This is a genomic window from Pseudomonas sihuiensis (assembly GCF_900106015.1).
GTDB lineage: Bacteria > Pseudomonadota > Gammaproteobacteria > Pseudomonadales > Pseudomonadaceae > Aquipseudomonas > Aquipseudomonas sihuiensis.
In genome coordinates this window covers 616,501-672,862 of sequence record NZ_LT629797.1, presented here as the reverse complement: position 1 = coordinate 672,862, position 56,362 = coordinate 616,501, and the positions used below count along the sequence as shown (strand labels likewise).

Below are 56,362 nucleotides of genomic sequence, written 5' to 3'. Positions count from 1 at the left end.
AGCGATCCACCGTCTCGGTCAGCATCGAGTGGCCGAAGCGGTATACCACGTGGGCGAACTCGGCGAGGATCGCCGGGTTGAGGGTGCTGTCGTAGACCTGGGTGGCGTTGAAGAACACGTCCACCTGCGGCTGCACCTTGCGCGCGAACTCCTCGAACACCAGGTGCTGATACTGCATTTCGGTGGCGAAACGCGCGGCCTGGAACAGCCGCTCGCCGTTCCACACCAGGCCATCCGGGCTGCCCGGCAGACTGTTCACCGGCTCCAGCAACCACTGGTTGATGAAGTTGATGTCGTTGGAGGCCAGCACCACGTCCTTGGTATGCGCCACCACGCGGTTGTGCTCGGCATGGAACACATGGTGAATGGCGGTCAGACCGATATTCTCGTTGCCGCGACCGTCGCCGGTAATGAAGTGGGCATCGAGCAGCTCATCGTCGTAGGTGTTGCCGCTGCTCTGCCCGCCGCCGAGGGTCAGCCCCACGGCATCGTCGCCATCGGCCGTCTTCAGCGCGCCAGTCTGGCTGTTGAAGGGGTTGGCGTTATGCGCAATATCGTCGAGGAAGGCGTGATTGGTGCGAATCACATCGTTAGGCACCTCCACCCCACCCGGTCCGGCGGAAACCAGACCACCACCGGTGACGAACTGCGGATAGCCGTTGCCACCCGGGATGAACTTGCCGTACTGGTCGGTGGCCAGCAGCGGCACGTTCACCACATCGGCATCGCTCAGCACGATGCCCAGCATGTCGAGCGCCTGGGCCTTAATTTCGGCCCAGGTCGGCAGGCCGCCATCGGCACCGTTGAGCAGGCGCCCGGTAGCCACCGGGCCCTCGTCGGTCATGGCGTACTCGCGCAGGAACACCTGGTGCGAGGCATGCGAGGTGTAGGTCTGGTTCTGGTCGACGAACGGCGTGGTCTGGTTGACATGCACATGCACGTCATCGGAGGTGCCAAGCACACCGTCCGTACCGGCCAGCACCGCCTGGTTGGTGGCGCGCGTCAGTACCATGAAGTTGGCCGAGCCACCCTCGACATAGAGCGGATCATCAGGCTGCAGCGGGATGAACACCGTGCCGTTGCCGCCCTTGTTGACCAGGTCCAGGCCGTGATCGAAGAACTGGCCGAACAGGGTGAACCAGGAGTTGAAGCCCGCCGACAGCCCCTCGTCCGGAGCGCTGTTGGGAATAAACAGCGGCACCCCGCCCGGGATCGGCTGGCCGTTGAGATCCAGCAGCACGCCGTTGGCGTCCAGAGTACCCAGGCCGGCATCGACATAGGCCTGCACAGCCGCCAGGTTGGTGATGGTCTGGTCGACGATCAGGTTGGAGATGGTCCGCGGGTCGGCGTCCACCACGTCGCGCGGCGAGGCAGGGTTGGTCGGATCGTAGGCATAGTTGCCATTGACGAACACACCGCCCGGTAACGGCCCGTTAAGATCGATGCTGTCGCCATCCGGGTCGTTGATGAAGTTCTGCGTCGTCGCGGTCGGGAACGGCTGATCCGCCGCACCGAAGTACTGCTGCCCCGGCACCAGGTTGTTGAACGAGCCATCCACCGTACGCAGGCCCCAGGGCAGGCGCGAGTTGGGGATAATGTCCATCAGGTTCTCGCCGGCGGCGTGGCGCTCGGCAATGATGATCTGGTCGAGGATGAACTGCAGGTCGGAGCGAATCATCCGCAAGCCATTGCCGGGGCTGACCACATCGCTTTCCACCGGCAGCGGTGGCGGCGGCAAGGGTATCGAGCCTCCAGCCACCGGCTGGGTGGCAGCGGAAGACACTCGCTCCAGCACACCGTTATCGTCCTGGTAGGTGGCGATCACACGGATTGCCAGACCATCCAGATCGGGGGTGACGCGATAGGAAACGCCATCCTGGGTGGACGGCCGGGCGCCGCCCTCGACGATGATGTCCTGGAAGATGCCCGAGCCGGGCTCTGCCTCATACTGCCAGACATAGCTGACTGGCCGACCGGTGATCAGCCCTCCGGCATTGTCCGCATCCACGACCCCAGCAGCCGAAACCCGCAGCAACTGACCGACCGCCGGGGTGCTATCGGGATTACCACTGCCAGCATCGAGAATCTGCAGCGTGCCCGTGGGCGAGAAATTGCCGCCCTGCTGGGTACCGGCCACTTCGTCGACGAACTGGCCGCCGACCCACACCAGTGCGCTGTCGGCAAACTGGATGCGCTCGATATTGAGCAGGCGGTCGGTGCCTTCGTCGCCGACGTTGTCGGTGACGATGGTCACGCCGGCAAGCGTGGTCACCGTGTAGTTCTCGCGCGGGCCGGCATACAACGCAGTATCGAAGCTATCGGCGCTGTCGAGAATCTCGCGCACGATCATCAGTTGCCCGGGGTTGTAGGTGCCGTCGAGCATCAGGTGCATCATGTCCTTCATGCTGTTGAAGGACGCGATTTCCGGGCCGCTAGGATTACCGTCGGCATCCATCCCGGCGCGCACGCTGATGCGTACGTTGAGCCAGCGGTCGCCGTCGAGCAGGTCGTCGCCACCGCGTCCCTCCAGCACGTCACTACTGCCGCCGCCGAGGATGATGTTGCCGCTGCCGAAGGAGCTCTGCGGTGCCCCGAAGAACTCGGTGAGCATCTGCTGCATGCCGGCGATACGGGCGATACCCTCGGCCGTCAGTACGCTGCCGCGGGCACCGGCCTGGGCGATCAGCGCCGCGTCGGCGTTATCGCCGCGCAGGATATCGGCATGGGCCGAACCGGACAGACCTTCCACCTCGGCGAAACGGTCGAGGATACCGGCATTGGACGGAGCCACCGGCGGCTCGACGAAATCGTCGACGATCAGGTCGACCTTCACCCCGAAGGGGTCGTTCTTGTACACCGCCCAGTCGAAACCGGAGCCACCATCGAAGTGGTCGGCGCCTTCGGAGCCGACCATGATGTCGTCGCCGCCCTCGCCTATCAGCTCGTCGAAGCCGGGTCCCGTGATGAACACGTCATGGCCGTTCACGCTATCGCTGGCAAAGGGTTCCAGGTTGTCGCCAGGCGCGCCGTCCTGGGTGCCGATCTCGATCCAGTCGTCGCCCTCGTTACCCATGGTCTGCAGGTTGCCCTTGGCGCCGAGGATGAAGTCGTTACCAGTGCCGGCAAAGACCTCCGAAACGTCCTCACCGGTGATGATGAAGTCGTTGCCATGGCCGCCGAGGATCAGGTTGAAGCCGTTACCGCCGTGGATCACGTCATTGCCGTCGCCACCCTTGAGCACATCATCGCCACCCTTGTCGGTGATGATGTCATGGCCGGCGCCGCCCTCAATCATGTCGTTGCCGTCGCCGCCTTCCAGGCGGTCATTGCCGCCGTCGCCCCACAGGGTGTCGTCGCCGATGCTGCCGATCATCACGTCGTCGCCTGCGGTGCCGCCGAGCACCACATGCTCGTCGCCGGTGTAACGCAGGTAGTTGGTTTCGACACCCGGTGTCTCCGGGTTGTCGCGGATCACCAGTGGGATCAGCGGATTGTCGCCAACCGGGTCGGCGCTACCGAGCCCGTCGTTGAACTGCGCAGACTGATTCACCTCGAGGATCAGCCCCGGTCTGGAGAAGATGTCCGCCGGCAGGTGCACCGCGTCGGTATGGCGCATCACCAGTTTGGCGAAGGAGTTGTCCTCCATCTCGGTGAGGAAGTTGAGGCCATCCAGGCGCGCCAGGTAGTAGAAACGGTCGCCGTTCTGCAGCGCCTCCATCTGCGTCTCGAAAACGAAGTTGAAGCTGGAGCCGAGCATGCCGCCGAAGGGCATGATCTGCTCGGCCAGACCACCGATCCAGAAATCGATGTCGTTGACCCCGGTGCTGGCCGCCGGCCCGTTGAGGAAGGCCATGCGCGCGTCATCGGAAATCGCCCCACCGCCGAACACGATATCCATGGCTGCGGCGCGCTTGGCCGCCAGCGAAGTCACCCCGGTGATGCTGACATGAGTGCCGTAGGCGGCGATGAAGTTGATCAGCGATTCCGGGTGCTTGAGGTGCAGGGCGAAATCCAGCCAGCTGGTGTAGGGCTTGAGCTGGCTGTCGCCGGTCATGGCATAGAACTCGGCGCGCGCCTCGTTCAGCGATGGCACGCCGGTGTCGCGACCGCGGGCGAGATTGATCGCCGCCAGGTCCAGCGGCAGGCCAAGCAGGTTGCTGCGCAGAGCACCGGTGACGAACTCGTCGATCTCGTTGCCCAGTTGCCGGGTCAGGCCGCGGACGATGGCGCCAGCAGCTTCTTCGGGCGTCAGCGTGCCGTTGTCATTGAACGCCAGCGGATTGAGGAAGGCCTCGATCAGCCCCATGCTGCTGTCGTTCTGGAAGCTCGGGTCGAAGCGATCCACGGTCTCGGTCAACATCGAGTGACCGAAGCGATACACGGTGTGAGCGAACTCGGCCATGATCGCCGGGTTGATGGTGGCATCGTAACCGTTGGGGATGAGGAACTCGTCCACCAGCGGCTGTACCTTACGGGCGAACTCCTCGAACACCAGGTGCTGGTACTGCATCTCGGTACCGAACTTGGCGGCCTGGAACAGCCGTTCGCCGTTCCATACCAAGGTCGACAGATCGGCCGGAATCGCGCCGACCGGCTGCAGCAGCCACTGATTGAGGAAGGCGATATCACCGTCGGCGGCGGCCTGCAGGGCCACGTCCTTGGTGTGTTCGACCAGGCGGTTGTGCTCGGCGTGGAACACATGGTGCACGGCGGTCAGGCCGATGTTCTCGTTGACCCGGCCATCGCCGGCCATGAAGTGGGCGTCGAGCAGTTCATCGTCGTAGGTGCCCGCCAGGCCGTCATTGACCCCGGCCACACCATCGGCATCGGCTACCAGCGGCGCGCCGGTCTGGCTGTTGAACGGGTTGGCCGAATGGGCAATGTCATCTAGGAAGCCATGACCGGTGGTCAGCGCCAGGGAGGCGTCCACTGGTGCATCCAGGCTGGCCTCGACCAGGCCGCCGGCGGTAACCAGTTGCGGCATACCGTTAGCGCCCGGGATGAAGTTGCCGTACTGGTCGGTGGCCAGCAGCGGCACCCGGCCGACGTCTTGATCGTCCAGTTCGATGCCCAGCACATCGCGAGCCTGAGCCTTGAGCACGGCCCAGGTGGCCATGCCGCCCAGTTCCACGTCGTCCTCGGTACCGAAGATGCCATCGCCGCCCAGATCGCGGTTGGTCAGCAGCTTGCCGGTGGCCATGGGTTGGCCGTCCACCAGCACATAGGCGCGCAGGAACACCTGGTGCGAAGCGTGGGAACTATAGGTCTGATTCTGGTCGACGAACGGAGTGGTCTGGTTGACGTGCACGCGGTTGCCGTCCGCATCCACCTCGACGCTGGCGCGGGTAATCACCATGAAGTTGGTCTGCGGCGTGGCGGGGTTGTACAGCGGATCGTCCGGCTGCAGCGCAATGAAGACGAAACCGTTGTCGCCCTTGTTGACCAGGTCCAGGCCATGGTCGAAAAACTGCCCGAAGAAGGTGAACCAGGTATTGAAGCCGGCCGAAAGCCCTTCGTCCGGCGCAGTATTGGGAATAAATAACGACTGGCCGGCAGGAATCGCCACACCGTCGAGATCCAGCACGGTGCCGACGGGATAGGGGTTGCCATCGGGGTCCAGCTGGCTGCCGTCGGCAAGCACGCCCATCCCGGCATCAATGAAAACCTGTACCGCCGCCGGGTTGCTGATGGTCTGGTCGACGATCAGGTTGGAGATGATCCGTGGGTCGGCATCGGCCACGTTACCGGCGGCGCCGTAGTCGGTGTTGGTCACCAGCCCACCGGGCGCCGCACCGTTCATATCGAAGGTGTCGCCGTCCTGGTCGTTGCGGAACTGTTGGTCCAGCAACAGGAGGAACTCCTGGTCGGCGGCGCCCCAGAAGGTACGGCCCTCCACCAGATTGTTGTAGCTGCCATCCACTGTACGCAGCCCCCAGGGCACCTGGGAGTTGGGCAGCAATTCGCTCAGGCTCTGTCCGGCGGCATGCGCCTCAGCAATGAAAATCTGCTGCAGGATGAACTTGAGATCGGATTTGATGAAATCGGCCATTTCCTTCCACCTCTGAAACCCAGCGGCTGAATGCGCGAAATCGGAGGAATCCCTGGCACAGAAGCAGCCCACCCTGTCCGTTGCGCATCACGCAATCGTCAGAGCGTTCCCGGGATAGAGGCCAAACGCTGCCACACCGACCTGCTGGGCTAATCGGCGTGCAATCAGTATTTGGTATGTCCCTATGCTGAAGCTGGCACGAAGCCTAGCGTCAGAAATCAGGCAGTAGGAGACCCGTGCAGTTGCAGGTCGGCGAAATGCCCTAGCAAAGACGCCTCAGGCGTCCGGTAAAACGTGATTCCGGTGGTGATCACCCCATGCAGGAGCTTGCCAACGAAAGCCGTGTCGACTTATTGGCTTGGATCACACGCCTAGACTTAAGTCCTAGCCAATAGGATTGTCAAGATACCGTCAGTCGCCTCGTTAATTATCCTTATCTCCTATAAGCTTTTATTGAATAAAGATTTTTTTAATGAAACAAAACGAAACATCGAAAAAATAAGACGCTGAGTTCCCTTGCACATCGACGAAAAATCCATCTATACCTAGAAGGCGACACCCAAAGAGACAAAAAAATGTCTCCAATAGACGGTCCTGCACACCAATCGTCGAAATACCGTCACACCACGCAGGACGCCCAGCGAACAAGCAGTGCCGGAGGGTCCCATGGACGTACCGCAGTCCCCGCGTTCCGAGCTGGCCGAGGCGTTGTTTCGTCTGCGCCGAACCTTCTATGCCCTGGCCGCCTTCAGTGGGGTGATCAACCTGCTGATGCTGACCCCGGCGGTTTATATGCTGCAGGTCTACGACCGTGCCCTGGTCAGCAGCAACGTCACCACCCTGCTGATGCTCACGGTGCTGGTGATCGGTCTGTATGTACTGATGGCGCTGTTGGAGGTGGTGCGCTCAAGCGTGCTGATCCGCGTCGGCAACCGCCTCGACATGATGCTCAACAAGCGCATCTTCGGCGCCGCCTTCGAGCGCAACCTGCGCCGCGCCGGCGGCAACCCGGCACAGGCACTGCAGGATCTCTCGCAAGTTCGCCAGTTTCTCACCGGTAACGGCCTGTTCGCCTTCTTCGACGCCCCCTGGACCCCGATCTTCCTGCTGGTCATTTACCTGGTACACCCACTGCTCGGCCTGATTACCCTGATCGGCTCGTTACTGCTGGTGGGCCTGGCCTGGCTCACCGAAGTCAGCACGCGCAAGCCGCTGGCCGAGGCCAACCAGGCCTCGCTGGTATCCGGCAGCTTCGCCAACAACAACCTGCGCAATGCCGAAGTGATCGAGGCCATGGGCATGCTGCCGGCGATTCGCCAGCGCTGGTTCGGCAACCACCTGAAAATTCTCGAGCTGCAGACCCTGGCCTCCGATCGCGCGGCCTACATCGCCGGGGGCAGTCGTTTCGTGCGCGTCACCCTGCAGTCCCTGATTCTTGGCGCCGGCGCCTTGCTGGCGATCCAGGGCACCATCACCCCGGGCATGATGATCGCCTGCTCGATCCTCTCCGGCCGTGCCCTGGCGCCGGTGGAGCAGGTGATCTCGGCCTGGAAGCAGTTGCTCTCCAGCCGTGCAGCCTGGGCTCGGCTATCCGGGCTGCTGGCTGACTTTCCTGCGCACAAGCCGTCCATGCCGCTACCCAAGCCGCTGGGCATGCTCCACGTGGAGAACGCCTTCGCCAGCGCACCGGGCTCGCTCACGCCGATCCTGCGCGGCGTCAGCTTCAACCTGGCACCCGGCGAGGCCCTGGGCATCATCGGCCCCTCGGCCTCAGGCAAATCCACCCTGGCACGCCTGCTGGTTGGCGTCTGGCCGGCGCAAGGCGGCAAGGTGCGCCTGGACGGCGCCGATATCTATCAATGGAACAAGGCTGAGCTGGGTCCCTGGCTCGGCTACCTGCCACAGGACGTCGAGTTGTTCGAGGGTAGCGTCGCCGAGAACATCGCGCGCTTCGGCGCAATCGACGGCGAGGCGGTGATCCTCGCCGCCAGGCAGGCCGGTGTGCACGAGATGATCCTGCACCTGCCGCAAGGCTACGACACCCACCTGAGCGCCGACGGCGGCTCGTTGTCCGGTGGGCAGAAGCAACGCATCGGCCTGGCCCGTGCACTCTACGGCGAGCCATCACTGATCGTCCTCGACGAGCCCAACGCCAGCCTCGACGACATCGGCGAAGCGGCGTTGCTGCAAGCGCTGCTCGACCTCAAGCAACGTGGCAAGACCCTGGTGCTGATCTCCCACCGCCCCACCGTACTGAACATGGTGGACAAGGTGCTGGTACTGCGCGAAGGCGCTGTGCAGATGTTCGGCAGCCGCGATGAGGTATTCGCCGCGTTGCGCCAGGCCAACGTGATCCCCACCGGCAAGGGGTCGCCGACTCTGGCCTCGGTACGGGCCAAGGAGTGATATGTCATGTCCGATCTGCAGTTCGAAAGCAAGGGGCTGATACTGACGGATAGCCCCTGCACGGTTGACATGGACGACGGCAAACCGAGTCGCTGGGGCTTGTCGCTGGTGCTCGCAGGCTTCGGTGGATTCATTCTCTGGGCCATGCTCGCGCCGCTGGATGCCGGGGTGGTGGCCAATGCCACAGTCAACGTCACCGACAACCGCAAGACCATCCAGCACCTGACCGGCGGCTCGGTCGGCGCCATCCTGGTGCGCGAGGGGGATCTGGTGCGACGCAACCAGCCACTGATCGAACTGGACGCCACCCGCGCCATCGCCGAGCAGGGCATGGTCAGCGCGCAATACATAGTGGTCAGCACGGTGAAAAGTCGCTTGCAGGCTGAGCGCGACGGCGCCACACAGGTCGAGTTCGACCCCGAGTTGCTCAGCCGATTCGCCAACGACCCACGCCTGGATGCCTCCGTCGCCCTGCAGCAACGCCTGTTCACTACCCGCCGCACGGCGTTGACCGGCGAAGCCGAGATTCTCCGCGAGAACATCCACGGCGCCGAGGAACAGCTCAAGGGCCTGCGCCAGGTACAGCACTCGCGCAGCGCGCAGATCAGGCTGCTCAACCAGGAACTCGACGGGGTGCGCAGCCTGGCGGCGGAAGGTTATGTGACGCGCAATCGCATGCTCGAACTGGAACGCAACGCCGCCGAACTGAGCGCCTCACTGGCGCAGAACATCGCCGACACAGGGCGTACGCGTAACCAGATCGCCGAGCTCAAACTGCGCATCCTCCAGCTTGAACAGAATTACCAGCAGGAAGTGCAATCGCAGCTCAGCGATATGCAGAAAGAGGCCGCTGCCCTCGCCGACCGTCTGCGAGCACTGGACTACGAAGTCAGCAACACGGTGATCCGCTCGCCCATCGATGGCGTGGTACTGGGACTGTCTGCCTCCACCATAGGCGGGGTGATCCAGGCCGGCTCGCGGATCATGGACGTGGTGCCGGCCAATGAGCCGCTGCAGGTCGACGCCATGGTGCCGGTGCAGGCCATCGACAAGATGCAACCGGGATTGCCGGTGGACATCGCCTTCCCAGCGTTCAATCACGCGCAGACGCCGAACATCCCCGGCCGCGTACTGACGATTTCCGCTGATCGCCTTATCGACGAAACCAACAAGCAGCCCTACTACCTGGCCGAGATCGAGGTCACCGCCGACGGCATGGACAAGCTGGGCAGCAACCGCATTCGCCCCGGCATGCCGGCCACCGTGACGATCAAGACCGGTGAACGCAACCTGATGAGCTATCTGATGAAGCCCATGCTCGATCGCATCGACGGGGCCTTCAAGGAGCAATGACATGCTCGTACGCCAGATCCTGTCAGGCCTCTGCTGCCTGGCCTGCCTACCCGTCCACTCCATGGACCTGTTACAGGCCTGGGAATTGCTGCAACTGCAGGGCCCGACCTATCGTGCGGCCGTCCACGAGCGTGCCGCTGGCCTGGAAAACCCCGCTATCGGCAGAGCCGGGTTACTGCCGCAGATCACGGCCAGGGCCAGCAAAAGCCAGGTCGACGGCACCCAGGAGCAACAGAATGCATTTGGCCGGCGCATCGAGAACGATCTGGACTACGACTCGGAAAATCTCAGCCTGCAATTGCGTCAACCGCTGTACAACCGCCAGAAAATGGTCGAGTACCGCCAGGGCAAGCAGCGCGCCAGCTATAGCGAAGCGGTGTTCGATGCCAAGACGCAGAGCGTTGCCGTACGCCTGGCCAGCCGCTACTTCGATGTGTTGCTGACGCGCGAGACCATCGACCTGTCGCGCGCCAAGCTCAAGGCTTTCGAGCAGCAGGTTGCGGCTGCCAAACGCCGCTTCGATCTGGGCGACGGCACCATCACCGACGTCGACCAGGCCACCGCCCGCCGTGACCTGGCGCAGGCCGGCGTGATCGAAGCCGAAGACAATCTGGTGGTCGCCCTGCGCCTGCTGCAGGAGTTGCTCGGCAACAACCCGGATCAACTCGCCACCCTGCACGCGGAATTTCCTACCCCGCCCCTGCAACCGGACAATCTTCAGGACTGGCTACAGAAGGCGCAATTGAACAACCCTTCGCTGCGCGCACGCCAGCTCAATCACGGTCTCGCCGAAGAGGAGGTCAAACGCGCCAGCAGCGCCCACTGGCCGACTCTCGACCTGGTACTGGGCTATACCGACAGCGAGAGCGATTCGCTCTCCACCATCAACCAGACCAACCGCTACAGCTCCATCGGCCTGGAATTCACCATGCCGCTTTACTCCGGCGGCGGTGTCAGCGCGCGGGTGCGCCAGGCCACCGCGAGCCGTGAACAGGCCGGGGAAGAGGTCAATGCCAGCCGCGAGGAAGTGTTCTCCGCCACAACCCGTGAGTTCCGCGGCGTGCAGAGCGGCCAGGCACGCATTCGCGCCCTGCAGCAGGCCGTCATTTCCAGCGAGCGGGCACAGGATTCAGCGCGCAAGGGGTTTCTCGCGGGCTCCAGTACCAATGTCGATATCCTCAACGCCGAGGAACAGGTGTTCATCGCCCGCCGTGATCTGCTCGAAGCCAAACTTCGCTATCTGCTCGCACGCCTGCAACTGGCCGCTGCGGTCGGCCTGCTCGGCGAGGACGATATTCTCCAGGTCAATGACTACCTGGGGCCGGAGTTGGCACTCGGCTACTGAGCCGGCGTTTTGCCCGATGCCCTGGGGCAGGTATTCAGCGCCAGTGGCGCTGCTGAGCGCGCCTGGTCTGCCCTGCGCCGAACATCCAGCCGCACAGCACCACCAGCACCTCCGCCAGCCAGGCCAGCAGCAGTGCGCTGATCACACCCCAGAGAATCGCATCCGGGGTAAACAGCACCTGATAACGGTAAGCCAGCAGGGTTTCCTCGAACAGCTCGTGATCCGCGCCAGTCGCCAGGTGCCAGGCCTGGGCGTACCAGGGCCCCTGCATGGCCTGCCATTCGCGTTCGAGCAAGGCGGAGCGCTGCACCAGGTGCCCGACGCTCTTGGCATCGCTGCGCATCACCGGGTCATCGCTGACGCGGTAGTGCGCAACCAGCGCGTCCATATCGCCCTTGAAGAAATTGCGCGCCGTTTCCTGAAAGCCTTTGAGACTCTGCTGCGACTCCAGGCGATGAGCCTCGACCCGCTTGGCGTAGTCATCGACGAAGCCCGGCACCTGCACGCCGAGCAACAGGCCGAAAGCGAACAGCGTCAGGCGCAGGTAGCTTCTAAGCATGAGATCAGGCCTTGCCGTGAGTGATGCATTCGCCGCGGCGCCACAGGCGCCATTCGCCCGGCTGGTACAGCGACCATTGTTCGTTGTCGGTCAGAGGTTCAGTGGCGATGACGGTCACCACGTCGTTGGGTGTGGTCTCTGACTGGAAATCCACCTTCAGGTCAGCGTCCTTGAGCTGCGCAGGGCCAAACGGCGCGCGGCGGGTGATATGCGCGAGCTTGGTCGAGCAGAAGCTGAACAGCCAGTCGCCATCACTGAGCAGACAATTGAACACGCCGAGCTTGCGGTAACTGGCACAGGACGCCACCAGCACCGGCAGGAGCATTTCCACCGATACCGGCTCGGGAAAGGCGCGACGCACGCGGTTGAGCAGATCGCAGAACGCCGCCTCGCTGTCGGCCTCGCCGACCGGTCGGTAGAAGGTAGTGGAGCCATCCAGGCCCGCCAGCTGGCCGTTATGGGCGAAACACCAGTTACGCCCCCACAACTCACGGCTGAAGGGATGAGTGTTGACCAGGCAGACCTTGCCGACGTTGGCCTGGCGGATATGGCCGATCACCACTTCGCTCTTGATCGGGTAGCGCTGCACCAGCTGCGCCACCTCGGATTCGCTGCTCGCCCGCGGGTCCTGGAACAGACGCAAGCCGCGCCCTTCGTAGAAGCCGATACCCCAACCATCACGGTGCGGCCCGGTGCGGCCGCCACGCTGCATCAGCCCGGTAAAGCTGAACACGATATCGGTGGGTACATTGGCGCTCATGCCGAGCAATTCGCACATCGAATCAATTCTCCTTGCCGAGGATCAGGCGCAGGCGCTCGGCTTCATCTTGCAGACGCGCTTCGATTCGCTTGCGGCCCATTGGCAGAAAACGCACCAGCAATCGCCAGAGCAGCGCCGGCAGGTCACCCGGCCGACGCGGAATCAGGTGTAAATGGAGATGGGGCACGTGCTGATTGGAATCCGGGCCGTCATTGATCAGCAGGTTGATGCCGTTCTTACCAAAGCCCGTCTCGCGCAGCGCAGCGGCGATACGCTCGGCCAGCGTCAACAGACGTTCACGCACCGGTGGCGGCAAATCACGTAGAAATGGCGCATGCAGGCGGCTGACGATCAGCACATGGGCCGGACGCATCGGGAAGATGTCCAGCAGCACGATGAAATCTTCGTCTTCATACAGACGATGAGCGGGTAGCCGTCGCTCGGCAATGGCACAGAACACGCAATCCATCGGGCCTCCCTTGCACAAGGCCATCATGCTGAACGCCTGGGCCGGCAGGCGCAAGGGGTCAGATCAAATACGCGGTTCCATACGCCCCGAGCGATCACGCCCGTAGTCACGAATTGGCAGGTCGTCGTCCTCTTCCATGCGCTCGCGCAAGGTGCGCGGGTCTTCGTCGGGCTCGGTTACATGCTCGCTCTGACGCCCTTTCCACCAACGCTCGATGGGCCAGCGAACAGCGACGAACAATAGATACACGGCAAGCGCGATCAGGCTGTAGAGCGCCAGATCAGCGACCGCGCGCCAGGCGTTGTTGCCAACCTTGAGCAATATATCCATGGCGGTAACCGCGAGAGCCGGCGCGAACAGTTCGCGCGCCGGGTCGACGATGGTCGGGCTGAACAGCAGCACGGCCATCAGCACCCGCAGCGGCTCGCGCACGTAGCGCCACATCCAGCTGGTCAGGCGCATCCATACCAACAGGCAACCCAGGGCGGCAATCCCGTAGGCCGCCCAGGCCAGGAGGTAGTCGTTTTCATTCATCATAAGCAGGCGCCGGCGTGGCAGGTCTGGCAAAGGGGCGCTTATGATAGCGGCTTTTGCCCAGCGCGGCGCCCCTGCCGTCGCCCTCTCGTTCTCTGGAGCCACGCCATGTCCTCTGCCCCCATCGCCCGCCAGGAAGCCGGCAACGACCCTTATCACTGGCTGGAAAACCGCGACAGTGACGAGGTGCTGGCGCACCTGCAGGCAGAAAACGCCTATTTGGACGCCGTGCTGGAACCGCAGCAGGCCCTGCGCGAGCAGCTGTTCGAAGAGATCAAGGGGCGCATTCGCGAGACCGACCTGTCGCTGCCGACGCCCTGGGGCGACTACCTCTACTATCAGCGCACCACCGCCGGAGACGAATATCCGCGGCACTATCGTTGCCGTCGCCCTGCCGATGGTTCGCTGGATGTCGACACGGCCAGTGAAGCCTTGCTGCTCGACCCCAACGAACTGGCCGGCGGCGGCTTTCTTTCCGTCGGTGCGTTCAGCATCAGCCCTGACCAGCAGCGCCTGGCCTACAGCCTCGACAGCAGCGGCGAGGAAATCTACCGTCTGTTCGTCAAGGAGCTGGACAGCGGCCAGATCAGCGAACTGCCCTTCGACGACTGCGACGGCAGCATGACCTGGGCGGGCGACAGCCAGACGCTGTTCTTCACCGAACTGGACGACACCCACCGCCCCTACAAGCTCTACCGTCACCGCCTCGGCGACGCCGCTGCGCAAGCCGTATTCGAGGAAGCAGATGGCCGCTTCTTCCTGCACTGCTACCGCTCCAGCTCCGAGCGCCAGTTGATCCTGCAACTGGGCAGCAAGACCACCAGCGAGGTCTGGGTGCTCGACGCGCAACAGCCGCAAGGCGATTTCAGCTGCCTGGCACCGCGCGAGGAAGGCCACGAATACGATGTCGATCACGGTATGCTGGACGGCCAGTGGTGCTGGCTGATCCGCAGCAATCAGAGCGGCATCAACTTCGCGCTCTACCGCGCCAGTGAGTCGCAGCCGCAGCGCCCGCACTGGCAACAGATTCGCGCCCACGACCCGCAGGTGATGCTCGAAGGCGCCACGCTGAACCAGCGCGCGCTCACCCTTGCCCTGCGTGAGGGCGGCCTGCCGATTCTGGAGGTGCAGCCGCAGGGCCAGGCCCCCTATCGCGTGCAACTGCCGGATGCGGCCTACAGCCTCTACGTGCAGGACAGCCTGGAGTTTCACAGCCCGGTGATCCGCCTGCGCTACGAAGCGCTGAACCGCCCCGCGCAAGTGCGCCAACTGGAACTGGCCACGGGCGCTCAGCAGGTCCTCAAGCAGACACCGGTGGAAGGCCCGTTCGATGCCGACGCCTACGAAAGTCGGCGTCTCTGGGCCACCGCGGCCGACGGCACGCAGATACCGATCAGCCTGGTGGCGCGCCGCGAGGTATTCGCCGCAGGGAAGCCTGCACCGCTCTATCTCTATGGTTACGGCGCCTATGGCGCGAGCCTCGACCCCTGGTTCTCCCACGCCCGCCTGAGCCTGCTGGAGCGCGGTTTCGTCTTCGCCATCGCGCACATACGCGGTGGCGGCGAGATGGGTGAAGCCTGGTACCGTGCCGGCAAGCTCGAGCACAAACAGAACAGCTTCGACGACTTCATCGCCAGCGCCCAGCGCCTGATCGCCGAAGGTCTGACCACCAGCGCGCAACTGGCGATCAGTGGTGGCAGCGCCGGAGGCCTGCTGATCGGCGCCGTGCTCAACCAGCGCCCCGAGCTGTTCGCTGCTGCGATTGCCGAAGTGCCTTTCGTCGATGTGCTCAACACCATGCTCAACCCGGACCTGCCGCTGACCGTCACCGAATACGACGAATGGGGCGACCCGAATCAGCCCGAGGTATACGCACGTATCAAGGCCTACGCGCCCTACGAGAACGTACGCGCCCAGGCCTACCCGCCCATCCTCGCCGTCGCAGGCTACAACGACAGCCGCGTGCAGTACTGGGAAGCGGCCAAGTGGGTGGCCAAGCTGCGCCGCGAAAAGACCGACGCCAATCTGCTACTGCTCAAGACCGACCTCGGCGCCGGCCATGGCGGCATGAGTGGACGTTATCAGGGCATCAAGGATGTGGCGCTGGAGTACGCCTTCCTGTTCCGCGTGCTCGGGATAGCACAGCCGTAGGAGCGGTTGGGCTGCATTCCGCTTCAGCCGCAATTCCCCAAGCATCGCGGCTGAAGCCGCTCCTACGCCGATCACTCCGCCTTGCGCTGCCCGTCCAGCCCCTGGCTATTGCGGCGCAGTTGCTCATCGAGCTGCGGAATCGATTGATCGCCAGTGGATTTCGGCGCAGTCCCTGGGGGTGTTTGTCCCTGGGGCGGCGGTAAGAGGGGCGCCGATCCCTGGCGCTTGATCGTAGTGGGCGTGGAAGGCTGGCCGTAAGGCTGTGGCGTCGCAGTGCCCGGCGCACCTGCCCCAGGCGCGGACGGCATGCGCATCGGTTCCTGAGCCCAGGCCAAGCCGGCAAGGCTGGAGGCCAGAATCATCACGGCGAACATAGGCAAGCGCATGACATATCTCCTGTACAGCTGGCTTTCGTTCTATTCTGGCAACATATCCAGTCAAGCGTTCACCTCCCGATAACAGGTTCTGTCATGAGCACCAATAACAACCGCTACTACCTGTCCGCCCAGGCCGAAGAAGGCTACCGGCAGAAAGCGCTGAAAATGTACCCACATGTCTGCGGCCGCTGCGCCCGCGAGTTCTCTGGCAAGCGCCTGAGCGAACTGACCGTGCATCACCGCGATCACAACCACCACAACAACCCGGCCGATGGTTCCAACTGGGAGCTGCTGTGCCTGTTCTGTCATGACAACGAACACTCGCGCTACACCGACCAGCAGTATTTCGCCGAAGGCTCCACCGCCAGCCCTCAGGCTGCCAAATCGACCTACAAGGCCTTTGGCGATCTGGCCAGCCTGTTGAAAAAGGACTAGCAGGCCGTTGAAGAACGTAGGCGAGGCAGGCAAGACAAGGAAAACACGACCGAAAAACGCTCGGAGTCGCGATCGACTTTACGAGTTGTAAATGAGCATTTTGACTGGGCTCGCACGCGAGGCCCTTTTTGACGCAGTATTGCCAACGTAGGTAGTTTTTCAACAGCCTGCTAGGGGCCGGTGGTTAGCACCGTATAATAGGCGCTTTTGCGAGTGCCACCGTGGCCAACAAACGATACGCCTGCATCGGCCTGTTCAACCCGAAATCACCGGAAAACGTCGGCTCCATCATGCGTGCGGCGGGCTGCTATGACGTCAGCTCGGTGTTCTACACCGGCACCCGCTACGACCGTGCCAAGGATTTCATCACCGACACCAAGAAGGCTCATCAGGATATCCCGCTGATCAACATCGACGATTTGCGCAAGATCCTGCCGCTGGGTTGCACCCCGGTGGCGGTGGAACTGGTCGATGATGCACGCGCCCTGCCCGCCTATACCCATCCCGACCGGGCGCTGTACATCTTCGGCCCAGAGGACGGCTCACTGCAGCAGGAGATTCTCGACTGGTGTGGCGCTGAAGTCGTGTACATCCCGACCCAGGGCTGTATGAACCTGGCCGCGACGGTCAACGTGGTGCTCTACGACCGCCTGGCCAAAGGTAACAATACCCGCTCCGGCCCCTTGTTCTGACTCGAACCAGCAGACAGGGAGCGAAGCGGTAACACTCAACGCAGCAACCGCGTATCCAGCGTCTTCGACGGACCGCCGATGACGTTCTCGGTGATGTCGATGAAGTCCTTGGTGCTGACCTTGTCCAGACGCATCAGACCACGGGTCACGTCATCCAGCGACAGGTTGCCCTTGTCCTTGGTCTTCTGGCGGATTTCCCGGTCCAACTCCTGCAGCAGCAGCACCGCACGCGCGGTGACAGCGCCGCTGGCATTGTCGGTGCGCAGGCTGTTGACCGGCTTGCTCCAGCGAATCAGCTGCTCGCGGATCTTCTGATAACGGTCTTCGCTGATACCCCCGGCGCGGCGCATCAATTCGATGGCGTAGTACTCGGACAGGCCTTCGGCGATCCAGTCACTGCGCTCGCGGCCATAGATGCGGCCGAATACGTGCACCAGTTCGTGCACCAGAGAGCTGGTGCCGTTCTCGCTGACCAGGGGCCGGTCAGCGTGCATGAAGTAGGAGTTGGCCGCCGACAGGCCGCCGCGCCACATCGGATCGCCAGCGCCGACGATCAGCAGCTTGTCCGGGTCGCGCGGAAACACCTGCTGCATATGCGGCCAGACGAAGGTGAGGAAGGTCATGATATCCATGCGCCGCATGCCCTCGCCGACCGGCGCGGAGATGGCGATTTCGGTATCACCCAGGCGGGTGCGCCGGGTACCCAGCTTGCCGGCCAGCATCCAGCCGGTCGGGCGGTCGAACTTGCGCTGCGGGTTGTCGATACGAAAGCGGTTCTTGCCGATGCGCGGCCAGCCGGTTTCCACGCTCGTCCAGCCCTTGGGCAGCTCGAACTGCAGGCGCGCCACCAGCTCGGTCTTGTTCTGCTGGTCGAGCTTGGCCGCCGGAATCAGGTCGTCGCCCCTGAACAATGCCCAGTCGTCAGTCATCCTGGCGTCGTAGCGCCCCGGCTTGCGTTCGCTGTCGATCAGCACGCGGTAGCTCAGTACGCTCTTGCCCTCGCCTGGCTGCCACTTGCCGCGCCCGGCAACCTCCTGCGACCACTGGCCATCGGCCTGGAAATCGCTGAAACGCCCGTCTTCGCCAAGATTGAAGTCGAGGCTGCGCACGTACTCGCCCTTCTCCAGCGTGATGCTGACTTCAGCCTGATTGCTCTCGGGCAGAAAGCGCACCCGGTAATCCAGATCGACCTTCTGCGTGGCAGCGAAGGCCGGCAGACTCAGAAGCAGCAGAGACGCGTACAACGGCAAGCGAAGGGACATCGAGCAAAACTCCTGATGCGGGACGTGGCAGCTTATGACAGCTGCGCCACAGGGCAAATTCCATTAACGGGGGACAGATTTGCCACGAAGCCGCGCGGCAATCAACCCGCGCGGAAAATCAGATGATCTTCCCAGTCGTCTTCGGCCACGCTGTTCTCACTGAGCATGCGTCCTGATTGGGAAATGCGCTCGGCGTGCACGGCGTCCGGGTCGCCAGAGACCAGATGGTGCCAATGTGGCAGGTCCTTGCCTTCGCTGACCAGGCGATAAGCACAGGTCGGCGGCAGCCACTGGAACTGATCGGCCTGCGCCGGAGTGAGCTGAATGCAGTCAGGCACATGTTTGACCCGGTTGGGATAATCGCTGCAGCGGCACGTCTGCAAGTCCAGCAATTTGCAGGCGATGCGCGTGTAGTAGACGGCGCCATCGTCCTCGTCTTCGAGCTTCTGCAGGCAGCACAGGCCACAGCCGTCGCACAGCGACTCCCACTCCCCCTGATCGAGCTGGGCGAGGGTCTTGCGTTTCCAGAAGGGTTCGAGGTTGGCAGCCATGGCAGCGGTATGGACTCAGGCGAAAAAAGCGCGGCAGTCTAGCTTGAGCCCCAGCCCTGGCCAAGCGGCGCATGCCGAATGGCGCCATCAGGGATTGATTGTACGAGCCGGTCATCGCCGCTGGCGGGTTGCACCCGCCCTACAGATCTGCACCCGTAGGGCGGGGGCAACCCGCCAAGTGCCTCAATAACCGCGGGCGAAATCCACTTCACCCCGTAACGGCTCTCCCGCTTGCCAGCGCACCAGGTTGTCGATGAACAGCTCACTCATCAGCGCCGGGTCGGTAGGCGCCGAGCTGTGGCCGGTGAGCAGCAGGCGCGGGGCATTCCAGAACGCATGACCGGACGGCAGCGGCTCTTCGCGACAGACGTCGATCACCGCGCCGGCCAACTGGTTGCGCTCGAGCGCGGCGACCAGATCGGCATCGACCACGGCGACACCGCGACCGGCATTGATCAGCACCGCTTCTGGGCGGAAATGGGCAAGCAGCCGGGCATCGTACAGATCGCGCGTGGCCGGCGTGTCCGGCAGCAGGTTGACCACGTAATCGGCCCAGGTGACCAGATGAGGCAGTTCATCCATCGCCGCGACCTCGAGAAACGGCGCCTGCTCACGCGCCTGACTGGCGACACCACGCAGTTCCACGCCGAAAGGCTGGAGAAACTCGGCGACGGCCTGACCGATATCACCGCAACCGACCACCAACACGCGGCGTCCGCGCAGGCTGCGTGGCAGGCGGTGATCCCAACGCTGCTCGACCTGCGCCGCCAGGCGGGCGAACAAGCGCCGTTCATGGGCCAGCAGATGACCGAGCACGTATTCGGCCATCACCTGACCGAAGATGCCGACAGCGCGGGTCAGACGGTAATCGCGCGGTAATCCCTCCGCCAGCAGCGGCGTGATGCCGGCCCAGGTCGATTGCAGCCACTGCGGGCGCACACCGTCGCGCAACAAGAGCGCGAGCAGGTCGGGCTGTCCCAGCCAGAGGTCGCAGTCGCCGGCGACCACACGCAGTTGTTCGAGCTGTACGCCGGCGACCAATTGCAACTCAGGGCAGGCGCTACGAATACGCTCGGCGTAGAACGCATGATCCTCTTCGGCGATCAGCAGGCGCATGACTTACCAGGCCGTTGAAAAACTACCTGCGTTGGCAATACTGCGTTAAAAAAAGCCTCAAAATGCTCATTTACAGCATGTAAACTGCGCTTTTTCGGCTTTTTTTGCCTTGTCTTGCCTGCCTCGCCTACGTTTTTCAAGGGCCTGTTACACCGGATCGTTACGGCGCAGCAGTTCATCGGGCAGATGCTGAATGTATTCCTCCTCGGGGGGCGGCATCTGCAGGTGATAGCCCTGCTTGTCGAGATTCTCCAGCACGGTGGCGATGTCTTCCCGAGACAACTTCCGCTCCGGGCTGAGCACCAGGTCGAAGGCATGCGCAGGCGGGCCGAACACGGCGAGCAGCCCTTCGGGCACACGCTTCAGGGCATCGGCCTTGAGTACGTAGAGGTACATCTCGTTCTTGCGCGGACTCTTGTAGATGGAACAGATGCGTTTCACGCGGACTCTCCTTCAGCGGCCAGGCAGTCAAGCAGCGCCTGCCCCATCAACTCCCGGCGCCAGCCGCGCAGGGAGTCGGGCAATTGATAAGGACCATTGGGATAGCCGCTTTTCAGCAAGGCTTCCAGGGTTTTCTTACGCAGCATCAGCTCGGGCACGATATCCAGGCGCTCGCCCTCACGCTGGCCGACGGCGCGCAGCTTCTTCAACAGCGCAGAGGCTTCGATTGGCAGCGGTTCGGGCAAAGCTTCGGGCCATTGTTCGGGCGGCAGCGCCGCAGCCTCGCGAATCAGCTGCAGCAGCGTCTCCCCGTCCTGACGCACGGTTTTCGGGTGCATGTCCTCGATGCGCGCCAGCGCCACCAGGTTATCTGGCTGGGTACGGGCCAGCGGCCACAACGAATGCTCGCGCAGGATGCGATTGCGTGGCTGGTTGCGCGCGCGCGCCTCGCGCTCGCGCCAGGCGCACAGCGCGCGCAACACGGCCTGCTGCTGGCGCGAGAGTTTCCAGGCCAGCTTGGCATCGCGCCAGGCATCTTCCGGAACGACTTCACGACCAAGATTGGCGACCAGCTCGGCACCGTCCTCCAGAATCCACTCGACCTTCTGCGGCGCCAGGCGGGCCATCAGGGCGCGATACACCTCGACGAGATGCGAGACGTCCTCGGCGGCGTAACGCACCTGCAGTTCGGACAGTGGCCGCTGCAGCCAATCGGAGCGGGTTTCGCCCTTGGGCAGCTCGATATCGAGCAGCGCCTGCACCAGGCGCGAGTAGCCCATGGAGAAACCGAGATTGAGGTAACCAGCCGCTAATTGCGTGTCGAACAGCGGCGCCGGCAGGCTGCCGGTCAGGCGTAGAAAGACCTCCAGGTCCTCACTGCACGAATGCAGCACCTTGACCACACCCGGCGCTTCGAGCAGCGCGGCGAACGGCCGCCAGTCGCTGATGCGCAGCGGGTCGATCAGGTAGGCGCCGTCGCCACCGCTGACCTGCAGCAACCCGGCGATGGGATAGAAGGTGTCGACGCGCATGAACTCGGTGTCCAACGCGACGAAGGGCAGCGCCTGCCAGGCAGCGCAATGCTCGGCCAGGCTGGCGTCGTCGAGAATCCAGTGAATGTCGTTAGCCACGCGGCTCTCCCGTCTAGAATGCCGCGCAGTATATATGCCCAGGCCAGCGCACGGGGCGACAGCCTGCCGCCGATCACCGGAACTGTGTAATCTGTGGCGCGCACCACCTCCGACACGGAAGAACAACAATGCTGAAGAAACTGCTTGCCCTGATCGTCATGCTGCTGGCCGCAGCGGCCAGTTACCTGGCCCTGACCCCCAGCCCGATCGATCCACTGCCCTGGGACGCAGCGCCCGCCCCGGCGATGACGGGCGCACTGGAGCCCAACGACACCCTGATGAAAGCCGAGCTATTGGCGCGCGGCCAGGTGCATGGTCCGGAAGACACTGCCGTCGACAGCCAAGGCCGGGTATACGCCGGCCTGCATGACGGCCGCATCGTTCGCGTGCTGGCAGACGACAGCCTGGAAACCTTCGCTGACACCGGCGGCCGCCCACTGGGCATGAACTTCGACGCCAGTGGCAACCTGATCGTCGCCGATGCCTACAAGGGCCTGTTGAGCATCGACCCGCAGGGCGCGATCAAGGTGCTGACCACCGAGGCTGAAGGCCTGCGTTTCGCCTTCACCGACGACCTGGACATCGCCAGCGACGGCACCATCTACTTCAGCGACGCCTCATCGCGCTTCGAACAGCCGGACTACCTGCTCGACCTGCTCGAGGCCCGTCCTCACGGCCGCCTGCTCAGCTATGACCCGGCCAGTGGCGAAACCCGCGTATTGCTGAAAGACCTGTACTTCGCCAACGGCGTGGCGCTGTCGGCGAACGAGGACTTCGTGCTGGTCAACGAGACCTATCGCTACCGCATCACCCGTTACTGGCTCAAGGGCGACAAGGCCGGCCAGCACGACATCTTCATCGACAACCTGCCGGGCCTGCCGGATAACCTGCAGGGCGACCGCAACGGCACCTTCTGGGTAGCACTGCCGACCCCACGCAAGGCCGACGCCGACTTCCTCCATCGCCACCCCTGGCTCAAGGCGCAACTGGCCAAACTGCCGCGCGCGCTGTGGCCGAAAGCGATCCCGTACGGCTTCGCCATCGCCCTCAACGAGAACGGCGAGATCGTCCGTAGCCTGCATGACACCAGCGGTACGCACCTGCGCATGGTCACCTCGGTGAAGCCGGTGGGCGACTACCTGTACTTCGGCAGCCTGGATAACGATCGCATCGGCAAACTGCAGATTCACTGAGAGTCTGCCCACGATCTTTCGATGAGATTCCACCTGCGAATAACGGTAAAAAGGCGAGGCGGTCATTCGCGGTGGTGCGCCAAGTTGGTGGGCTGAAGCGGATCGCCGCCCGGCCCACCCTACGGTAGGGTGGGCTTCAGCCCACCAAATCGAAAGACTGCAGGCTCAGACCTTCTGGGCAATCCAGATGGTATGTCGCGTGCCCCTGTTGCCATGGGCATACACCTGCACCGCCTCGCCCTTGAAGCCCGCCTTGCGCACCTTCTCCGAAAATGCCCGGTCGGCGCTGGACGACCACACCGCCAGCATGCCCTTGGGCCTCAGCGCCTTGGCGCACTGACGCAGGCCATCCATGCTGTACAGCCAGTCATTACCCTTCTGGGTCAACCCTTCGGGGCCGTTGTCGACGTCCAGCATGATCGCGTCGTAGCACTGCTCGGCGGCCTGCAGCACCTTGGCGACGTCCTCCTGAATGATCACTGCACGCGGGTCATTCAACGGATAACCGGACTTCGCCCCGAGCGGGCCACGGTTCCACTCGACCACACCAGGCACCAGCTCGGCCACCGCCACCTCGGCATCCGCGCCCAGGTGTTGTAGCGCCGAGGCCAGGGTAAAGCCCATGCCCAGACCTCCGATCAGCACCCGCACCTGTGGACGACTGGCGATCTGCTTGCAGGGAATCGCGGCCAGGGCATCTTCCGAGCCGTGCATGCGTGTATTCATCAGCTGCCCGCCATCACCACCGGCGATCTTGATGACGAAGTCTTCCCCGTACTCAAACAGGTTCAGCGCACCATTCGTACCCGGGATCGGAGCGGTGTCGAGCAAGACAAAACGTTTCATGCAGAACCAAGACCTGTGTAGCGAGCGTGAGGGCAGGCAGCATGCCTGAATCGGCCGAGCAGCACAGCCCCGCCAGAAACGACGAGGCCCCGCGTTCTCACGCGGGGCCCCGAGTCTACTGCGATGAGCTCAGACCACGCCTTGCGCCAGCATCGCATCGGCCACTTTGACGAAGCCGGCGATATTGGCGCCCTTGACGTAGTTGATGCGACCGTTCTCTTCACCGTGATGGACGCAGGCATGGTGGATGTTCTGCATGATGCCGTGCAGACGCTCGTCCACCTCGCCAGCACTCCAGTGCAGGCGCATGGCGTTCTGGCTCATTTCCAGGCCACTGGTGGCCACACCACCGGCGTTGGACGCCTTGCCCGGCGCGTAGCAGATGCCGGCCTCGACGAACAGATCCACTGCCTCCAGGGTCGAGGGCATGTTGGCGCCTTCGGCCACGCAGATGCAGCCGTTGTTCAGCAGCGCGCAGGCATCCTCTCCGTCCAGCTCGTTCTGCGTCGCGCAGGGCAAGGCGATATCGCAGGCCAGGCCCCAGGGACGCTGACTGGTGAGAAACTGCAAACCGTAATGCTCAGCCATCTCGCGCAGGCGACCACGACGCACGTTCTTCAGCTCCATCAGGTACTGCCACTGTTCGTCGCTGAGGCCGCCCTCGGCGTACAGCGTGCCTTCGGAGTCGGACAGCGAGATCACCCGTCCGCCCAGCTCCATGACCTTCTGCGCCGCGTACTGGGCGACGTTGCCGGAGCCGGAAATGGCCACACGCTTGTCCTCGAAACCCTGGTCGATACGCTTGAGCATCTCCTGGGCGAAGTACACGCAGCCATAGCCGGTGGCTTCCGGACGGATCAGGCTGCCACCGTAGCTCAGGCCCTTGCCGGTCAGCACCGAGGTGAACTGGTTGGACAGACGTTTGTACTGGCCGAATAGATAACCGATCTCGCGGCCACCGACACCGATATCACCGGCCGGCACGTCCAGGTCGGCACCGATATGGCGGTACAACTCGGCCATGAACGACTGGCAGAAGCGCATCACCTCGCCTTCGCTCTTGCCCTTGGGGTCGAAGTCCGCACCGCCCTTGCCGCCGCCCATGGGCAGCGAGGTCAGCGAATTCTTGAACACCTGCTCGAAGGCGAGGAACTTGAGTACGCCCAGGTTCACCGAGGGGTGGAAGCGCAGACCGCCCTTGTACGGACCGATGGCGCTGCTCATCTGGATACGGTAGCCGCGGTTGACCTGCACCTGGCCACGGTCGTCGACCCAGGGCACGCGAAACAGGATGGCCCGTTCCGGCTCGACCATACGCTCGAGAATGCCGGCCTCGCGATAGCGCGGATTGGCTTCGAGGAAGGGCCACAGGCTGCGCACCACCTCTTCCACCGCCTGGTGGAATTCCGGTTGATCGGGATCGCGCTGTTTCAGGCGCGCCAGGAAAGAATCGACGGACAACGACATGCGGCACCTCGACACCACAAAGACAAAGTGGCCGGCACTCTAGCAGGCAGCAAGGCACCAAAACAGATCAAAATGTCGCCTTGATGAAACTTTTTAGTGCGCCATCCAGTGCGCCAAGATTGAAAAGCCTCTAAAGCAAAGTTTTCCCAATTTAATTACGCACCGAATAAGCGCAAAAAGCGCACAAATATCGACCACAGCTTGCACCACTGGCGTCACAGCTTTGCCGAATGAAGCTGAACAGGCTCGTTCTTCGTGGGGATCGGATAGCAGGCTAGGCGGTATGATGCCGCAAACCCTGCTATGACACAGGAGACACCATGCCACTCGCTCAACTGATCAGCACGGAACACCTTCAACAACGTCTGGGACAGCAAAACCTGCTGATCCTGGACTGCCGCTTCGCCCTCGAAGACCCGGCCTACGGCCGCCGCAGCTACCTTGATGGGCATATTCCGGGCGCCCACTTCCTCGACCTCGAACAGGATCTGTCCGCTCCGGTGGTCAAGGGCGTCACCGGCCGTCACCCACTCCCCGACCCGAGCGCACTGGTCGAGCGCCTGCGCAGCTGCGGCCTGCGGGCGGACAGCCAGGTAGTGCTGTATGACGATGGCCCCGGCGCCTTCGCCGCGCACGCCTGGTGGTTGCTGCTGTGGCTGGGCAAACGTGATGGCCTGTACCTGCTCGATGGCGGCCTGAAAGCCTGGCGTGAAGCCGGCCAGGAACTGACCACAGCGGCACCGAGCAACGTTCCCGGTGATTTTTCCGCGCAACCGGACAACAGCCTGCTGCTGACGGCCGATCAACTGGCCCAGCGTTTGGGCAACCCGGACCTGACCCTGCTCGATGCGCGGGCACTACCGCGCTTTCGAGGCGAGGTCGAGCCGCTCGACCCGGTCGCCGGACACATTCCCGGCGCGCAATGTGCCGTGTTCACCGACAACCTGGGTAACGATGGCCGCTTCCTTGCGCCGACCGCCTTGCGCGAGCGCTTCGACAAGCTGCGCGGAGAACGTACCTTGGAAAACCTGGTGGCCTATTGCGGCTCCGGCGTCACTGCCTGCCACAACCTGTTCGCCATGAGCCTCGCTGGTTACCCACTGGCACCACTCTATGCGGGGTCCTGGAGCGAATGGATCACCGATCCGACACGCCCGATAGTCACGGGCGATTGATCGAAGGTTTTAAGCACCAATCGAAATATGCCCAATAACTCAGATCCGAAATCAATTTAAAAACAGACCTTTACAGCTTAAATATCGCACTAGACTTGAGAATGAGCGGCTAACCCCGCTCCCGGTGGGGCCTTTATCGAAGAGCCACTAGAAAAGCTGCCACGCGCCCGGCCCCACCGGCACCCTCCGCGAGGATGCCATGGGAATTGCCGCCTGCGATCTCAGCCAGCATGTGATCCGCCCTACCCTTCTCTATCTCGAACGCCATAGCGCCACGGCCGAAGCGCTGCTGCTGGGAGCTGCGGCCTGTCAGTCAGCACTGGGCAGTGCGCTGGACACCCCGCAAGGTCACGGCCTGTATCGCATCAGTGAACAGCGCCACCAGATACTCTGGGACCAGCATCTGGCCTTCGACCCGGAGCTTGCCAGCCGTGTACGTGGCCTCGCCAGCCAGCACGCCTTTCTTGAAGCTCCACACGTGGAGCTGACGGTCAATCTGCGTTACGCCACGGCCATTGCCTGGCTGCTGGTCGAAAGCGAGAAACTCGAGATGCCAGCCGCCGATGATCTGCCGGCCTTGGGCCGAATCTGGTGCAAGGTTTTTCAGCCCCAGGCTCGTCAACATGACTTTCTCGATGCCTGGCAACGCTGCATCGAGCCCGTCAGCCAGGTGGCCTGACCGAATAGTCAGAAAGTCTAATTCAGAAAATCCGTACATTTTCAAACCAATTGTCCGACAATGCGCTCTATTTAGGGAACTTCAGCGTCTTGGCAGGGGTCAGGAAAAACTGTAGCGTGCGCCCCCCGCCTCACCACAGGAGCTTCCCCGTGAGCAAACGTCTTCTCAAGACCGGTCTTGCCGTCGCCATCACCGCCACCTCGAGCCATGGTTTCGCCAGCGGCTTCGCCCTCAACGAACAAAGCATTTCCGGCATGGGTACCTCCTTCGCCGGCCGCTCATCATCCGCCGATGACGCCAGCACCGTGTTCGGCAACCCGGCCGGCATGGCGCGCCTCAAGCGCGACGAAGTGTATGTAGGGGCGGCGGCGATTCACGCCAAGAGCGATATCAGCCACGCCAGCGCCAACGCAGGCCCCCTGGCGCTGTCGGGTAGCAACGACGGTGATATGGTGCCGACCACTGGCGTACCCATGGGTTATTACGTCAAACCGCTGGACGACAAGGTCGCCTTCGGTCTGGGCGTATACGTGCCCTTTGGCCTGATGACCGATTACGAGAGCAGCTTCCAGGGCCGCTACTACGCCGACAAGAGCTACGTGCGGGTGATCACCGTGCAGCCGACCTTGAGCTATCGCTTCAATGACAAGCTGTCGGTGGGTTTCGGCCCGACCTTCAACCACATCGAAGGCGAACTCACTTCCTCCGTGCTCAACCCGCTGAGCCCCGGTAGCAATGACGGCAAGGTGAAGGTCAAGGGTGACGACACCGCTGTCGGCTTCAACGTCGGTGTGCTCTACGAGTTCACCCCGAACACCCGCGCAGGCGTGACCTACCATTCGCGCGTGAAGTACGAACTGGAAGGCGATACTCGTGTTTCCGGTAGCGGCGCGCTGGCCGGCATCGCCGGCAAGTACGACGCCAATCTGGACCTGACCACGCCCGAGTCGGTGGACATGTCCATCACTCACGACCTGAGCGATGCGCTGACGCTGTATGTCGGCAGCACCTGGACGCGCTGGAGCCGCTTCAAGGAAATCCGCGTGGAGAACGATTCCGCGACGCTGCCGGCCAACCTTTCCACCATCGTCGAAGAGCAGAACTGGCACGACACCTGGGCCCATGCGGTCGGTCTGTCGTACAAGGTCAGCCCGCAGTGGACGCTGCGCACCGGTATCGCCATCGACCAATCGCCGACCAACAACGTCGACCGCTCGCCGCGCGTGCCCTCCGGTGACCGCACCATCTTCAGCGTCGGCGCCGGCTGGAGCCCCAATCAGGACATGACCATCGACGTGGCCTACTCCTACCTGCAGGAAGAGTCGGTGGACGTGAACCACGTCAGCGCTACCCGTGGCACCTACAGTGCGCGCTACAAGAACAGCGCTCATGGCCTGGGGGCTTCACTCAGCTATCGCTTCTAATCGAGGCGCGGCTTTGGCTAAACTTACGCGGCAGAACAACAATAAAAGCCGCGTGAGAACATCATGACTGCCCTCTGCACCACCCTGCCCGACAATCTTCGCCTGCTGCTGGTCGACGACCACCGCATCTTTCTCGACGGCCTCTCCCTGGCCTTGTCGCCACTGAGCCAGAACCTGCAGATCCACACCGCGCACAGCGCTGCAGAAGCGGAGCAGTGCTTGCGTCAGCATGACTACGACCTGATCCTGCTCGACCTGCGCCTGCCTGACGAGCCCGGCATCGAACTGTTGCAGCGCTGGCTGGCGCGCGGCGAGAGCACGCCGGTGGCGATTCTCAGCGCCAGTGATTCCGCGCTAGAGGCTCAGGCGGCGCTGGCCGCCGGCGCACTCGGTTTCATCCCCAAGAGCTCCGATGGTAACGCCCTGCGCCAGGCGGTGACCCGCGTCTTGCTGGGCGAAACCCTGCCGGCGCCAAGCAGCTCATCACCGCTGACACCCAGGCAGTTGGAAATTCTCCAATTATTGGCAGAAGGCCTGCCGAACAAAGCCATCAGCCGCGAGCTGGGTCTGGCCGAAGACACGGTGAAAACGCACCTCAAGGCGCTGTTCGAAACCTTCGCCGTGCATACCCGCACCGCCTGCGTCAGCGCCGCCCGTCAGCGCGGCTGGCTGTGATCAGGTGAGTGCCTGGCGTGCCTGCAACTGAGTGGCCAGCACCTGGCGCAAACGCGCCGGCAACAGGGGCTTGCCCAGGGGAATGACGTGCGCCGGCAGGCAGCGTTCATGCAGTTCCGGGCTCAGATCAGCAGTGATCAGCAACGCCGGCAACATCTGCCCTGCCGCCTCACGCAGTCGCTCGATGGCCTGCAGCCCGTCGCCCCGCTCGGCTAACCGATAGTCGCTGATCAGCAACTGCGGCGCCTCCTGGCGCAGAGCCTGCAGCGCACCGGCCAGATCGGCGCAGGCCTGCACCTCGCAACCCCAGCGACGCAACAAGCCGGCCAGGGCTTCGCGCCCAGTGGCGTCGTCTTCGAGCAACAGGATGCGCCCGCGCAATGCCAGCGCAGCATCAACGCGTGGCGCCGGCGCCGGTACCTCGGCCAACGGCAGGCGCAGGACGAAACGCGCACCGGCGTCAGGTCGGGAATGCAGCCGCAGGGGATGCTCCAGCACCTCAGCCAGCTGCCGCACGATGGCCAGGCCGAGACCGAGACCGCGCTCGGCATTGCGCCCAGGATTGTCCAACTGACGGAACTCCTCGAACACCAGCGCCTGTTCCGCCTCGCTGAGACCACGGCCATCGTCCGCCACCTCCAACACGATCTCGTCGCCGTCACGCCGCGCACTCAGCTTCAGGTGCTGCGCCTGTGCGTGCAGCAGCGCATTGTTGAGCAGATTGCGCAGCAGTCGCTCCAGCAACAGCGGATCGCTGTACACCCCGTAGTCGTCACAGTGCAGCTCAAGTTGCAGCCCTTGTTGCTGCGCCTCTGGAGCCACTTCGGCAATCAGCCGCTCAAGCAATGGGCGCAGGGCGAACACATGTGGCCTGGCCTGCACGCCACCGGGCAAGGTCAGGCGGGTGTAGTCGAGCAACGATTGCAGCAGACGCCCCAGCTGCTCTACCGAAGCGGCCAGACGCGCGCTGATGCGCCGGGTTTGCTGGTCACCGCCCTGTTCCACCAGGTGTTCGGCGTACAACCCCATGGCGTTGAGCGGCTGGCGCAGGTCGTGACTGGCAGCCGCCAGCAGACGCAACTTGCGCGCGTCATCGGCTTCGGCGCGCTGGCGCGCCAGGTCGAGCAGGCGCAGGTTCAGCCAGGCACCGCGCTGACCGTGCTCCTGCATATAAGCACCGACGCTGCCGATCAGGTTGGCACAGAACAGAAACAGGCCCTGGTAGGCCAGCTCACCGCCGGTTTCGCCGAACAGCACACCTACACCGATGAACAACAGGCAGAAGCTCCAGCTGCACAGACTGATCGCGCGGAACGATAGCCCAAGCAGGGCGTAGCCGAACAACAGGACGAGGAACAGGCCGTCGTAGGGCATCGCTACGCCCTGCTGCCAGCACAGGTGCACGATCAACGCGACGCTGACACCGTTGACCCAGTAGGCTCCGGCATAGACCAATGGCACCCTGGCAGACGGTGCCTCGATCCGACGACAGTAGAAAAAGGACAGCGCCAACACCGCCAGCGCGAGCAGGCGCAGCGGTAGCACCGAGAGACTGACCGTCAGCGGCATAAGCAGAAAATCCAGCAGCGCATAGATCAGCTGGAACAAGGCGGCCGTGGGGGCGATCAGGGGCAGACGCCGACGAATACGCTGCACCCGATGCTCGGCAAAACCCGCCTCCAGCTCGGCGACGAAACGCAGCAAGCGATAGCCTCGGCGCTGCTGGGCCAACAGCAGGCGCTCGCTCATGGGCGACATCCGTCAGGGGTCGAGCGGCTCCGGCTGCTTCGCGGCAATGGCGTCATAGGTTTCCACACGGTGTCGGTCTTCACTGCTGAACAGCCGCTCGCGCAGCTGGCGCTGCAGTTGCTCGCCATCCGCCTCGCTCAGCCCCCGACCTTGCAGGCTGGCCAACTCATTGCGATAGGCCTGGTAGTGCTGCTGCCAGTCGCGCTCGCGACGCTGCTCATCCAGCAGGCGCTGCACGGTGTCCGGATCATAGGTCATCGCCAGGAACTCGCGCACCTGTTGCTCGTCCGCACCATCACGCCAGAGTTGCTCGCTGCGCTGCAGTTGCTCCTGGGCCAGTTGCTGGCGCTGCTCACTTTCGCGCAGCGCATCGGGCAGACGCTCACGCAACTGTTCGAGCAGTTGCGTGCGCTGCGCCTCGCCGAGGTCATCACGCTGCTGCACTGCCAGGCTATCGAGGGTGTAACGGGCATAGGCCTGTTCGGCGCCGAACAGCGCTTCCTGCGCAGCTGCAGAGAAATGTGCGCGGCGCAGCTCGTCCAGGCGCGCGAAAGCCGACTGCAGAGCCTGTAGCTGCGCCTGCGGCTCGACCTGCTGCCTTGCATCCAGTGGTTGCTGCATCAGCGCCATGCTGGCGCGCTTGTAGTCAAGGTAATCACCGAGCAGGCTGATCATCTGCCCGAGTGCGGGCTCCGGCAGGCGCCGGCCGGCATCGGCCAGCAACGCCTCGATCACCGCATCGAGCCCGGAATGATCGACCGCGCTGAGGAAGTAATCGAAGTAATCGCGAACCGCCTGATCCAGCAGCAGATTGCCGGCCGCGTCGGTACGCAGCTGGCCATCCACCTCGGTACCAGCCAGGCTGGGCAAGGTCGCGGCTATTGGCGGTTGCGCCTCGGCGGGCGCCTTGGCGGGGGAAGTCGAAGCCTGCTCGATCGACGACTGCCGTGACGGCACGGCGACAGTGGCAGCAGGCTGAGCTTCAGGCACTGCTGCCGGCCAGCGCCAGTGCAGGGTAAGGCCACCAGCGACCACCACGGCAACCAGGGAAAGACTGAAGAATTTGGACATGCGACCTCACTGCGGCGAGTTGCCCCGCCGCGTTCACCGGGATCAGACGCCCTTGTTCTTCAGGCGGTTGGCGTGCTGGCGATACAGCGACACCGGCTCGGTCCAGCCACGAATGCCGAACAGGTGGTTGATCGCATCGACGTGGTTCATGTTGTAGCTGTCGTCGATCACCTGCCCCAGATAAGTGGAACATACGCCCACCAGACCGTCGTTCTTCTCGCTGCCAAACACCAGGCCGGTGAAGGCCAGGAATGGATCAGCCGCATCGAGCACGTTGGTATAGGCGGCATTACCGGTCCAGGAGTAGTAGCGGATGCTGTGACCGCGCACGTTGTGCACTTCGGTGGACTTGGCGCAGTAGCTGCTGGTGTTGACGCCCCACGGGTGGCGACTGTTCAGCGCACTGGTGCCCGCGGTGGTCAGGGTGCCTAGCGCGTTGATACCGTTTTGCGGGTTGCTTGAGCCAGACAGCAGATTGATCACCGCACCGAGGGCGTTGGCGATGGCATTGGCGCCGCCTTCGATACCGCTACCCGGTGGCAGCACGCCGCGCACCACATCGGCGACCTTGGAGCCCTTGTTGACGCCGTTGATCGAGGTCACCGAGGCCACCAGATCCGGCCGCAACGAAGCCGCAACGCGCGAGGTCGGCGAGCCCTGACTGTGGCCGATCAGGTTGACCTTGCCGCCTCCGCCTGCGGCCCAGGGCACGATCTGCCGGGCCAGCTCGGCGCCGCGCTGCTCGCTGTCATTGAAGGCAGCGACACTGGCGACGTGCACCAGGGCGCCATCGCGCTCTAGGTTCCAGGGAATGGTATGGAAGTAATTGACCAGCCCGCCGATGGTATTGAACCCGGTCACGCCGTGTACCAGCACGATCGGATACTTGGTCTTGGTGTAGTTGGCCTGGGCCTCGACGGCGCCAAGCAGAGCGAGTGTTGCCAGGGCAGCGGTATAGACGCGACGCATGGGTGCCTCCTTATTGTTCTTGTAGGGCACGCCGGGTGAACTGCGTCCGGCGCCTGGCCAGTCTAGGCAGGCAGACGGACAAGGCCCATCGCCCAGATGGGTGAAGGGCCGTGAAGCGGGACGGAATCAGGGTTGCGAGGCGATCGCCTTCTCTACGGCGGCAATCAGCTCGGGATCGTCAGGCTTGGTCAGGCTGGAGAAACTCGCCACCACCTTGCCCTGACGGTCGACCACGTACTTGAAGAAGTTCCAGCGCGGCTGCCGGCTCTGCTCGGCCAGGCCCTTGAACAACGGGATGGCATTGGCACCCGAAACCGGCTGCGGTTCGGTCATGGCGAAGGTCACGCCGTAGTTGACGTAGCAGACGGTGGCCGTTTCCTTGCTATCGGCGGATTCCTGGCGGAAGTCGTCGGACGGCACGCCCAATACCTCCAGTTCCTGATCCTTGTACCGCTGGTAAAGCGCTTCAAGCCCTTTGAATTGCGGGGTGAAGCCGCAAAAGCTGGCGGTATTGACCACCACCAGCGGCTTGCCCGCGTACTGACAGAGCTCGATGTTTTCACCTTTGGCGCGCAGCTTGGGCAGTTCGCCCTGGAGCATGGCCGGACACTCTGCGGCAAGCACCGGCAACGCCAGGCTGGAGAGCAAAAGTGAACAGGCAAGACGACGAATAGACATGGCAGTGACCTCGGGCAATGACGCGATTCCACCACGCTACTCGCAGGCCCAGACGCAAGCAACTCGGGTCTGTACGAAAAGTCGTCGAGCGAAGGTCAGGCGATACCGATGGCGGCCCCACAAAAACGGGTGAGGAACGGACTGGGCTCGCATTCGAGTTTACGAGTTGTAAATGAGCATTCGACCGGGCTGGCGTTCCAGCCCGTTTTTAACGCAGCATCAACGAGCGCAGGCACTTATCGTGCAGAACCTAGCAGATACCGATGCCCAACTGCAGCAAAGCCAACCCACCCTGGCGCCAGCCCCACCAGGCCAGCGCCAACAGTAGACCAAAGCCCAGCGTCAGGCCGGCGAACAGCAGTACCCTGTGGCTCACGCCGGCGCACCTTGCAGCCGCGCCACCGGCACCTCACGCACCGGCCAGTTCAGCGCGGCAGCCATCACACTCAGGCCGATGGAGATCTGCCAGACCAGGTCGTAGCTGCCAGTGGTGTCGTAGAGGTAGCCGCCCAGCCAGCCACCGAGGAAGGAACCGAGCTGGTGGAACAGGAAGACGATACCGCCGAGCATCGACAGGTTGCGCACGCCGAACAGGGTCGCCACGGTACCGTTGGTCAGCGGCACGGTCGACAGCCACAGCAGGCCCATGGCGATACCGAACAGGTAGGCACTCCACTGCGTCAGCGGTGCCACCAAAAACAGCGTGATCACCACACCGCGCAGCAGATACAGCGCACTGAGCAGGCGCGGCTTGGACATGCGTCCACCGAGCCAGCCGGCGATGTAGGTGCCAAATATATTGAACAGGCCGACCAGCGCCAGCACCGTGGTACCGGTCAACGCCGGCAGGTGGTGATCAACCAGATAGGCCGGCAGGTGCACGGCGACGAATACCACCTGAAAGCCACAGACGAAGAAACCCAGCGCCAGCAGCCAGAAACCGGAGTGGCTGGTGGCCTCGCGCAGCGCTTCGACCAGCGTCTGCTGCGGACCATTGGTCACTGGTGGCGGCGTCTCCTTGATCATCGCCGCCAGCGGAATCATCAACGCCACCAGCAGCCCCAGGGCCAGCAGTGCTGCCGACCAGCCGAGCCAGCTGATCAGGCCGAGCGTGCCCGGCAGCATGGCGAATTGACCGAAGGAGCCGGCCGCCGCAGCAATGCCCATGGCCATGCTGCGTTTTTCCACCGGCACGGCGCGACCGACCACGCCGAGAATCACCGAGAACGACGTGCCGGACAGACCGATGCCGATCAACAGGCCAGCGCTCAGCGACAACGACAGCGGCGAGTCGGCCATCCCCATGCACACCAGACCCAGCACGTAGAGCACGCCGCCGATGACGATGGCCTTGCGCGCGCCGAAACGGTCGGCCAGCGCACCGGTGATCGGCTGGGCCAGACCCCAGATCAGGTTCTGCAGGGCGATGGCGAAGGCGAATACCTCACGGCCCCAGCCAAATTCCGCACTCATCGGCGGCAGGAACAGGCCGAAGCCATGGCGCGTGCCAAGCGACAGCGCCAGGATCAGCGATGCGCCGAGCAGCAGCCAGGTGGTTGAACGCCATGCAGTTGTCATCAGTATCTCCAGCGGACGGTCGCCTGCGACCGTGTAGGCAGTGATGCGGCCATCAGGCCAGTTCTTCGAGCAGCCTCATCAGCTCGGCACGGCGATCTGCGCCTAACCGGGCATTGAGTTCACGCTGCACCTGTTCCCACAGCGGCAGCGCCTGTTCGATGCGTTGCAGGCCGGCTTCTGTGAGCCGTACCTCGCGAGCGCGCAAATCGCGCCCTTCTCCCAGTTGCACCAGCCCCTGATCCTCCAGCACCCGCAGGTTGCGCCCGAGCGTGCTGCGATCGAGCCCCATGGCGTCGGCGAGCAGGGAAATGCTCGGTTGACCGAGCCGCTGCACATGACGCAACAGGGAAAACTGCGCAGCACCGAGCCCGACGGCCGCGAGGGCATCGTCGTAACGGCGGGTGACACCGCGGCTGGCGCGGCGCAGTTGGGTACAGAGACAAGAGGTCGGCAACATGGATACAGGTATATACCCGCATCGGCGATTGGCACTCATACAGTTGCCCACCGCCTCGCCATAACAGTTGAGATCAGAGACTCAGGGCCAGCGTCAGGAGCACGGCGCACTCGGCCAGCTCGACCAGGGCACCGGCGGTATCTCCGGTGGTGCCGCCCAGGCGTAACAGCAACGCGCGACGCAGCCAGACGAACAGCAGCAATGCCGTGGCCAACGCCAGCAGCCCCGCCCAGCCGAACAGCAGCATGCCCAGTAGATGCACGCCCAGCACCCAATGCAGTTGCCCACGCGGCAGATGATCGACCAGGGCCTGACCCAGCCCACCGGCCCGCACGTAGGGCGTGGTTGCCAGCAGCAACGGCAACAGGCTGCGCCCCAGCCAGGGCAGCAGCAACAGGTAGATGCCCTGCCCGGCCTGCAGGAGCGTGAACAACCCAGCGAACTTGAGCAGTAACAGCAGCACCAGCACCACCACCGCAATGGGGCCGCTGCGCGGGTCCTTCATGATCGTCAGAGTGCGCTCGCGATCACCGAAACCGCCGACCCAGGCATCAGCGGTATCGGCCAGGCCGTCCAGATGCAGACCGCCGCTCAACCCCACCCACAACGCCAGAATGATCGCCGCCTGCAATAACGCCGGTGTCTGCCCCAACAGCAGATGAGCGCCCCACAGCAGCAGGCCGAGCAGCAGCCCCACTAGCGGGTACCAAAGCAGCGAGCGCCCCACCTGCTCGGGGGGGGGCATGCCCGGCAGACTGACCGGTAGACGAGTGAGGAACTGCAGGGCGATCAGCAACGCGATCATGGCAACTCCGCCAGTTGCTCATCGGCATCCAGGCGCAGACGAAAACGCTGGGCATAGCCGACGTTGACCTGCAGCAGATCCTGGCGTGGCAGGCCACGCGCGCGCGCCAGCAGCAGGCGCATCACGCCGCCGTGGGTGATCAGCAGCAGCCGCTCTCCCGCATGGCGCTGCTGCAAGCGCCGCAAGGCAGCCAGCACACGCGCTTCGAACTGCAGCAACGGCTCGCCATTAGGCGGTGTGAACGCATAGGGATCGGCCCAGAAGCGACCCAGCGCCTCAGCATCGCTGTCCATCAGCTGTGCAGCAGTGCGCCCTTCCCAATCACCGAAATGCAGCTCTTGCAGATCCGCCTCGTAGTGCAGCGGCAAGGCATTGGCCAGCGCGACTTCCTCGGCAAACCGCGCGCAACGCTGCAGTGGCGAGCTGATCAGGCGATCCCAGGGGCCGGCGTCCTGCACCGCTGCGCGCAGTTGCGCCCAACCCTGCTCGGTCAGCGCATCATCCAGGCTGCCACGCAGCCCACCGCCCAGCTCGGTTTCACCGTGACGCAGCAATTCCAGATGCAGCATCAGCTCGGCCTTTCGGCGACAGCCGCTTCGGCGAAGGTCGCCATCTGTCCGTGCAAGGCACAGGCCAGGCGCAGCAGCGGTACCGCCAACGCGGCGCCGCTGCCCTCACCCAGACGCAAACCCAGCTCCAATAGCGGCTCGGCCGCCAGCGCCTGCAGCACGCGCACATGACCGGGCTCGGCACCGTGATGGGCGAACAGCAGCCAGTCGCGGCAGCCAGGGTTCAGGCGCACGGCGAGCAATGCCGCAACGCTGCAGATAAAGCCATCGACCAATACCGCGATACCCTGCTGCGCGGCGGCCAGGTAGGCGCCGGTGAGCGCGGCGATCTCGAATCCACCCAGGTGAATCAGCGCCTGCAATGGCCCGTCGATCTGCGCCCGGTGCAGGGCCAACGCGGCATCGATCACCCGCGCCTTGTGCGCCACACCCGCGCCATCCAGCCCGGTGCCGGGACCTGCCAGCTCGCTCGCCGGGCAACTCAGCAGCCAGCAGGCCAGCGCTGCCGCCGCGGTGGTGTTGCCGATGCCCATCTCGCCACCGACGAACAGGTCGCAACCGCTAGCACGCGCGCGTTGGATGCTGTCGCGGCCGGCCTCCAGGCAAATCATCGCCTGGGCCAAGGTCATGGCCGGATCACGGGCGAAATTCTGCGTACCAGCACCGACCTGCAGATGGCGCACGCCAGGCAGCGGCGGCAAGGGTTCAGCAGTACCCAGGTCGATCACCTCGAGCGCCGCATCCAACTGACGCGCGAGCACACTGATCGCCGCACCGCCAGTGACGAAGTTGGCCAGCATCTGCCCCGTCACCGCCTGCGGGTAGGCGGAAATCCCTTCGGCCACCACGCCATGATCACCGGCAAAGATGGCGATCGACAGTTTGTCCAGGCTCGGCCGCTCGCGCCCCTGCAATGCGGCCAGATGGATCGCGAGACTCTCCAGCCGCCCCAGCGAACCCGCCGGCTTGGTCAATTGCTGCTGACGTGTCTCGGCCTTGAGCCGCGCAACATGATCGAGCGGCTGACAAGGCCCTTGCCACCATTGCAGACTCATAACGCCTCTCCCTTCAACACCATGGGCAAACCGGCGACGGTGAACAGCACGCGCTGACTGCGCTCGGCCAGCGCCTGGTGCAGCCAGCCGGCCTCATCGACATAACGGCGGGTGAGCTCGCCCAGCGGCACCACACCCAGCCCGGTTTCGTTGCTGACCAGCAGGATGCGCCCGGGCAGCTCATCCACACAGGCGAGTAGCGCATCGCGTTCGGCCGCCAGTCGAGCAGGATCGTCCTGCATCAGCAGGTTGGTCAGCCACAGGGTCAGGCAGTCCACCAGCAGGCAACGGCCGGGCGCGGCCTGTTCGCGCAGCACATGGGCCAGCGCCAGCGGCTCCTCGACCAGCGCCCAGTGCGCCGGGCGACGCGCGCGATGCTGAGCGACGCGCGCATTCATCTCGCCATCGAGCGGCTGGCTGGTAGCGATGTAAACGACTTCCAACCCGGACTCGTCGGCCAGCTTCTCCGCCAGCCGGCTCTTGCCGGAACGGGCACCGCCGAGGATCAATTCAAGCATGCTTCCATCCACATTAATTCAGCCCTGCAGAGTTCGCTCCTACAGGCCGCAAAGCGCTCTGAGTTTTTCGGTATCCAGATGCAGTTCCACCTGGTCCGCCAGGCGTTCGATATCGCGCTCGCGCAACGCCTGATAGTCCACCGTCTGCACCTCATGCAGCCCGGCCCAGCGCAACAGTGCAGCGAGCGCCGACGGCTGCTCGAACAGGCCGTGCAGGTAGGTGCCGAGCACCTGGCCATCGGCGCTGAGACCGCCATCGCTGCGCCCGTCATCCAGCTGCACGGCGCCGTTGAGGCCCGAACCACGACTGACGCCGGCATGAATCTCGTAGCCGCTGACATCAGCCTGCTCCAGGCACAGCCGACCGCGGACGTTACGCAGCTGCTTTTCCGGCTCAAGCAGCGTCTCGAAATCCAGCAGGCCGAGGCCCTCGCTGCTGCCGGCAGCGCCTTCCAGACCGTGCGGATCGTGAATCTGCCGGCCGAGCATCTGCAGGCCACCACAAATGCCCAGAACCTTGCCGCCGTAGCGCAGGTGGCGGGTGATCGCGGCGTCCCAGCCCTGCTCGCGCAGCCGTGCGAGATCGGCGCGCACGCTCTTGGAGCCAGGCAGGATGATCAGATCCGCTGGCGGAATCGCCTGGCCCGGCCCGACGAAGGTCAGTTGCACCTGCGGGTGTAGCCTTAGCGGGTCGAAATCGGTGTGATTGCTGATACGTGGCAACACCGGCACCACCACGCGCAGCGCCTGTGCGTCCTTGGCCTGCTGACGGGTATCGACGGCGTCTTCGGCTTCCAGGTGGAAATCCATCAGATACGGCAGTACGCCGAGCACGGGCTTGCCGGTGCGCTGCTGCAACCAGTCCAGCCCCGGCTTGAGCAACGCGATATCACCGCGAAAACGATTGATCACGAAACCGCGGATGCGCGCCTGTTCGCTCGGGCTGAGCAGCTCCAGGGTGCCGACCAGATGGGCGAACACGCCGCCTTTGTCGATGTCGGCAATCAGGATTACCGGGCAATCCACCGCCTCGGCAAAGCCCATGTTGGCGATGTCACCGGCGCGCAGGTTGATCTCGGCCGGCGAGCCTGCGCCCTCGACCAGCACCAGTTGATGACGCTCAAGCAAGCGCGCGTGTGACTCCAGCACAGCCGCCATGGCCACCGGCTTGTAGCCGTGATAGGTCAGCGCCTGCATGTTGCCGATGGCACGGCCGTGAATGATCACCTGGGCGCCCATGTCGCTGTTGGGCTTGAGCAGCACCGGGTTCATGTCGGTATGTGGCGCCAGCCCGGCCGCTTGCGCCTGTACCGCCTGTGCCCGGCCGATCTCGCCACCGTCAGAGGTCACGGCGGAATTGAGCGCCATGTTCTGCGGTTTGAACGGCACCACGGACACGCCCTGGCGCCGTACCCAGCGACACAGCGCCGTCACCAGTGTGCTCTTGCCAGCATCGGAGGTGGTGCCCTGCACCATCAGGGTGGTCATCAGGGCGTTTCCTCGAGACTGGCCAATATCGGCGCGCATTCCAGCAGCCCCTGCTCCAGCCGCAGCCAGCCAGCCTCGTCCGCCGGCAGGCCGAAGCGCAGGCTGTCCAGCTCGGCGAACAGGCGCACCAGGATGCCCCGCCGCGCCAGCAGCTCGACGCAGGGCACGGCGCGACGGGTGCAGCAGAACTGGAACAGCGACGAGCCACCGGTCGACGGCAAGCCACAGTCGCGCAGCAGCGCCTTCAGGCGCTCGCCGTCAACCAGCAGGCGCTCACGCTGGCGGCGCTGCCCCTCGCCATCGACCAGCAGGCTGCGCGCCACGCTGCGCGCCGGACCGCTAACGGCCCAGGGCCCGAGCAGCGCCGCCAGCTCATCCAGCAAGGCCTGTGCGGCCAGGACAAAGCCCAGACGCAGACCGGCCAGGCCGAAGAACTTGCCGAACGAACGCAACACGATCAGCCCCGGCATGTCGCTGTAGGCGGCCAGGCTGTGCTCCGGCGTGCAATCGATGAAAGCTTCGTCGACCACCAGCCAGCCGCCGCGCTCGGCCAGTTCGTCGTGCCAGTCGAGCAGGCGCGCCGGCTCGATCAGGCGGCCGGTCGGGTTGTTCGGGTTGACCACCAGCAGTACATCCACTTGCGGCAGCGCGCGATGCACCGAGCCCTCGCTCAGCTTGATCACCCGGTGCCCCTCGCGTCGCCAGGCGGCAGCGTGCTCGGCATAGGTCGGTGCGAGGATACCCACGCTGCTGTTCGCGCGCAGACGTGGCAGGGCCTGGATCGCCGCCTGCGAGCCGGCTACCGGCAGCAGGCTGACGGCGCCGTAATAATCGCGCGCCGCCTGCTCCAGGCCGTCGTCCGCTTCAGGCAGGCGCGCCCAGGCAGAGCCCGGTACCGCCGGCAGATCCCAACCATAGGGTGCGACCCCGGTGGACAGATCCAGCCAGTCCTCCAGCGGGATGCCATAGCGCTGCGCCGCTGCGCGCAGACGACCTCCATGTTCAAGCACCCAGCACCTCCCAGACGATCAGGCATAACAGCCACAAGCCAACCCCGGCGATAACCCTGTTCATCGCCCGTTCGATATCCCGTGCCCGCGGCGGTGGGCCTTCGCCCAGTTGTGGGCGTTCATGCACCTCGCCGTGATACTCCGCCGCACCGCCCAGACTAATGGCCAGGCTTCCGGCACCAGCGGCCATCACTGGGCCAGCATTGGGACTGTCCCACAACGGCGCCTGCCGGCGCCAGCAGCGCAGGGCCAGGGCAGTACGCCCAAGCAGCGCATAGGTCAGCGCCACCAGTCGCGCCGGGATGTAATTGAGCACGTCATCGATCTTCGCCGCGGCCCAGCCAAAACGCTCGAAGCGTTCGTTGCGATAGCCCCACATGGCATCGAGCGTATTGCTCAGGCGGTACAGGACGACGCCCGGCGCGCCAGCGACGATGAACCAGAACAAGGCGGCGAACACGGCGTCGGAGCCGTTCTCCAGCACCGATTCGGTGCCGGCACGGGCCACCCCGGTTGCGTCCAGCTCGGCGGTATTGCGGCTGACCATCCAGCCGACGCGCTCACGCGCCAGGGCCAGGTCACCCAGGCGCAGCGCGCGGGCCACCGGCTGCGCGTGCTCGTACAAGCTGCGCAGGCCAAGGGCGAAGTACAGGGCGAAGATCTCCACCGCCCAGCCAAGCGAGGTCAGGTGCACCAACAGCCAGGTAAGCAGGGTCAGCGGCAGCACCGCCAGGCACCAGGCCGATACGCCATGGCTGCGCCAGCCGCCACCGGCCGGGTTGAAGCGCTGCTCCAGGCGCCCCGCCAGGCGGCCGAAGGCCACCAGCGGATGCGCGCGCCTGGGCTCGCCCAGCACGGCGTCCAGCGCCACGCCGACGCAGGTGATCAGCGCCAGGCTCATCGTTCACTCACCAGATGATCCCCATCGATTCTCGAACAACAATTCCGATAGCGGTCGGGGCGTGGCCCAACCCTCCTCCACCAGCATCGGCTTTTCGTAAAAGGCCTGAACCGGCCCCAGGCACAGCAGCGCTACCGGCTTGCTACCGGCCGGCATGCCCAACAATGCGGCCAGCGCCTCGGGGTCGAACAACGATACCCAACCGAGCCCGAGCCCTTCGGCACGCGCAGCCAGCCACAGATTCTGAATGGCGCAGGCCACCGAGGCCATATCCATTTCCGGCAAGGTGCGTCGTCCAAAGACATGTGCGTCGCGTCCCTCCATCAGCGCCACCGCCAGTAGCTCGGCGCAGTCGCGAATACCCTCGACCTTCAGCCGCATGAACTCGTCACTGCGCTCGCCGAGGGCCTCGGCAGTGCGCACCCGCTCGGCCTCCACCAGCTCATGAATGGACTCACGCAGTTGCGGGTCACTGACGCGCACAAAGCGCCAAGGCTGCATCAGGCCAACGCTCGGCGCGTGGTGGGCGGCTTCGAGCAGCCGCGCCAGGACCTCGGCTGGCACCTCGCCGCCGCTGAAATGACGCATATCGCGGCGCTCGGCGATGGCGCGATACACCGCCGCGCGCTCTTCAGGGCTGAAGGCATGCTCGCTCATGGACGTAACAGCGCGGCGGCCGCCTCCGGGTTGGACGGCAGGTAAAAGTGGATATAGCTGGCGGTGAGTCGTCCCAAACGATACACCGCCTCGGCTACCGGCTTGCCGTTCGGGCAGCGACCGAGCGCCAGAGGCTGCAAGGGACTTTCCAGCCGCGAGTGATGGTAACTGTGGCCACGTAGCTCGCCTTCGGGCAGCGTCACCTGCTGCAACGCCAGGGCGGTCAGCCGTGGCTGCAAGGCGGCGCTGCCCGCCAGCAGGCCGAGCATGCGCCCGCTGGCGCCTTGCTTGTCGCGCAGTTCATCAAGCAGATAGAGCATGCCGCCACATTCGGCGAGCAAGGGTTTGCCGGCCTGGTGATGAGCACGAATCGCCGCGGCCATGGGCTGGTTGCCTTCCAGCTCGGCCAGGTACAGCTCCGGATACCCGCCAGGCAGATAAAGGCTGTCCACCTGCGGCAGCTCGCGATCAGCGAGCGGTGAGAAGTAATGCAGCTCAGCGCCGAGCGCCTGCAACAGATCGAGATTGGCCTGATAGAGAAAGGCGAACGCCGCATCGCGCGCCACGCCGATGCGTACGCCAGCCAACAGCGGCGCCAGTTCATCGAACTGCGGCGCGGCGAAGCTCACCGCAGGCGGCAGGTCGACGTTGGCGCTGGCCGCCAGGGCATCGGCGGCGGCGTCCAGACGTGCATCCAGATCGGCCAACTCACCGGCCTGCACCAGCCCCAGATGGCGGCTGGGCAACTCCACCGCGGCGCTACGCGGCAACGCGCCAAACCAGCGAATGCTCGCTGGCAGCGCATCGCGCAGAATCTCGCCGTGGCGCGTGCTGGCGACACGGTTGCCGAGCACGCCGGCAAAGGGTAAGTCCGGCTGGAAGGTGGCAAGCCCGTGGGCCAGGGCGCCGAAGGTCTGCGCCATGGCCGCACCGTCGATCACGCCCAGCACCGGCACGCCAAAGTGGCGCGCCAGGTCGGCCGCCGACGGCTTGCCGTCAAACAGGCCCATGACCCCTTCGATCAGGATCAGGTCCGCCTCGCCGGCGGCCTGCCATAGCAGGCGACGGCTTTCCGCCTCGCCGACCATGGCCAGATCGAGCTGGTACACCGGCGCGCCACTGGCACGCGCATGGATCATCGGATCGAGAAAGTCCGGGCCGCACTTGAACACCCGCACCCGCCGCCCCTGACGCGTATGCAGGCGCGCCAGCGCGGCGGTTACAGTGGTCTTGCCTTGACCGGAAGCCGGTGCGGCAATCAATAGTGCCGGACAGTGACGTGTGGTCATCAGAATTCGATGCCCTTCTGTGCTTTTACCCCAGACTTGAATGCGTGCTTGACCAGGCTCATTTCGGTGACGGTGTCAGCCGCCTCAAGCATGCCTGGCAACGCGCCACGGCCGGTCACCACCACATGCTGCAGCAGCGGCCGGGCCTCGATATCAGCCAGCACCGTGTCCAGTTCGAGGTAGCCATGCTTGAGGGCGATGTTCAATTCGTCCAGCACCACCAGGCCGACCGACTCATCGCTGAGCAGATGCCGGGCGACCGCCCAGGCTTCCTGCGCCTTGGCGATATCACGTTGGCGATCCTGGGTTTCCCAGGTGAAACCTTCACCCATCACGTGATAGCTGACTTCCTCGGGAAAACGGCGGAAGAAGGTTTCTTCACCGGTGCTGGCCGCACCCTTGATGAACTGCACCACGCCGACCTTGATGCCATGGCCAAGGGCGCGCGCGACCATGCCGAAGGCGCTGCTGCTCTTGCCCTTGCCATTGCCGCTGTGCACCAGCAACAGGCCGTATTGGTCCTGGGCCTGGGCGATCTTTTCGTCGATCAGGGCTTTCTTGCGTTGCATGCGCGCCTTGTGACGGGCGTCGCGTTCGGCGGTCTCACTCATGCTGTGCTCCTGCACGTCAGGCACCCGCGCCGCCTGTTCATCGAACAGTACGAACGGCAATGAGGAAGAAGATCGCGATGATCCGCACGCACTCATCCAGGCGCCAATGGCTGGTCAGGCGAGCGGAAGACGAAAAAACACGAACGCCCCGGTAGAACCGGAGCGTTGGCCGGACAACGCCCTCCGCGATGCCGTGAAACTGCGACAGGCCGGTCTCCGGGCTTGTGAGCGAACCATGGGTTCGACGCCGCGCCTTCCCGTGCATAGCACAGTGGCTTTGAGCAGCGTTTGACTCACCTACCGTTGCGGGGGCAGCGCCGGCATTCGAACCGGCTTCCCTGTTTCACCCCTTGGCCGCCATTCACGGCAACGCGGGGCACCTGAAGCAAGGCGCGCAGGGTAGAGGCTGGCAGCCCTGCCCGTCAACGCCACTCAGTGCCTGGGCATGAACCCGGGCGGCTTGCTCGCCAACCAGTCGACGAACGTTCGCAAACGCTCGTCGCTCAGCAGTGCCTCGCGGCTGTTGTAGGTCAGCGCCAGCTCCTTTTCACTGAAAAGCCGATGAATCTGGTTATGGCAGGCGCGGCAGACCCACAGCGTGGCGGTGATACGTTCATGACGGGGGTAGCGCTTCTGCACATAAGCCTTGTCGTGCAGCGCCTTGGGAATCAGGTGATGACGGGTCAATGCGACGGGGCGTGCACACAGTTCGCAGACCTCAGGCTGAGGCGGCAGGCGAATGGGATCGACCATGGACAGTAATTCAGGGATTACGCGCGAGCTCTGGCGTGATGACCCGCTTGGCATCGAGATAGACGCCCTGCCAGTAACCGCTGGTGAGGCTGTCCAGGCGCACGGTGCCGCCGGTAGAGGGGGCATGAACGAAGCGGCCGTCACCGACATAGATCCCGGCATGACTGACGGCGCGGCCACCATTGGTGGCAAAGAACACCAGATCACCACTTTGCAGGGCGTCACGACGAACATCTGGCGTACGCATCGCACTCAGCTCACGAGTAGAACGCGGCAGGCTGATGCCAGCGGCATCACGGTAGACATAGCCGATCAGGCCACTGCAGTCGAAACCGCCATCCGGTGTATTACCACCGTAGCGATAGGGTGTTCCAACCAGGCCAAGCGCGCGAAACAGCACATCTTCGGCACCGCCCTGATAGGACGAAGAAGCAATTGGCGGCGTGTAGGCAGGCTGAGGAGAAGGGGCGCGACTGCTACAGGCACTCAGTAGCAGAACAAGAGAAATTACAGCGACACGGGTCGTGACGGGCATAAGCGAGGCGATCCTGAGCCTGAATGCGCCCTACTCTGCCCGAGACACGACGAACGGCGCAACCCTGGGGTTACGCCGTGAAACATCAGGGATGACGCCTGGCTGCGACTTGATCGTCCACTGGCGCCAGCGCCAGTACGCGCTTGGCTTGCAGGTAGCTGCGATTCCAGTAACTGTCATCCAGGCTATCGATGCGCACACCACCGCTGCGGCTGCTGCTGGAGTGGATGAACTGATCATCACCCAGGTAGATGCCGGCATGACTGACGCGACCACGACCACGATCATTGAACAGGATCAGATCACCCGGTTCCAGATCGGCGCGCGCCACCTTCGGCGCATCGAGGTTGATCAGCTCACGCGTGGAACGCGGCAGTTCCAGGCCGACTTCCTCGCGGAACAGGTAGCCGATAAAACCGCTGCAATCGAAACCAGTCTGTACCGAGCTACCGCCGTAGCGATAACGGGTACCGATCAGCGAACGCCCGAGATCGAGCAGGCTGTCGGCCAGTTGCGGCATTTCATAGGGTTGATCGTCGATCAGCGCGTTGATCTCATCATCGGCAGGTTCATCCTGCTCGATCATCAGGCGAGTCACAGGTTCGACTGCTGCATCGCTGATCGGTTGCTGCGGTTGCGTCTGCGGCGCATGGCCGGCACAGGCAGCGAGAAAGACTGTGAGTGCAATAGGCACGAGGGGTGCGAAGCGTTTTAGCATGGGCACGACCGTGTCGAGTGAATTTAACAAGTCCGCGACTATGCCCTCTATAACGCTCATTTGCAAATTCTATCGACAGAATTGTGACTCAGTGGTCTCGCCATTTCATCTAAAGCGCCCAACCATCTGCATGGTCGGGCGGCTCGGAAACCTAGCCGAGAATCTCGCTGAGCGGAATGAAACGCAACATATCACCCTCGGCCAGCGTACTGCCTTCCATGACCTCGGCTAGCCCTTCAGCCCAGGCGGCGCTGCGCAAAACGCCGGAACTCTGATTGGCATAGGGCACCACGCGCCCATGCTCCAGACGCGCGCGCAGGTACTCACGGCGCATACCCGGCTTAGCCCAGGTAAAACCTGCCGGCACCGCGAAGCCCAGTGGTTCGACCCGCTGCACCCCAAGACGACGCAACATGTAAGGACGCGCCAGCAGTCCGAAGGTGACCAGTGTCGAGGCCGGATTGCCCGGCAAACCTATTACCGGAACGCCCTGATAGTGGCCGAAGGTCAGCGGTTTACCTGGCTTGATCGCCAATTTCCACAGCGCCAGTTCGCCCGCCTCGCGCAGGGCTATGCCGAGAAAATCCGCCTCCCCCACCGAAACACCACCCGTGGAGAGGATCAGATCGACCTCGCCCAAGGCTCCCAACGCTTCGCGGGTGCGCTGCAGGTCATCGGGCAATATGCCCGCATCGACCACGCTGCAGCCCAGCCGCTGCAACCAGGCAATCAGCAGACGGCGATTGCTGTTGTAGATCTGCCCCGGCCCAAGCGCCTGCCCCGGCTCGACCAGCTCATCACCGGTGGACAGCACGGCAACGCGCAGGCGCCGACGCACCGACAGCCGTGCGGCGCCAAGAGAGGCTGCCAGCCCCAGCTCGATTGGCCCCAGGCGGGTACCGGCCGGCAGCACGCAGTCGCCGCTGCGGGTTTCCTGACCTTGAGCCCGTACGTTCTGCCCGACTTTCAGCGGCTCGCGGAAATGCACGCGCCCTGCCTCATCCAGCTCAACGTTTTCCTGCATCTCGACGGTGTCGGCACCTTCCGGTAGCGGCGCACCAGTGAAGATGCGCGCGCAGGTTCCGGGCTCCAGCGGTGTGGGCGCGGTGCCCGCCTGAATGCGCTGGCTAATCGGCAACGCCTGGCCATTGCAATCGGCCAGGCGCAGGGCGTAACCGTCCATGGCGCTGTTGGCCCAGGGCGGCAGATCCAGCGCTGCGATCAGCGGCTCGGCCAGCACACGACCATCAGCCTCGGCCAGCACGACCGGCTCGACCTGCTCGATTGGCGCCGCATCCGCCAGAGCCAGCAGGCGCTCCAGCGCCGCCTCCATGGGCAGCAGACCGGGATGATCGCAACCACTCATCCGCGTGTCTCGCAGGCGCCCACCTGTTTCAGATGCGGCACGAAGTTGCAGGGACGATGCCGTGCATCCAGTTGCTCGCCGAGAATGCCATCCCAGGCGGTACGACAGGCATTGGTCGAACCCGGCAGGCAGCACACCAGGGTGCCGTTGGCCAGACCGGCCAGCGCACGCGACTGGATGGTGGACGTGCCGATATCGGCCACGGAGATCTGCCGGAACAGCTCACCGAAACCATCGACCTGCTTGTCCAGCAGGCAGGCGACCGCTTCCGGCGTGCTGTCACGCCCGGTGAAACCGGTACCGCCGGTGATCACCACCACCTGCACCTGATCCTCGGCAATCCAGGTCGCCACCTGGGCGCGGATCTTGTAGAGGTCATCCTTTAGCAGAACGCGAGCGGCCAGTTGGTGCCCGGCGGCGGTCAGACGGTCGACCAGCAGTTGACCCGAGGTATCGGTCTCCAGCGTGCGCGTGTCGCTGACGGTCAGCACGGCAATGTTCAGCGGCACGAAAACCGCGTCGGCCTTATGGTTCATGGCAGGCATCCAATTGGGAGAGAATGGGCGCTGTTATATCACACAGCCTGCCTCCGGAGACTGCACACATGCCCGCATCCAACGCCCGCCCCACCTGCTCGGTGCTACTACTTTCCGGTGGCCGAGGCCTGCGTATGGGCGGCCGCGACAAAGGCCTGCTGGAGTGGCGCGGTCGGCCACTGATCGCGTGGTTGCATGATCTGACCAGACCGTTGAGCGACGACCTGATCATCTCCTGCAACCGCAACACGGAGCACTATGCACGCTACGCCGACCAACTGGTCGCAGATCAGGATCAGGACTTTCAGGGGCCACTGGCGGGTATCCGCGCCGGCATGGCCGCGGCACGCCACGAGCAAATGCTGGTTCTGCCCTGTGACGCCCCCCTGGTGGACCGTGCGCTGATCGAGTCACTGCTTGCCCACGCGGGGAGCCGGCCGGTGGTGATTCGCCAGGGCAACTACTGGCAGCCACTGTTCTGCCTGTTGCCTACGGGGCTCAGAGACGATCTGGAACACGCCTGGCAATCCGGTGAACGCAGCCCGCAGCGCTGGTTCGGCAACCTGGCCCCCATCGCCGTCGACTGCACGCCGGAAGATGCCCGCCTGGCCAACCTGAACACACCGGAAACGCTCGCGAACGGCATATCGCCTTGCTGAAGCGAGAAGCCCTGCGCGGAACTCATACGGCAGTTTCACGTCTGAGCGAGGGTATAGCACCTCTTTCGCACCCAAGGAGACACACCATGACCAAACGGATAATCCCCGCCCTGCTGATGGCAATCGGCTTCACTGTGCTGGCCGGCTGCTCCACGCCGTCGGTGATCACCCTGAATGACGGGCGTGAAATACAGACGGTAGACAAACCCAAGTTCGATGAAGAATCCGGCTTCTACGAATTCGAGCAACTCGACGGCAAGCGCGCCACGATCAACAAGGATCAAGTGCAGACCGTCAAGGAACTCTGAGGCGAGAGCCCGAGGCACCGCTGAAGGACAACCGGGCTCGCCCCGGCTGCAGAAAGGGATATCGGCCTGCTGATTTTTTCAGGCTAACCCCTTGTGCAGTAAAAGTTTTTCGGTAGAATACGGCTCATTCGGAGTGTAGCGCAGCTTGGTAGCGCGTCTCGTTCGGGACGAGAAGGTCGCAGGTTCGAATCCTGTCTCTCCGACCAAATCAAAAACCCGCCTTAATCGGCGGGTTTTTTATTGCCTTCGATTTGTCGGTAGCGCCTTTCAGCTCAGAAAAGCCACCACCTGCTCGGCATCGAATGGCCAGTTCAGCTCGCTTCCACTGTCGCAGCGGCGCAGCACCGGAATGCGCAAACCGTACTGCTCGACCATCCCTTCGTGCTCGGCGATGTCGATCAACTCGACCAGCAGACCATTCTCTACGAATGGCATGAGCAGCGCCTCGGCCACCTCGCAAAGGTGGCAGCCCAGGGTTCCGAAAAGTTGGCATTCAGGCGTCATGAGCGCACCTCACTATCAGCAAGGTGCGCAGTTTAGCACCGGCTGTCGATCAGCTCGCGTCAACGCCCTTGCCCGCTTGGCCAGCGAGCAGCGACTGCAAACCGTCGAGCAGACTGCGGTTGAGGCTGTCGGCTTTTTCCAGGCGCGGCAGGTCGAAGCGCTCATCGAGCGAGAAGCCGCCCTTGAGCAACTCCTTGAGCATGCCGCCGGCGTCCTGCGCCAGATCACCGGCACTGCGCAGCGCATCGAGCAGGCCCTGGGCATATTCCTGCAGCCCGGTATTGACCGCACTGGCGCCCTGCCCAGCCACGGCGCCATAGGCATCGGTGGCCTGACGCACGCTGGTCTGCGTCAGGCGCAGCGACATCGAAGCCAGTTGCTCACCGTCCATATCCAGCGCCATGGCACGGTCGAAGGCACCTGCCAGATCACCAGCGTAGAACTTGTCGGAGAGATCCTGCACCTGACTGAAAAGCTTCTCCAACGCCTTGATCTCGTCGTCGTCCAGCTCACCCTCGACATCCACCTGCCAGCCACCGATGCGCATGCTGCCAGACTGACTAGTGCCCACCACAGTGGTGGACTTACCGTCGCTGGAAGCGGCGAAACTGCTCTGCGACCAGCTGGCCGAAGCCTGTGCCACGGAAATGCGCAGGCGATCGCCATCGCGGGTCGTGACGGACAGGTCGAAGGTCTCCGCCAACGCACTGAAACGCTCGCTGTAACCGGCCACCGCAACCTTGTCCGAGGCGCCCGGGGCAGCGCTGCCGAAGCGTTTGTCGAGATCGCCGAAGCCATCCTGAATACGCTTGTAGGTATCGTCTATATCGCTGGCCACCTGCCCCTTGAGCACGCCCATGCCATCGAGAATCTTGCGCGCCTCGGCAAAGCCCTTCTCGACACCATCACGCGCCTGGGACAGCAGCTTGTCCAACTTGGCCGGATCAGCGCCAGCAGCGGCCTCGCTCTGCAGACGCTGCTCGATGAAGCCCAGAATCCGCCCCGCCACTTTCTCCGGGGTGTATTCATCACGCGACCCAGACAGCGAGCCCGACGGCACACCGAGCTTCTCGGCGAGGCGATTGGCCAAGGTGGCCTGGGCATCGGCGGCATTGCTGCGCGCCGCCAAAGCCTGGCTGGCTTGCGCAGTGCGGGAAGCGGCGGAATTCAGTGAGCTCAGAGGATTCATGACGGGGTACCCAAACAGGTTATCTGCCGAAATTAACGGCCGTTGAAAGGCAAGCTTTAACCTTTATCGACCAACGGTTATTGATTTTTCTCAGCTCGCTTGCGCTCGAACGAGATTTTCCCGATCGATGGCCAAATCCAGAAAACCCCTGACAACCGCGATCTAGAGGCCGCCCTCACTTACGCTCCAGCCACGCTCAAAGCCCCGCGAGACTAAAGTCTTACAGTCGACTCGCTATCGAGATGCTTTATTTCATCGCGCCGTAACTGGCCGGTCACATCGTGGCCGACCTGCTAATAACAACGAGGAGACAACAATAATGAGTAAGACTCCCCTCGCCCGCGCCGTGGCCCTCGCCACGCTGGGCGCCAGCCTGACCCTGCCGAGCCTGGCACAGGCTGACTTCATCGGCGACAGCAAAGCGACGCTGGAACTCCGCAATTTCTATATGAATCGCGACCTGCGCGACACGACGGCTGCCCAGCAGTCCAAACGCGAGGAATGGGCGCAGGGCTTCATCCTCAAGGCCGAGTCCGGCTTCACCGAGGGCACCGTTGGTTTTGGCCTGGACGCCTATGCGGGCCTGGGCCTGAAGCTCGACTCGTCTGATGAACGCGCCGCCACCGGCCTGCTGCCCAACGCTTTCGGCAACGAGGGGTCGGACGAATATTCCGAGCTCAGCGGCGCGGTCAAGGCACGCATTTCCAAGACCGTCGGCAAGGTCGGCGGGCTGATGCCCAAGCTGCCCATCGTCACCTCCGGCGACTCGCGCCTGCTGCCGCAGGTGTTCACCGGGGGCATGATCACCTCGCAGGAAATCGACGGCCTGACCCTCAATGGCGGTCAGCTGCGTGAAGTCAACCAACGCGCGTCCACCGACAGGGTCGATATCACCGCCACCAACGTCGGCGGCGAAAGCGACCGCTACAACTTCGCCGGTGGCGACTACAAGTTCAATGGCGGCAACACCACCGTTGGCGCGTGGTACGGCGAACTGGAAGATATCTACGACCAGAAGCTGTACAACCTGATCCACGTGCAGCCGATCGGCGACTGGAAGCTGGGCGCCAACCTGGCCTACTTCGACACCCAGGACAACGGCCGCAAACTCGGCGGCAAGCTGGATAACGACCTGACCTCGGTCAACCTCTGGGCCGGCATTGGTGCGCACACCTTCCGCGTGGGTTATCAGAAGGTCGGCGGCGACAACGCCTTCCCCTTCCTGACCGAGACCGATCCCTACATCGTCAACTACATCCAGATTCTCGACTTCACCCGCAAGGACGAGAAATCCTGGCAGGCACGTTATGACGTCAACTTCGCCAGCTATGGCATTCCGGGCCTGACGGCGTTCGTCCGCTACGTGACCGGTGACGGCTTCGACGGTGTGGGTGGCGCAAGCGGCAAGGAATGGGAACGCGACGTGGATATCAGCTACATCATCCAGCAAGGCCCACTTAAGAACCTCGGCGTGCGCTGGCGTAACGCAATGGTGCGCTCCAATGCGAGCATCGGTGATCTGGACGAAAACCGCCTGATCGTCAGCTACACCATCCCCCTGATGTAAACACTCCAGCAACACGAAAACGCCGCAACGCCTGTACCGGGTTGCGGCGTTTTTTATATGCCTGGAAAACAGTCGGAGCCATTTCTCGGCTAGGCTCTAGCGATCTCGGAGGATAACTCGATGGACGACTACCAACCCTTGGCCTGCGACCTCTACGACTACCTGGAGATCGCCTGCATGCACCGCTATCAGCTGGATATCGAGCTGATCGACGGTTCTCAGCTGCGTGGCCAGGCCCTGACCACGGAAACCACGGCGAGCAAGGAAGAGTTTCTGCTGGTGCGCACCACCGATGGCGAGCAGCGCCTGCGCATGGATCGCCTGCTGGCGATCACCCCACAGGATGCAGGCGCCAGCTTTGGTCGAGTGCTGTTGAGCGGCAATCGCTGCTGAACGCGACGCCCTACGCGAGCATGCAGTGACGCTGCGTCACCACATCAGATCATCGGGGATCTGATAGGCCGCGTAGGGGTCATCGGCATCCGGCTCTTCGACGTGGGTGTTGAGCAGGACGATGCGCGAGGCATCACGTTCCTGAATCTTCAGCGCAGCCTCGCGCGGAATGATCTCGTAACCACCACCATGACGGACAATGGCCAGCCAGCCGTTGGACAGCTTGTTGCGCACCATGGTGTTGACCGGCAGGCGCTTGACCTTCTTGTCGTCGACGAAGTTGTAGTAGTCCTCGCCGTCGAGCTTGGGCAGGCGTGAACGCTCGATCAGTTGCTTGACCTGCGCCGCGCGGGCTTTCTGCTCGGCTTTTTCCTGCTGCTGACGATTCAGCTCCTGATCACGTGCGGCCTTTTCGGCTTGCGCCTGCAGTGCGGCCTGGCGTGTGCTGTCATCCAGTTCGGCCTGGCCTTTTTGCACCAGACGCTTCTGCTTTTGCTGTTGCTTGCCAGCCTGCTTGGCCTGTTTTTCATTGACCAGGCCGGCTTTGAGCAGCTGGTCGCGCAGGGAAAGACCCATGACTAAAGATTCCGAACATGATTCAGTTGCGGCAGCGACGAGATTCGCGCTGCCAGTCCAAGGCGCCCAGCATAAGGGCTAAGCAGCGGCGGCTCCAGCCAGAAAGCCAAGCCGCAACCCGAATGCAAGCCTGGCGGCATCCATCAACAGCCAGGCGCCTACTTCTCCAGCTTCTTGGCCTCGCCCCACAGGGCATCCAGTTCCGCCAGCGAGCAACCGTCCATGCTGCGCCCGGCCTCACGCACGCTTTGTTCGATAAAGCGAAAGCGCTGCTCGAACTTGCTATTGGCCGCGCGCAATGCCGCTTCCGGGTCGACCTTCAAGTGGCGCGCCAGGTTGGTGACGACGAACAGCAGGTCGCCGATCTCCTCGGCAACCGCCTCGGCGTCGTTCTCGCTCATGGCTTCGAGCACTTCATCCAGCTCTTCGCGCACCTTGTCCACCACCGGCAGTGCCGCGGGCCAGTCGAAACCGACCTGAGCCGCACGCTTCTGCAGCTTGGCCGCACGCGAGAGTGCCGGCAGCGCCGCCGGCACGTCATCGAGCAAAGAAAGCTGCTCGGGGGCAGCAGCCTTCTCCGCACGCTCCTGTGCCTTGAGCTCTTCCCAGCGCTGCTTGACCGCAGCTTCCTCCAGCTTCGCCGCATCCGGCGCACCGTACAGATCGCCGTCGGGAAACACGTGCGGGTGGCGACGAATCAGCTTGCTGGTGATGCCATCGACCACCCGGGCAAAGTCGAAACGCCCCTCCTCCTGCGCCAGCTGACTGTAATAGACCACCTGGAACAGCAGGTCGCCGAGCTCACCCGGCAGATGCTCGAAGTCGCCACGCTCGATGGCGTCGGCGACCTCGTAAGCCTCCTCCAGGGTGTAGGGCACGATGGTCGCGTAGCTTTGCTTGAGATCCCACGGGCAGCCGTGTTGCGGATCGCGCAGACGCGCCATCAGGTGCAGCAGGTCGTCGAGTCGATACATGAAAGCTCTCGCTAGGACACGCGGTGGCGACGCGCCTCGATGATATTGGGCAACTGGCCGATACGCGCCAGCAGACGGCCAAGGGCATCGAGCCCGGGAATCTCCACGGTGATCGACATGGAGGCGGTGTTGTCCTCCTTGTTCGAACGGGTGTTGACCGCCAGCACGTTGAGCTTCTCGTTGAGCAGCACCTGGGTCACGTCACGCAGCAGACCGGAACGGTCGTAGGCCTTGATAACGATCTCCACCGGGTAGGTCTGCACCGGTACCGGCCCCCAGCTCACCTGAATCATCCGCTCCGGCTCGCGCGCAGTCTGCTGCAGCGCCGTTGGGCAATCCTGACGGTGAATGGTGACGCCACGGCCGAGGGTGATGTAGCCAACGATCGGGTCCCCTGGCAGCGGCTGGCAGCAGCCGGCCATCTGCGTCAGCAGGTTGCCGACGCCCTGGATCTGGATATCGCCACGCTTGCCCGGCTTGAAGCCCTGCGCCTTGCGCGGGATCAGCTCCAGTTGCTCGTTGCTGCGTTCCGGCTCGAGCAGTTGCTGGGCCAGGTTGACCGCATGGGCCAGGCGCACGTCGCCGGCACCCAACGCCGCGAACAGGTCCTCGGCGGTTTTCAGGTTGGCCTTCTCGGCCAGCTTGTCGAAGTCCGCGCCAACCAGGGCCAGGCGCGCCAGCTCGCGTTCGAGCAACTGCTTGCCGGCGGCGACGTTCTGGTCGCGATCCTGCAGCTTGAACCAGTGGACGATCTTGGCCCGGGCGCGGCTGGTGGTGACATAACCCAGGTTGGGATTGAGCCAGTCACGACTGGGCGTGCCCTGCTTGCTGGTGATGATCTCCACCTGCTCACCGGTCTGCAGACTGTAGGTCAGCGGCACGATACGGCCGTTGATCTTGGCCCCCCGGCAGTTGTGGCCGATCTCGGTGTGCACGCGGTAGGCGAAGTCCAGCGGCGTGGCGCCCTTGGGCAGGTCGATGGCGTGACCGTCGGGGGTGAACACGTAAACCCGATCCGGTTCGATATCCACGCGCAGCTGTTCGGCCAGGCCGCCGATATCACCCAGTTCCTCGTGCCACTCGATGACCTGACGCAGCCAGGAGATCTTCTCTTCGTAGTGGTTGGAGCCGGATTTGACGTCGGTGCCCTTATAGCGCCAGTGCGCACAAACCCCCAGCTCGGCCTCTTCATGCATGGCGTGGGTGCGAATCTGCACCTCCAGTACCTTGCCTTCCGGCCCGAGCACGGCGGTGTGCAGCGAGCGGTAGCCATTTTCCTTGGGGTTGGCGATGTAGTCGTCGAACTCCTTGGGAATGTGCCGCCACAGGGTGTGCACGATACCCAGGGTGGTGTAGCAGTCGCGCACCTCCGGCACCAGCACCCGTACTGCGCGCACGTCGTAGATCTGGCTGAACTGCAGGCCCTTGCGCTGCATCTTGCGCCAGATCGAATAGATGTGTTTCGCCCGGCCACTGATGTCGGCCTTGATGCCGGTGGCTTCCAGCTCCTGGCGCAGATGGGCCATGGCGTCGTTGATGTACTGTTCGCGATCGAGACGGCGTTCGTGCAGCAGCTTGGCGATCTGCTTGTACTGCTCAGGCTCCAGGTAGCGGAAGGACAGATCCTCCAGCTCCCACTTGATGTGGCCGATCCCGAGGCGGTGAGCCAGCGGCGCGTAGATGTCGAACACCTCGCGCGCCACGCGCTGACGCTTCTCTTCGTCGGCTTCCTTGACCGCGCGAATGGCGCAGGTACGCTCGGCCAGTTTGATCAGCGCCACGCGCACGTC

55 protein-coding genes, 1 tRNA gene and 1 riboswitch (2 of these 57 running past the window's edge) are annotated in these 56,362 nt (G+C 63.7%); of the genes, 16 read left to right on the top strand and 40 right to left on the bottom strand.

Annotation, left to right across the window (positions count from 1 at the left end; translation table 11 throughout):
• Positions 1-6,049, bottom strand: partial view of a peroxidase family protein gene (locus BLT86_RS03415; RefSeq protein WP_092374628.1) — the 5' portion only. Its footprint begins 6,254 nt before the window's first position; the window shows 6,049 of its 12,303 coding nt (coding positions 1-6,049); it begins with the start codon at positions 6,047-6,049; its stop codon lies off the left edge, out of view.
• A 666-nt stretch (positions 6,050-6,715) separates the two neighbouring features.
• On the opposite strand from BLT86_RS03415, the gene BLT86_RS03410 reads away from it, so the two are divergent.
• From BLT86_RS03410 to BLT86_RS03400, 3 genes are read left to right on the top strand one after another with little or no spacing between them, the layout of a single operon-like run.
• Complete coding sequence (locus tag BLT86_RS03410) at positions 6,716-8,455, top strand: type I secretion system permease/ATPase (protein ID WP_092374625.1); 1,740 nt, start codon at positions 6,716-6,718, stop codon at positions 8,453-8,455.
• 6 nt (positions 8,456-8,461) lie between these two features.
• Positions 8,462-9,808, top strand: coding sequence for an HlyD family type I secretion periplasmic adaptor subunit (locus BLT86_RS03405; protein WP_092374622.1), 1,347 nt, complete (start codon positions 8,462-8,464; stop codon positions 9,806-9,808).
• A gap of 1 nt (position 9,809) precedes the next feature.
• Positions 9,810-11,153: a TolC family outer membrane protein gene (locus tag BLT86_RS03400; RefSeq protein ID WP_021490033.1), complete on the top strand. Its 1,344-nt coding sequence runs from the start codon at positions 9,810-9,812 to the stop codon at positions 11,151-11,153.
• Positions 11,154-11,187: 34 nt separating this feature from the next.
• Here BLT86_RS03400 and BLT86_RS03395 read toward each other — a convergent pair whose 3' ends face one another.
• The 4 genes from BLT86_RS03395 to BLT86_RS03380 all read right to left on the bottom strand — a co-directional run bounded on the left by BLT86_RS03395 (position 11,188) and on the right by BLT86_RS03380 (position 13,478).
• Positions 11,188-11,712 carry a DUF2937 family protein gene (locus BLT86_RS03395; protein ID WP_092374619.1) on the bottom strand — a complete coding sequence of 175 codons (525 nt, stop codon included), beginning with the start codon at positions 11,710-11,712 and terminating at the stop codon, positions 11,188-11,190.
• Positions 11,713-11,716: 4 nt separating this feature from the next.
• Positions 11,717-12,490: a class II glutamine amidotransferase gene (locus BLT86_RS03390; protein WP_092374616.1), complete on the bottom strand. Its 774-nt coding sequence runs from the start codon at positions 12,488-12,490 to the stop codon at positions 11,717-11,719.
• A gap of 4 nt (positions 12,491-12,494) precedes the next feature.
• Entirely contained in the window at positions 12,495-12,941 is a 447-nt protein-coding gene (locus tag BLT86_RS03385; protein WP_092380309.1) for an HIT family protein, read from the bottom strand.
• A gap of 63 nt (positions 12,942-13,004) precedes the next feature.
• Positions 13,005-13,478: a hypothetical protein gene (locus BLT86_RS03380; RefSeq protein ID WP_017677440.1), complete on the bottom strand. Its 474-nt coding sequence runs from the start codon at positions 13,476-13,478 to the stop codon at positions 13,005-13,007.
• Positions 13,479-13,583: 105 nt separating this feature from the next.
• Here BLT86_RS03380 and BLT86_RS03375 point away from each other — a divergent pair, with 105 nt between their 5' ends.
• Positions 13,584-15,626: a S9 family peptidase gene (locus BLT86_RS03375; RefSeq protein WP_092374613.1), complete on the top strand. Its 2,043-nt coding sequence runs from the start codon at positions 13,584-13,586 to the stop codon at positions 15,624-15,626.
• Between the two features lie 71 nt (positions 15,627-15,697).
• On the opposite strand, the gene BLT86_RS03370 is transcribed toward BLT86_RS03375, so the two are convergent.
• Positions 15,698-16,012, bottom strand: a complete 315-nt coding sequence (locus BLT86_RS03370) for a hypothetical protein (protein WP_017677442.1) — start codon at positions 16,010-16,012, stop codon at positions 15,698-15,700.
• Between the two features lie 84 nt (positions 16,013-16,096).
• Here BLT86_RS03370 and BLT86_RS03365 point away from each other — a divergent pair, with 84 nt between their 5' ends.
• Together BLT86_RS03365 and BLT86_RS03360 are read left to right on the top strand one after the other, a co-directional pair.
• Positions 16,097-16,438 (top strand): YajD family HNH nuclease, encoded by a 342-nt coding sequence (locus tag BLT86_RS03365; protein WP_003461667.1) that lies wholly within the window; start codon positions 16,097-16,099, stop codon positions 16,436-16,438.
• Positions 16,439-16,659: 221 nt separating this feature from the next.
• Positions 16,660-17,130: an RNA methyltransferase gene (locus tag BLT86_RS03360; RefSeq protein WP_092374610.1), complete on the top strand. Its 471-nt coding sequence runs from the start codon at positions 16,660-16,662 to the stop codon at positions 17,128-17,130.
• Between the two features lie 35 nt (positions 17,131-17,165).
• Here the strand turns inward: BLT86_RS03360 and BLT86_RS03355 are convergent, their stop codons facing one another.
• The 5 genes from BLT86_RS03355 to rnd form a co-directional block, all read right to left on the bottom strand.
• The gene (locus tag BLT86_RS03355; RefSeq protein ID WP_059391657.1) at positions 17,166-18,392 is read right to left on the bottom strand and encodes a gluzincin family metallopeptidase; all 1,227 of its coding nucleotides are present in this window, start codon (positions 18,390-18,392) and stop codon (positions 17,166-17,168) included.
• Between the two features lie 101 nt (positions 18,393-18,493).
• Complete coding sequence (locus tag BLT86_RS03350; protein WP_092374608.1) at positions 18,494-18,943, bottom strand: YcgN family cysteine cluster protein; 450 nt, start codon at positions 18,941-18,943, stop codon at positions 18,494-18,496.
• A 183-nt stretch (positions 18,944-19,126) separates the two neighbouring features.
• Positions 19,127-20,059 carry a D-2-hydroxyacid dehydrogenase gene (locus tag BLT86_RS03345; RefSeq protein WP_092374605.1) on the bottom strand — a complete coding sequence of 311 codons (933 nt, stop codon included), beginning with the start codon at positions 20,057-20,059 and terminating at the stop codon, positions 19,127-19,129.
• 147 nt (positions 20,060-20,206) lie between these two features.
• Positions 20,207-20,500, bottom strand: coding sequence for a YcgL domain-containing protein (locus BLT86_RS03335; protein WP_003461676.1), 294 nt, complete (start codon positions 20,498-20,500; stop codon positions 20,207-20,209).
• Positions 20,497-21,630, bottom strand: coding sequence for a ribonuclease D (gene rnd, locus BLT86_RS03330; RefSeq protein ID WP_017677446.1), 1,134 nt, complete (start codon positions 21,628-21,630; stop codon positions 20,497-20,499). Before rnd ends, BLT86_RS03335 begins: the two co-directional genes overlap by 4 nt.
• Positions 21,631-21,761: 131 nt before the next feature.
• On the opposite strand from rnd, the gene BLT86_RS03325 reads away from it, so the two are divergent.
• Complete coding sequence (locus BLT86_RS03325) at positions 21,762-22,823, top strand: SMP-30/gluconolactonase/LRE family protein (RefSeq protein ID WP_026088609.1); 1,062 nt, start codon at positions 21,762-21,764, stop codon at positions 22,821-22,823.
• 165 nt (positions 22,824-22,988) lie between these two features.
• On the opposite strand, the gene BLT86_RS03320 is transcribed toward BLT86_RS03325, so the two are convergent.
• The gene (locus BLT86_RS03320; RefSeq protein ID WP_026088610.1) at positions 22,989-23,669 is read right to left on the bottom strand and encodes a spermidine synthase; all 681 of its coding nucleotides are present in this window, start codon (positions 23,667-23,669) and stop codon (positions 22,989-22,991) included.
• A gap of 129 nt (positions 23,670-23,798) precedes the next feature.
• Positions 23,799-25,136, bottom strand: a complete 1,338-nt coding sequence (gdhA, locus tag BLT86_RS03315; RefSeq protein ID WP_017677449.1) for an NADP-specific glutamate dehydrogenase — start codon at positions 25,134-25,136, stop codon at positions 23,799-23,801.
• 320 nt (positions 25,137-25,456) lie between these two features.
• Here gdhA and BLT86_RS03310 point away from each other — a divergent pair, with 320 nt between their 5' ends.
• From BLT86_RS03310 to BLT86_RS03295, 4 genes are all read left to right on the top strand, one after another.
• Positions 25,457-26,311, top strand: a complete 855-nt coding sequence (locus BLT86_RS03310) for a sulfurtransferase (protein ID WP_017677450.1) — start codon at positions 25,457-25,459, stop codon at positions 26,309-26,311.
• Between the two features lie 199 nt (positions 26,312-26,510).
• Complete coding sequence (locus BLT86_RS03305) at positions 26,511-26,990, top strand: hypothetical protein (protein ID WP_017677451.1); 480 nt, start codon at positions 26,511-26,513, stop codon at positions 26,988-26,990.
• Between the two features lie 149 nt (positions 26,991-27,139).
• Positions 27,140-28,414, top strand: a complete 1,275-nt coding sequence (locus BLT86_RS03300) for an OmpP1/FadL family transporter (RefSeq protein WP_092374602.1) — start codon at positions 27,140-27,142, stop codon at positions 28,412-28,414.
• Positions 28,415-28,477: 63 nt separating this feature from the next.
• A complete protein-coding gene (locus BLT86_RS03295; protein WP_017677453.1) occupies positions 28,478-29,089 on the top strand; it encodes a response regulator transcription factor in 612 nt (203 codons plus the stop codon).
• On the opposite strand, the gene BLT86_RS03290 is transcribed toward BLT86_RS03295, so the two are convergent.
• The 22 genes from BLT86_RS03290 to moaB all read right to left on the bottom strand — a co-directional run bounded on the left by BLT86_RS03290 (position 29,090) and on the right by moaB (position 48,402).
• A complete protein-coding gene (locus BLT86_RS03290; RefSeq protein ID WP_026088611.1) occupies positions 29,090-30,838 on the bottom strand; it encodes a hybrid sensor histidine kinase/response regulator in 1,749 nt (582 codons plus the stop codon).
• A gap of 12 nt (positions 30,839-30,850) precedes the next feature.
• Positions 30,851-31,909 carry a lipase secretion chaperone gene (locus BLT86_RS03285; RefSeq protein ID WP_017677454.1) on the bottom strand — a complete coding sequence of 353 codons (1,059 nt, stop codon included), beginning with the start codon at positions 31,907-31,909 and terminating at the stop codon, positions 30,851-30,853.
• 42 nt (positions 31,910-31,951) lie between these two features.
• Positions 31,952-32,878, bottom strand: a complete 927-nt coding sequence (locus BLT86_RS03280) for an esterase/lipase family protein (RefSeq protein ID WP_017677455.1) — start codon at positions 32,876-32,878, stop codon at positions 31,952-31,954.
• A 126-nt stretch (positions 32,879-33,004) separates the two neighbouring features.
• Positions 33,005-33,556 (bottom strand): glutathione peroxidase, encoded by a 552-nt coding sequence (locus BLT86_RS03275; RefSeq protein WP_026088612.1) that lies wholly within the window; start codon positions 33,554-33,556, stop codon positions 33,005-33,007.
• Between the two features lie 250 nt (positions 33,557-33,806).
• A complete protein-coding gene (locus tag BLT86_RS26195; protein ID WP_017677457.1) occupies positions 33,807-33,932 on the bottom strand; it encodes a hypothetical protein in 126 nt (41 codons plus the stop codon).
• Positions 33,929-35,134, bottom strand: coding sequence for an MFS transporter (locus BLT86_RS03270; protein ID WP_017677458.1), 1,206 nt, complete (start codon positions 35,132-35,134; stop codon positions 33,929-33,931). Before BLT86_RS03270 ends, BLT86_RS26195 begins: the two co-directional genes overlap by 4 nt.
• A 52-nt stretch (positions 35,135-35,186) precedes the next feature.
• Positions 35,187-35,591, bottom strand: coding sequence for a MarR family winged helix-turn-helix transcriptional regulator (locus BLT86_RS03265; protein WP_017677459.1), 405 nt, complete (start codon positions 35,589-35,591; stop codon positions 35,187-35,189).
• Positions 35,592-35,664: 73 nt separating this feature from the next.
• On the bottom strand, positions 35,665-36,396 hold the full coding sequence (locus BLT86_RS03260) for an adenosylcobinamide-GDP ribazoletransferase (protein ID WP_017677460.1): 732 nt from the start codon (positions 36,394-36,396) through the stop codon (positions 35,665-35,667).
• A complete protein-coding gene (gene cobC, locus BLT86_RS03255; RefSeq protein ID WP_017677461.1) occupies positions 36,393-36,965 on the bottom strand; it encodes an alpha-ribazole phosphatase family protein in 573 nt (190 codons plus the stop codon). Before cobC ends, BLT86_RS03260 begins: the two co-directional genes overlap by 4 nt.
• Positions 36,965-38,020 carry a nicotinate-nucleotide--dimethylbenzimidazole phosphoribosyltransferase gene (cobT, locus tag BLT86_RS03250; RefSeq protein ID WP_092374599.1) on the bottom strand — a complete coding sequence of 352 codons (1,056 nt, stop codon included), beginning with the start codon at positions 38,018-38,020 and terminating at the stop codon, positions 36,965-36,967. The genes cobC and cobT overlap by 1 nt, the downstream gene beginning before the upstream one ends.
• Positions 38,017-38,538 (bottom strand): bifunctional adenosylcobinamide kinase/adenosylcobinamide-phosphate guanylyltransferase, encoded by a 522-nt coding sequence (gene cobU / locus BLT86_RS03245; RefSeq protein WP_092374596.1) that lies wholly within the window; start codon positions 38,536-38,538, stop codon positions 38,017-38,019. Before cobU ends, cobT begins: the two co-directional genes overlap by 4 nt.
• A 39-nt stretch (positions 38,539-38,577) precedes the next feature.
• The gene (locus BLT86_RS03240) at positions 38,578-40,026 is read right to left on the bottom strand and encodes a cobyric acid synthase (RefSeq protein WP_092374593.1); all 1,449 of its coding nucleotides are present in this window, start codon (positions 40,024-40,026) and stop codon (positions 38,578-38,580) included.
• Complete coding sequence (gene cobD, locus BLT86_RS03235; RefSeq protein ID WP_092374590.1) at positions 40,026-41,036, bottom strand: threonine-phosphate decarboxylase CobD; 1,011 nt, start codon at positions 41,034-41,036, stop codon at positions 40,026-40,028. Before cobD ends, BLT86_RS03240 begins: the two co-directional genes overlap by 1 nt.
• On the bottom strand, positions 41,029-41,937 hold the full coding sequence (gene cbiB, locus BLT86_RS03230; RefSeq protein ID WP_092374587.1) for an adenosylcobinamide-phosphate synthase CbiB: 909 nt from the start codon (positions 41,935-41,937) through the stop codon (positions 41,029-41,031). Before cbiB ends, cobD begins: the two co-directional genes overlap by 8 nt.
• Before the next feature lie 3 nt (positions 41,938-41,940).
• The gene (gene bluB / locus BLT86_RS03225) at positions 41,941-42,594 is read right to left on the bottom strand and encodes a 5,6-dimethylbenzimidazole synthase (RefSeq protein ID WP_092374584.1); all 654 of its coding nucleotides are present in this window, start codon (positions 42,592-42,594) and stop codon (positions 41,941-41,943) included.
• The gene (locus tag BLT86_RS03220) at positions 42,591-43,883 is read right to left on the bottom strand and encodes a cobyrinate a,c-diamide synthase (RefSeq protein WP_092374581.1); all 1,293 of its coding nucleotides are present in this window, start codon (positions 43,881-43,883) and stop codon (positions 42,591-42,593) included. Before BLT86_RS03220 ends, bluB begins: the two co-directional genes overlap by 4 nt.
• Positions 43,883-44,494, bottom strand: a complete 612-nt coding sequence (cobO, locus tag BLT86_RS03215; RefSeq protein WP_092380307.1) for a cob(I)yrinic acid a,c-diamide adenosyltransferase — start codon at positions 44,492-44,494, stop codon at positions 43,883-43,885. Before cobO ends, BLT86_RS03220 begins: the two co-directional genes overlap by 1 nt.
• 190 nt (positions 44,495-44,684) lie before the next feature.
• Positions 44,685-44,893: riboswitch (cobalamin riboswitch) on the bottom strand.
• A gap of 33 nt (positions 44,894-44,926) precedes the next feature.
• A complete protein-coding gene (locus BLT86_RS03210; RefSeq protein ID WP_017677470.1) occupies positions 44,927-45,247 on the bottom strand; it encodes a hypothetical protein in 321 nt (106 codons plus the stop codon).
• A 10-nt stretch (positions 45,248-45,257) separates the two neighbouring features.
• On the bottom strand, positions 45,258-45,782 hold the full coding sequence (locus tag BLT86_RS03205) for an NlpC/P60 family protein (RefSeq protein WP_092374578.1): 525 nt from the start codon (positions 45,780-45,782) through the stop codon (positions 45,258-45,260).
• 85 nt (positions 45,783-45,867) lie between these two features.
• Positions 45,868-46,500: a C40 family peptidase gene (locus BLT86_RS03200; RefSeq protein WP_092374575.1), complete on the bottom strand. Its 633-nt coding sequence runs from the start codon at positions 46,498-46,500 to the stop codon at positions 45,868-45,870.
• 151 nt (positions 46,501-46,651) lie between these two features.
• A complete protein-coding gene (locus tag BLT86_RS03195) occupies positions 46,652-47,866 on the bottom strand; it encodes a molybdopterin molybdotransferase MoeA (protein ID WP_092374572.1) in 1,215 nt (404 codons plus the stop codon).
• Entirely contained in the window at positions 47,863-48,402 is a 540-nt protein-coding gene (gene moaB / locus BLT86_RS03190) for a molybdenum cofactor biosynthesis protein B (protein ID WP_045732987.1), read from the bottom strand. Before moaB ends, BLT86_RS03195 begins: the two co-directional genes overlap by 4 nt.
• A gap of 68 nt (positions 48,403-48,470) precedes the next feature.
• Between moaB and mobA the strand changes: the two genes are divergently transcribed.
• The 3 genes from mobA (at position 48,471) to BLT86_RS03175 (ending at position 49,575) form a co-directional block, all read left to right on the top strand.
• Positions 48,471-49,061, top strand: coding sequence for a molybdenum cofactor guanylyltransferase MobA (gene mobA, locus BLT86_RS03185; protein WP_092374569.1), 591 nt, complete (start codon positions 48,471-48,473; stop codon positions 49,059-49,061).
• 86 nt (positions 49,062-49,147) lie between these two features.
• Positions 49,148-49,369 carry a YgdI/YgdR family lipoprotein gene (locus tag BLT86_RS03180; protein ID WP_017677476.1) on the top strand — a complete coding sequence of 74 codons (222 nt, stop codon included), beginning with the start codon at positions 49,148-49,150 and terminating at the stop codon, positions 49,367-49,369.
• Between the two features lie 129 nt (positions 49,370-49,498).
• Positions 49,499-49,575: transfer RNA gene (locus BLT86_RS03175), tRNA-Pro, on the top strand.
• A gap of 61 nt (positions 49,576-49,636) precedes the next feature.
• Here the strand turns inward: BLT86_RS03175 and BLT86_RS03170 are convergent.
• Together BLT86_RS03170 and BLT86_RS03165 are read right to left on the bottom strand one after the other, a co-directional pair.
• A complete protein-coding gene (locus BLT86_RS03170) occupies positions 49,637-49,873 on the bottom strand; it encodes a glutaredoxin family protein (protein ID WP_003461739.1) in 237 nt (78 codons plus the stop codon).
• Between the two features lie 49 nt (positions 49,874-49,922).
• Positions 49,923-51,062: a DUF5610 domain-containing protein gene (locus BLT86_RS03165; protein WP_075746731.1), complete on the bottom strand. Its 1,140-nt coding sequence runs from the start codon at positions 51,060-51,062 to the stop codon at positions 49,923-49,925.
• Between the two features lie 319 nt (positions 51,063-51,381).
• Here BLT86_RS03165 and BLT86_RS03160 point away from each other — a divergent pair, with 319 nt between their 5' ends.
• Both BLT86_RS03160 and BLT86_RS03155 read left to right on the top strand, forming a co-directional pair.
• The gene (locus BLT86_RS03160) at positions 51,382-52,629 is read left to right on the top strand and encodes an OprD family porin (RefSeq protein WP_092374566.1); all 1,248 of its coding nucleotides are present in this window, start codon (positions 51,382-51,384) and stop codon (positions 52,627-52,629) included.
• Positions 52,630-52,749: 120 nt separating this feature from the next.
• Positions 52,750-53,022 carry a Rho-binding antiterminator gene (locus BLT86_RS03155; protein WP_017677479.1) on the top strand — a complete coding sequence of 91 codons (273 nt, stop codon included), beginning with the start codon at positions 52,750-52,752 and terminating at the stop codon, positions 53,020-53,022.
• Between the two features lie 36 nt (positions 53,023-53,058).
• Here the strand turns inward: BLT86_RS03155 and BLT86_RS03150 are convergent, their stop codons facing one another.
• The 3 genes from BLT86_RS03150 to relA all read right to left on the bottom strand — a co-directional run.
• Positions 53,059-53,598 carry a DUF2058 domain-containing protein gene (locus BLT86_RS03150; protein ID WP_017677480.1) on the bottom strand — a complete coding sequence of 180 codons (540 nt, stop codon included), beginning with the start codon at positions 53,596-53,598 and terminating at the stop codon, positions 53,059-53,061.
• 158 nt (positions 53,599-53,756) lie between these two features.
• Positions 53,757-54,572, bottom strand: coding sequence for a nucleoside triphosphate pyrophosphohydrolase (gene mazG / locus BLT86_RS03145; RefSeq protein ID WP_092374563.1), 816 nt, complete (start codon positions 54,570-54,572; stop codon positions 53,757-53,759).
• Between the two features lie 11 nt (positions 54,573-54,583).
• A protein-coding gene (gene relA, locus BLT86_RS03140; RefSeq protein ID WP_021490068.1) for a GTP diphosphokinase crosses the window boundary here: on the bottom strand, positions 54,584-56,362 show its 3' portion. The gene runs 465 nt beyond the window's last position; only the last 1,779 of its 2,244 coding nucleotides appear in the window; its start codon lies off the right edge, out of view; its stop codon occupies positions 54,584-54,586.

Excerpts from the sequence above, each read along its gene's own strand:
- BLT86_RS03410 (WP_092374625.1), top strand. The coding sequence starts at position 6,716 with ATGGACGTACCGCAGTCCCCGCGTTCCGAGCTGGCCGAGGCGTTGTTT.
- BLT86_RS03405 (WP_092374622.1), top strand. The coding sequence starts at position 8,462 with ATGTCCGATCTGCAGTTCGAAAGCAAGGGGCTGATACTGACGGATAGC.
- BLT86_RS03400 (WP_021490033.1), top strand. The coding sequence starts at position 9,810 with ATGCTCGTACGCCAGATCCTGTCAGGCCTCTGCTGCCTGGCCTGCCTA.
- BLT86_RS03395 (WP_092374619.1), bottom strand. The coding sequence starts at position 11,712 with ATGCTTAGAAGCTACCTGCGCCTGACGCTGTTCGCTTTCGGCCTGTTG.
- BLT86_RS03390 (WP_092374616.1), bottom strand. The coding sequence starts at position 12,490 with ATGTGCGAATTGCTCGGCATGAGCGCCAATGTACCCACCGATATCGTG.
- BLT86_RS03385 (WP_092380309.1), bottom strand. The coding sequence starts at position 12,941 with ATGGATTGCGTGTTCTGTGCCATTGCCGAGCGACGGCTACCCGCTCAT.
- BLT86_RS03380 (WP_017677440.1), bottom strand. The coding sequence starts at position 13,478 with ATGATGAATGAAAACGACTACCTCCTGGCCTGGGCGGCCTACGGGATT.
- BLT86_RS03375 (WP_092374613.1), top strand. The coding sequence starts at position 13,584 with ATGTCCTCTGCCCCCATCGCCCGCCAGGAAGCCGGCAACGACCCTTAT.
- BLT86_RS03370 (WP_017677442.1), bottom strand. The coding sequence starts at position 16,012 with ATGCGCTTGCCTATGTTCGCCGTGATGATTCTGGCCTCCAGCCTTGCC.
- BLT86_RS03365 (WP_003461667.1), top strand. The coding sequence starts at position 16,097 with ATGAGCACCAATAACAACCGCTACTACCTGTCCGCCCAGGCCGAAGAA.
- BLT86_RS03355 (WP_059391657.1), bottom strand. The coding sequence starts at position 18,392 with ATGTCCCTTCGCTTGCCGTTGTACGCGTCTCTGCTGCTTCTGAGTCTG.
- BLT86_RS03350 (WP_092374608.1), bottom strand. The coding sequence starts at position 18,943 with ATGGCTGCCAACCTCGAACCCTTCTGGAAACGCAAGACCCTCGCCCAG.
- BLT86_RS03345 (WP_092374605.1), bottom strand. The coding sequence starts at position 20,059 with ATGCGCCTGCTGATCGCCGAAGAGGATCATGCGTTCTACGCCGAGCGT.
- BLT86_RS03320 (WP_026088610.1), bottom strand. The coding sequence starts at position 23,669 with ATGAAACGTTTTGTCTTGCTCGACACCGCTCCGATCCCGGGTACGAAT.
- gdhA (WP_017677449.1), bottom strand. The coding sequence starts at position 25,136 with ATGTCGTTGTCCGTCGATTCTTTCCTGGCGCGCCTGAAACAGCGCGAT.
- BLT86_RS03310 (WP_017677450.1), top strand. The coding sequence starts at position 25,457 with ATGCCACTCGCTCAACTGATCAGCACGGAACACCTTCAACAACGTCTG.
- BLT86_RS03305 (WP_017677451.1), top strand. The coding sequence starts at position 26,511 with ATGGGAATTGCCGCCTGCGATCTCAGCCAGCATGTGATCCGCCCTACC.
- BLT86_RS03295 (WP_017677453.1), top strand. The coding sequence starts at position 28,478 with ATGACTGCCCTCTGCACCACCCTGCCCGACAATCTTCGCCTGCTGCTG.
- BLT86_RS03290 (WP_026088611.1), bottom strand. The coding sequence starts at position 30,838 with ATGAGCGAGCGCCTGCTGTTGGCCCAGCAGCGCCGAGGCTATCGCTTG.
- BLT86_RS03285 (WP_017677454.1), bottom strand. The coding sequence starts at position 31,909 with ATGTCCAAATTCTTCAGTCTTTCCCTGGTTGCCGTGGTGGTCGCTGGT.
- BLT86_RS03280 (WP_017677455.1), bottom strand. The coding sequence starts at position 32,878 with ATGCGTCGCGTCTATACCGCTGCCCTGGCAACACTCGCTCTGCTTGGC.
- BLT86_RS03275 (WP_026088612.1), bottom strand. The coding sequence starts at position 33,556 with ATGTCTATTCGTCGTCTTGCCTGTTCACTTTTGCTCTCCAGCCTGGCG.
- BLT86_RS03270 (WP_017677458.1), bottom strand. The coding sequence starts at position 35,134 with ATGACAACTGCATGGCGTTCAACCACCTGGCTGCTGCTCGGCGCATCG.
- BLT86_RS03265 (WP_017677459.1), bottom strand. The coding sequence starts at position 35,591 with ATGTTGCCGACCTCTTGTCTCTGTACCCAACTGCGCCGCGCCAGCCGC.
- BLT86_RS03260 (WP_017677460.1), bottom strand. The coding sequence starts at position 36,396 with ATGATCGCGTTGCTGATCGCCCTGCAGTTCCTCACTCGTCTACCGGTC.
- cobC (WP_017677461.1), bottom strand. The coding sequence starts at position 36,965 with ATGCTGCATCTGGAATTGCTGCGTCACGGTGAAACCGAGCTGGGCGGT.
- cobT (WP_092374599.1), bottom strand. The coding sequence starts at position 38,020 with ATGAGTCTGCAATGGTGGCAAGGGCCTTGTCAGCCGCTCGATCATGTT.
- cobU (WP_092374596.1), bottom strand. The coding sequence starts at position 38,538 with ATGCTTGAATTGATCCTCGGCGGTGCCCGTTCCGGCAAGAGCCGGCTG.
- BLT86_RS03240 (WP_092374593.1), bottom strand. The coding sequence starts at position 40,026 with ATGACCACCCTGATGGTGCAGGGCACCACCTCCGATGCTGGCAAGAGC.
- cbiB (WP_092374587.1), bottom strand. The coding sequence starts at position 41,937 with ATGAGCCTGGCGCTGATCACCTGCGTCGGCGTGGCGCTGGACGCCGTG.
- bluB (WP_092374584.1), bottom strand. The coding sequence starts at position 42,594 with ATGAGCGAGCATGCCTTCAGCCCTGAAGAGCGCGCGGCGGTGTATCGC.
- BLT86_RS03220 (WP_092374581.1), bottom strand. The coding sequence starts at position 43,883 with ATGACCACACGTCACTGTCCGGCACTATTGATTGCCGCACCGGCTTCC.
- cobO (WP_092380307.1), bottom strand. The coding sequence starts at position 44,494 with ATGAGTGAGACCGCCGAACGCGACGCCCGTCACAAGGCGCGCATGCAA.
- BLT86_RS03210 (WP_017677470.1), bottom strand. The coding sequence starts at position 45,247 with ATGGTCGATCCCATTCGCCTGCCGCCTCAGCCTGAGGTCTGCGAACTG.
- BLT86_RS03205 (WP_092374578.1), bottom strand. The coding sequence starts at position 45,782 with ATGCCCGTCACGACCCGTGTCGCTGTAATTTCTCTTGTTCTGCTACTG.
- BLT86_RS03200 (WP_092374575.1), bottom strand. The coding sequence starts at position 46,500 with ATGCTAAAACGCTTCGCACCCCTCGTGCCTATTGCACTCACAGTCTTT.
- BLT86_RS03195 (WP_092374572.1), bottom strand. The coding sequence starts at position 47,866 with ATGAGTGGTTGCGATCATCCCGGTCTGCTGCCCATGGAGGCGGCGCTG.
- moaB (WP_045732987.1), bottom strand. The coding sequence starts at position 48,402 with ATGAACCATAAGGCCGACGCGGTTTTCGTGCCGCTGAACATTGCCGTG.
- mobA (WP_092374569.1), top strand. The coding sequence starts at position 48,471 with ATGCCCGCATCCAACGCCCGCCCCACCTGCTCGGTGCTACTACTTTCC.
- BLT86_RS03180 (WP_017677476.1), top strand. The coding sequence starts at position 49,148 with ATGACCAAACGGATAATCCCCGCCCTGCTGATGGCAATCGGCTTCACT.
- BLT86_RS03170 (WP_003461739.1), bottom strand. The coding sequence starts at position 49,873 with ATGACGCCTGAATGCCAACTTTTCGGAACCCTGGGCTGCCACCTTTGC.
- BLT86_RS03165 (WP_075746731.1), bottom strand. The coding sequence starts at position 51,062 with ATGAATCCTCTGAGCTCACTGAATTCCGCCGCTTCCCGCACTGCGCAA.
- BLT86_RS03160 (WP_092374566.1), top strand. The coding sequence starts at position 51,382 with ATGAGTAAGACTCCCCTCGCCCGCGCCGTGGCCCTCGCCACGCTGGGC.
- BLT86_RS03155 (WP_017677479.1), top strand. The coding sequence starts at position 52,750 with ATGGACGACTACCAACCCTTGGCCTGCGACCTCTACGACTACCTGGAG.
- BLT86_RS03150 (WP_017677480.1), bottom strand. The coding sequence starts at position 53,598 with ATGGGTCTTTCCCTGCGCGACCAGCTGCTCAAAGCCGGCCTGGTCAAT.
- mazG (WP_092374563.1), bottom strand. The coding sequence starts at position 54,572 with ATGTATCGACTCGACGACCTGCTGCACCTGATGGCGCGTCTGCGCGAT.